The organism is Haloarcula nitratireducens (assembly GCF_019599505.1).
Genome location: NZ_RKLT01000017.1, coordinates 1 through 56,067 on the forward strand (window position 1 = coordinate 1; position 56,067 = coordinate 56,067).

57 protein-coding genes (1 of these 57 only partly in view) are annotated in these 56,067 nt (G+C 66.5%); 33 read left to right on the forward strand and 24 right to left on the reverse strand.

Annotated features, from left to right (window positions below; genetic code table 11):
* The 5 genes from EGH23_RS20505 to EGH23_RS20525 form a co-directional block, all read right to left on the reverse strand.
* On the reverse strand, window positions 1-622 hold a 622-nt coding region (locus tag EGH23_RS20505), incomplete at its 3' end, for a carbohydrate ABC transporter permease (protein ID WP_220581853.1).
* A 40-nt stretch (window positions 623-662) separates the two neighbouring features.
* Entirely contained in the window at window positions 663-2,087 is a 1,425-nt protein-coding gene (locus tag EGH23_RS20510; protein WP_220581854.1) for an extracellular solute-binding protein, read from the reverse strand.
* 203 nt (window positions 2,088-2,290) lie between these two features.
* Window positions 2,291-3,070 carry an HTH-type transcriptional regulator GlpR gene (gene glpR / locus EGH23_RS20515; RefSeq protein WP_220581855.1) on the reverse strand — a complete coding sequence of 260 codons (780 nt, stop codon included), beginning with the start codon at window positions 3,068-3,070 and terminating at the stop codon, window positions 2,291-2,293.
* A gap of 75 nt (window positions 3,071-3,145) precedes the next feature.
* Complete coding sequence (locus EGH23_RS20520; protein WP_220581856.1) at window positions 3,146-3,985, reverse strand: class I fructose-bisphosphate aldolase; 840 nt, start codon at window positions 3,983-3,985, stop codon at window positions 3,146-3,148.
* Window positions 3,986-4,046: 61 nt separating this feature from the next.
* On the reverse strand, window positions 4,047-4,829 hold the full coding sequence (locus tag EGH23_RS20525) for an SDR family NAD(P)-dependent oxidoreductase (protein WP_220581857.1): 783 nt from the start codon (window positions 4,827-4,829) through the stop codon (window positions 4,047-4,049).
* Between the two features lie 932 nt (window positions 4,830-5,761).
* On the opposite strand from EGH23_RS20525, the gene EGH23_RS20530 reads away from it, so the two are divergent.
* Both EGH23_RS20530 and EGH23_RS20535 read left to right on the forward strand, forming a co-directional pair.
* Window positions 5,762-7,984 (forward strand): AAA domain-containing protein, encoded by a 2,223-nt coding sequence (locus EGH23_RS20530; RefSeq protein ID WP_220581858.1) that lies wholly within the window; start codon window positions 5,762-5,764, stop codon window positions 7,982-7,984.
* A gap of 306 nt (window positions 7,985-8,290) precedes the next feature.
* Window positions 8,291-8,929 carry a DUF4864 domain-containing protein gene (locus tag EGH23_RS20535; RefSeq protein ID WP_220581859.1) on the forward strand — a complete coding sequence of 213 codons (639 nt, stop codon included), beginning with the start codon at window positions 8,291-8,293 and terminating at the stop codon, window positions 8,927-8,929.
* Window positions 8,930-8,948: 19 nt separating this feature from the next.
* On the opposite strand, the gene EGH23_RS20540 is transcribed toward EGH23_RS20535, so the two are convergent.
* The 3 genes from EGH23_RS20540 to EGH23_RS20550 form a co-directional block, all read right to left on the reverse strand.
* Window positions 8,949-10,670 carry an acetate--CoA ligase gene (locus tag EGH23_RS20540; RefSeq protein WP_220581860.1) on the reverse strand — a complete coding sequence of 574 codons (1,722 nt, stop codon included), beginning with the start codon at window positions 10,668-10,670 and terminating at the stop codon, window positions 8,949-8,951.
* On the reverse strand, window positions 10,667-11,848 hold the full coding sequence (locus EGH23_RS20545) for a glycoside hydrolase family 88 protein (protein WP_220581861.1): 1,182 nt from the start codon (window positions 11,846-11,848) through the stop codon (window positions 10,667-10,669). Before EGH23_RS20545 ends, EGH23_RS20540 begins: the two co-directional genes overlap by 4 nt.
* 71 nt (window positions 11,849-11,919) lie before the next feature.
* Complete coding sequence (locus EGH23_RS20550; protein ID WP_220581862.1) at window positions 11,920-13,116, reverse strand: CaiB/BaiF CoA transferase family protein; 1,197 nt, start codon at window positions 13,114-13,116, stop codon at window positions 11,920-11,922.
* Window positions 13,117-13,205: 89 nt separating this feature from the next.
* Here EGH23_RS20550 and EGH23_RS20555 point away from each other — a divergent pair, with 89 nt between their 5' ends.
* From EGH23_RS20555 to EGH23_RS20565, 3 genes are read left to right on the forward strand one after another with little or no spacing between them, the layout of a single operon-like run.
* Window positions 13,206-14,441: an ABC transporter substrate-binding protein gene (locus EGH23_RS20555; protein WP_220581863.1), complete on the forward strand. Its 1,236-nt coding sequence runs from the start codon at window positions 13,206-13,208 to the stop codon at window positions 14,439-14,441.
* Window positions 14,442-14,485: 44 nt separating this feature from the next.
* Window positions 14,486-15,547, forward strand: a complete 1,062-nt coding sequence (locus tag EGH23_RS20560) for a mannonate dehydratase (RefSeq protein ID WP_220581864.1) — start codon at window positions 14,486-14,488, stop codon at window positions 15,545-15,547.
* 54 nt (window positions 15,548-15,601) lie between these two features.
* Window positions 15,602-16,390, forward strand: a complete 789-nt coding sequence (locus EGH23_RS20565; RefSeq protein ID WP_220581865.1) for an SDR family NAD(P)-dependent oxidoreductase — start codon at window positions 15,602-15,604, stop codon at window positions 16,388-16,390.
* A 35-nt stretch (window positions 16,391-16,425) separates the two neighbouring features.
* Here the strand turns inward: EGH23_RS20565 and EGH23_RS20570 are convergent, their stop codons facing one another.
* Window positions 16,426-17,088 carry an RraA family protein gene (locus EGH23_RS20570; protein ID WP_220581866.1) on the reverse strand — a complete coding sequence of 221 codons (663 nt, stop codon included), beginning with the start codon at window positions 17,086-17,088 and terminating at the stop codon, window positions 16,426-16,428.
* Between the two features lie 89 nt (window positions 17,089-17,177).
* Between EGH23_RS20570 and EGH23_RS20575 the strand changes: the two genes are divergently transcribed.
* From EGH23_RS20575 to EGH23_RS20590, 4 genes are all read left to right on the forward strand, one after another.
* Window positions 17,178-18,179, forward strand: coding sequence for an LLM class flavin-dependent oxidoreductase (locus tag EGH23_RS20575; protein ID WP_220581867.1), 1,002 nt, complete (start codon window positions 17,178-17,180; stop codon window positions 18,177-18,179).
* A 41-nt stretch (window positions 18,180-18,220) separates the two neighbouring features.
* Window positions 18,221-19,231 (forward strand): aldose 1-epimerase, encoded by a 1,011-nt coding sequence (locus tag EGH23_RS20580; RefSeq protein WP_220581868.1) that lies wholly within the window; start codon window positions 18,221-18,223, stop codon window positions 19,229-19,231.
* 76 nt (window positions 19,232-19,307) lie between these two features.
* A complete protein-coding gene (locus EGH23_RS20585; RefSeq protein WP_220581869.1) occupies window positions 19,308-19,763 on the forward strand; it encodes a MaoC family dehydratase in 456 nt (151 codons plus the stop codon).
* A 246-nt stretch (window positions 19,764-20,009) separates the two neighbouring features.
* Window positions 20,010-20,159 carry a PIN domain-containing protein gene (locus tag EGH23_RS20590; protein ID WP_220581870.1) on the forward strand — a complete coding sequence of 50 codons (150 nt, stop codon included), beginning with the start codon at window positions 20,010-20,012 and terminating at the stop codon, window positions 20,157-20,159.
* Window positions 20,160-20,184: 25 nt separating this feature from the next.
* On the opposite strand, the gene EGH23_RS20595 is transcribed toward EGH23_RS20590, so the two are convergent.
* Complete coding sequence (locus tag EGH23_RS20595) at window positions 20,185-20,529, reverse strand: L-rhamnose mutarotase (protein ID WP_220581871.1); 345 nt, start codon at window positions 20,527-20,529, stop codon at window positions 20,185-20,187.
* A gap of 95 nt (window positions 20,530-20,624) precedes the next feature.
* Here EGH23_RS20595 and EGH23_RS20600 point away from each other — a divergent pair, with 95 nt between their 5' ends.
* Together EGH23_RS20600 and EGH23_RS20605 are read left to right on the forward strand one after the other, a co-directional pair.
* Window positions 20,625-21,488 (forward strand): alpha/beta fold hydrolase, encoded by an 864-nt coding sequence (locus tag EGH23_RS20600; RefSeq protein ID WP_220581872.1) that lies wholly within the window; start codon window positions 20,625-20,627, stop codon window positions 21,486-21,488.
* 58 nt (window positions 21,489-21,546) lie between these two features.
* Entirely contained in the window at window positions 21,547-22,512 is a 966-nt protein-coding gene (locus EGH23_RS20605) for a mannonate dehydratase (RefSeq protein WP_220581873.1), read from the forward strand.
* Window positions 22,513-22,527: 15 nt separating this feature from the next.
* On the opposite strand, the gene EGH23_RS20610 is transcribed toward EGH23_RS20605, so the two are convergent.
* The 4 genes from EGH23_RS20610 to EGH23_RS20625 all read right to left on the reverse strand — a co-directional run bounded on the left by EGH23_RS20610 (window position 22,528) and on the right by EGH23_RS20625 (window position 26,566).
* Window positions 22,528-23,421 (reverse strand): SMP-30/gluconolactonase/LRE family protein, encoded by an 894-nt coding sequence (locus tag EGH23_RS20610; protein WP_220581874.1) that lies wholly within the window; start codon window positions 23,419-23,421, stop codon window positions 22,528-22,530.
* 62 nt (window positions 23,422-23,483) lie between these two features.
* Window positions 23,484-24,314: an ATP-binding cassette domain-containing protein gene (locus EGH23_RS20615; protein WP_220581875.1), complete on the reverse strand. Its 831-nt coding sequence runs from the start codon at window positions 24,312-24,314 to the stop codon at window positions 23,484-23,486.
* Entirely contained in the window at window positions 24,311-25,318 is a 1,008-nt protein-coding gene (locus tag EGH23_RS20620) for an ABC transporter permease (protein ID WP_220581876.1), read from the reverse strand. The genes EGH23_RS20615 and EGH23_RS20620 overlap by 4 nt, the downstream gene beginning before the upstream one ends.
* Before the next feature lie 24 nt (window positions 25,319-25,342).
* Entirely contained in the window at window positions 25,343-26,566 is a 1,224-nt protein-coding gene (locus EGH23_RS20625) for a substrate-binding domain-containing protein (protein ID WP_220581877.1), read from the reverse strand.
* 211 nt (window positions 26,567-26,777) lie between these two features.
* On the opposite strand from EGH23_RS20625, the gene EGH23_RS20630 reads away from it, so the two are divergent.
* The 5 genes from EGH23_RS20630 (at window position 26,778) to gfo6 (ending at window position 31,640) form a co-directional block, all read left to right on the forward strand.
* Window positions 26,778-27,449, forward strand: coding sequence for a transaldolase family protein (locus EGH23_RS20630; protein WP_220581878.1), 672 nt, complete (start codon window positions 26,778-26,780; stop codon window positions 27,447-27,449).
* Between the two features lie 25 nt (window positions 27,450-27,474).
* A complete protein-coding gene (locus tag EGH23_RS20635; protein WP_220581879.1) occupies window positions 27,475-28,446 on the forward strand; it encodes a carbohydrate kinase family protein in 972 nt (323 codons plus the stop codon).
* 72 nt (window positions 28,447-28,518) lie between these two features.
* A complete protein-coding gene (locus tag EGH23_RS20640) occupies window positions 28,519-29,280 on the forward strand; it encodes an IclR family transcriptional regulator (RefSeq protein WP_220581880.1) in 762 nt (253 codons plus the stop codon).
* Window positions 29,281-29,729: 449 nt separating this feature from the next.
* On the forward strand, window positions 29,730-30,488 hold the full coding sequence (locus EGH23_RS20645; protein ID WP_220581881.1) for an HpcH/HpaI aldolase family protein: 759 nt from the start codon (window positions 29,730-29,732) through the stop codon (window positions 30,486-30,488).
* Window positions 30,489-30,557: 69 nt separating this feature from the next.
* A complete protein-coding gene (gene gfo6 / locus EGH23_RS20650) occupies window positions 30,558-31,640 on the forward strand; it encodes a D-xylose 1-dehydrogenase Gfo6 (RefSeq protein WP_220581882.1) in 1,083 nt (360 codons plus the stop codon).
* Window positions 31,641-31,656: 16 nt separating this feature from the next.
* Here gfo6 and EGH23_RS20655 read toward each other — a convergent pair whose 3' ends face one another.
* Window positions 31,657-32,742 carry a substrate-binding domain-containing protein gene (locus EGH23_RS20655; protein WP_220581883.1) on the reverse strand — a complete coding sequence of 362 codons (1,086 nt, stop codon included), beginning with the start codon at window positions 32,740-32,742 and terminating at the stop codon, window positions 31,657-31,659.
* A 72-nt stretch (window positions 32,743-32,814) separates the two neighbouring features.
* Window positions 32,815-33,801, reverse strand: coding sequence for an ABC transporter permease (locus EGH23_RS20660; RefSeq protein ID WP_220581884.1), 987 nt, complete (start codon window positions 33,799-33,801; stop codon window positions 32,815-32,817).
* Window positions 33,802-33,934: 133 nt separating this feature from the next.
* Between EGH23_RS20660 and EGH23_RS20665 the strand changes: the two genes are divergently transcribed.
* Window positions 33,935-34,732, forward strand: coding sequence for an ATP-binding cassette domain-containing protein (locus EGH23_RS20665; protein WP_220581885.1), 798 nt, complete (start codon window positions 33,935-33,937; stop codon window positions 34,730-34,732).
* Window positions 34,733-34,752: 20 nt separating this feature from the next.
* On the opposite strand, the gene EGH23_RS20670 is transcribed toward EGH23_RS20665, so the two are convergent.
* The 4 genes from EGH23_RS20670 to EGH23_RS20685 all read right to left on the reverse strand — a co-directional run bounded on the left by EGH23_RS20670 (window position 34,753) and on the right by EGH23_RS20685 (window position 38,201).
* Window positions 34,753-35,208, reverse strand: coding sequence for a universal stress protein (locus EGH23_RS20670; protein ID WP_220581886.1), 456 nt, complete (start codon window positions 35,206-35,208; stop codon window positions 34,753-34,755).
* 70 nt (window positions 35,209-35,278) lie between these two features.
* Complete coding sequence (locus EGH23_RS20675; RefSeq protein ID WP_220581887.1) at window positions 35,279-36,445, reverse strand: enolase C-terminal domain-like protein; 1,167 nt, start codon at window positions 36,443-36,445, stop codon at window positions 35,279-35,281.
* Between the two features lie 72 nt (window positions 36,446-36,517).
* Entirely contained in the window at window positions 36,518-37,390 is an 873-nt protein-coding gene (locus EGH23_RS20680) for an amidohydrolase family protein (protein WP_220581888.1), read from the reverse strand.
* 4 nt (window positions 37,391-37,394) lie between these two features.
* On the reverse strand, window positions 37,395-38,201 hold the full coding sequence (locus EGH23_RS20685) for an SDR family NAD(P)-dependent oxidoreductase (protein WP_220581889.1): 807 nt from the start codon (window positions 38,199-38,201) through the stop codon (window positions 37,395-37,397).
* Window positions 38,202-38,331: 130 nt separating this feature from the next.
* On the opposite strand from EGH23_RS20685, the gene EGH23_RS20690 reads away from it, so the two are divergent.
* The 3 genes from EGH23_RS20690 (at window position 38,332) to EGH23_RS20700 (ending at window position 40,969) form a co-directional block, all read left to right on the forward strand.
* Window positions 38,332-39,507, forward strand: a complete 1,176-nt coding sequence (locus EGH23_RS20690; RefSeq protein WP_220581890.1) for a mandelate racemase family protein — start codon at window positions 38,332-38,334, stop codon at window positions 39,505-39,507.
* 6 nt (window positions 39,508-39,513) lie between these two features.
* Window positions 39,514-40,611, forward strand: a complete 1,098-nt coding sequence (locus EGH23_RS20695) for a Gfo/Idh/MocA family protein (RefSeq protein WP_220581891.1) — start codon at window positions 39,514-39,516, stop codon at window positions 40,609-40,611.
* A gap of 97 nt (window positions 40,612-40,708) precedes the next feature.
* A complete protein-coding gene (locus tag EGH23_RS20700; RefSeq protein WP_220581892.1) occupies window positions 40,709-40,969 on the forward strand; it encodes a DUF7968 family protein in 261 nt (86 codons plus the stop codon).
* Between the two features lie 243 nt (window positions 40,970-41,212).
* On the opposite strand, the gene EGH23_RS20705 is transcribed toward EGH23_RS20700, so the two are convergent.
* On the reverse strand, window positions 41,213-42,079 hold the full coding sequence (locus EGH23_RS20705; RefSeq protein WP_220581893.1) for a fumarylacetoacetate hydrolase family protein: 867 nt from the start codon (window positions 42,077-42,079) through the stop codon (window positions 41,213-41,215).
* 92 nt (window positions 42,080-42,171) lie between these two features.
* Between EGH23_RS20705 and xacF the strand changes: the two genes are divergently transcribed.
* Window positions 42,172-43,614, forward strand: coding sequence for a 2,5-dioxovalerate dehydrogenase (gene xacF / locus EGH23_RS20710; RefSeq protein WP_220581894.1), 1,443 nt, complete (start codon window positions 42,172-42,174; stop codon window positions 43,612-43,614).
* A gap of 203 nt (window positions 43,615-43,817) precedes the next feature.
* Here the strand turns inward: xacF and EGH23_RS20715 are convergent, their stop codons facing one another.
* The 3 genes from EGH23_RS20715 to EGH23_RS20720 form a co-directional block, all read right to left on the reverse strand.
* Window positions 43,818-45,305, reverse strand: a complete 1,488-nt coding sequence (locus EGH23_RS20715) for an MATE family efflux transporter (protein ID WP_328766678.1) — start codon at window positions 45,303-45,305, stop codon at window positions 43,818-43,820.
* The gene (locus tag EGH23_RS26550) at window positions 45,302-45,709 is read right to left on the reverse strand and encodes a TetR family transcriptional regulator C-terminal domain-containing protein (RefSeq protein WP_236044984.1); all 408 of its coding nucleotides are present in this window, start codon (window positions 45,707-45,709) and stop codon (window positions 45,302-45,304) included. Before EGH23_RS26550 ends, EGH23_RS20715 begins: the two co-directional genes overlap by 4 nt.
* A 329-nt stretch (window positions 45,710-46,038) precedes the next feature.
* On the reverse strand, window positions 46,039-46,854 hold the full coding sequence (locus tag EGH23_RS20720; RefSeq protein WP_220581896.1) for a DUF7839 domain-containing protein: 816 nt from the start codon (window positions 46,852-46,854) through the stop codon (window positions 46,039-46,041).
* Between the two features lie 146 nt (window positions 46,855-47,000).
* Between EGH23_RS20720 and cbiT the strand changes: the two genes are divergently transcribed.
* The 12 genes from cbiT to EGH23_RS20780 all read left to right on the forward strand — a co-directional run.
* A complete protein-coding gene (cbiT, locus tag EGH23_RS20725) occupies window positions 47,001-47,567 on the forward strand; it encodes a precorrin-6Y C5,15-methyltransferase (decarboxylating) subunit CbiT (protein WP_220581897.1) in 567 nt (188 codons plus the stop codon).
* Window positions 47,564-48,400 (forward strand): cobalt-factor II C(20)-methyltransferase, encoded by an 837-nt coding sequence (locus EGH23_RS20730; RefSeq protein WP_220581898.1) that lies wholly within the window; start codon window positions 47,564-47,566, stop codon window positions 48,398-48,400. Before cbiT ends, EGH23_RS20730 begins: the two co-directional genes overlap by 4 nt.
* Window positions 48,397-49,281 carry a cobalt-precorrin-4/precorrin-4 C(11)-methyltransferase gene (locus EGH23_RS20735; RefSeq protein ID WP_220581899.1) on the forward strand — a complete coding sequence of 295 codons (885 nt, stop codon included), beginning with the start codon at window positions 48,397-48,399 and terminating at the stop codon, window positions 49,279-49,281. The genes EGH23_RS20730 and EGH23_RS20735 overlap by 4 nt, the downstream gene beginning before the upstream one ends.
* On the forward strand, window positions 49,281-50,252 hold the full coding sequence (cbiG, locus tag EGH23_RS20740) for a cobalt-precorrin 5A hydrolase (protein WP_220581900.1): 972 nt from the start codon (window positions 49,281-49,283) through the stop codon (window positions 50,250-50,252). The genes EGH23_RS20735 and cbiG overlap by 1 nt, the downstream gene beginning before the upstream one ends.
* Window positions 50,249-51,181: a precorrin-3B C(17)-methyltransferase gene (locus tag EGH23_RS20745; protein WP_220581901.1), complete on the forward strand. Its 933-nt coding sequence runs from the start codon at window positions 50,249-50,251 to the stop codon at window positions 51,179-51,181. Before cbiG ends, EGH23_RS20745 begins: the two co-directional genes overlap by 4 nt.
* Window positions 51,182-51,184: 3 nt before the next feature.
* Window positions 51,185-52,150, forward strand: coding sequence for a precorrin-3B C(17)-methyltransferase (cobJ, locus tag EGH23_RS20750; RefSeq protein ID WP_220581902.1), 966 nt, complete (start codon window positions 51,185-51,187; stop codon window positions 52,148-52,150).
* 2 nt (window positions 52,151-52,152) lie between these two features.
* Window positions 52,153-52,467 carry a ferredoxin gene (locus EGH23_RS20755; RefSeq protein WP_220581903.1) on the forward strand — a complete coding sequence of 105 codons (315 nt, stop codon included), beginning with the start codon at window positions 52,153-52,155 and terminating at the stop codon, window positions 52,465-52,467.
* Window positions 52,464-53,123 carry a cobalamin biosynthesis protein gene (locus tag EGH23_RS20760; RefSeq protein WP_220581904.1) on the forward strand — a complete coding sequence of 220 codons (660 nt, stop codon included), beginning with the start codon at window positions 52,464-52,466 and terminating at the stop codon, window positions 53,121-53,123. The genes EGH23_RS20755 and EGH23_RS20760 overlap by 4 nt, the downstream gene beginning before the upstream one ends.
* The gene (locus EGH23_RS20765; protein WP_220581905.1) at window positions 53,120-54,340 is read left to right on the forward strand and encodes a CbiX/SirB N-terminal domain-containing protein; all 1,221 of its coding nucleotides are present in this window, start codon (window positions 53,120-53,122) and stop codon (window positions 54,338-54,340) included. Before EGH23_RS20760 ends, EGH23_RS20765 begins: the two co-directional genes overlap by 4 nt.
* A 24-nt stretch (window positions 54,341-54,364) precedes the next feature.
* Window positions 54,365-54,736 (forward strand): DUF3209 family protein, encoded by a 372-nt coding sequence (locus EGH23_RS20770; RefSeq protein ID WP_220581906.1) that lies wholly within the window; start codon window positions 54,365-54,367, stop codon window positions 54,734-54,736.
* Window positions 54,729-55,967, forward strand: coding sequence for an outer membrane protein assembly factor BamB family protein (locus EGH23_RS20775; RefSeq protein WP_220581907.1), 1,239 nt, complete (start codon window positions 54,729-54,731; stop codon window positions 55,965-55,967). The genes EGH23_RS20770 and EGH23_RS20775 overlap by 8 nt, the downstream gene beginning before the upstream one ends.
* Before the next feature lie 95 nt (window positions 55,968-56,062).
* Window positions 56,063-56,067 carry the beginning of a CbtB domain-containing protein gene (locus EGH23_RS20780; RefSeq protein ID WP_220581908.1) on the forward strand. Its footprint extends 184 nt past the window's final position, so 5 of the gene's 189 nt are visible here — the first part of the coding sequence; the start codon lies at window positions 56,063-56,065; its stop codon lies off the right edge, out of view.

Sequence of the window (56,067 nt, forward strand, 5' to 3'; positions counted from 1 at the left end):
AGGCCTCGACCAGCGTGTCGGGCACCGACGAGAGGCCGGCGTAGAAGATGATGAACATGAACGGCGTCCAGTTCCACGTGTCCAGTAAGATGACCGTCAACAGCGGGATGTCCGAGAGGAAGTTCGGGGCCGCGAAGGGGGTCAGCGTGTTGATGACGTACGGAATGACGCCGATTTCGGTGTTCAGCATGATGCGGCCGATGGTCGCGAGCGAGACGGGTGCGACGGCCATCGGAAGGATGAACAGGACTCGGTAGAACGACTTCGCCCGACTGGAGTCGACGCCGGCGACGAACGCGGCCAGCACGAACCCCAGAAGCGTCTCCAAGAACAGCGCGCTGACGACGACGGTGACGGTGATGACGAACGAGTGGAACGCACCGCCTCTGGTGAACGCCGTCCGGAAGTTGCGCAACCCGACGAACTCGGCCTCGAAGACGTTCAGCGTCGGCTCCGCTATCAGGCTGAGATAGAGGTCGTAGGCGCCGGGGAAGAAGGTGATCATCACCATCACCAGCACCATCGGTGCCATGAACCAGTACGGGAGGTAGTCGTTCCAGACGTCCCGCAGGCTCCCGAAGGTCGTCTCGTTTGTCGTTTCTGCTTTCGTTGGTGTACTCATGGGAAGTGTGGGAAAATAGTGTGTCTGGCGAGGGGTTCCGTTATCCGCTGTAGATGTCTTCGGCGACTTTCGCCGCCTGCGTCATCGCCTCCTCGGCGGACTTCTGCCCGGCGATGGTACGCTGCAGTTCCTCGGAGTAGCGCTGGCCCCACTCGGGGTACTTGCGGTCGAATGGGTCCGGCGCTGCGACCTGCAACGATTCGAGCGATATCTGTGCGTAGTCTTCGCCGACTTTCGAGCGGTAGTCCTCGTTCTCCCAGATGGACTGGCGCACCGAGAACACGCCGCTGCTCTCCGTGTGCATCCAGAGGTCGGTCGGCTGGGAGGTCGCCCACAGCATGAACAGGAACGCCTGCTCGGAGTTCTTCGCGTTCTTCGAGGTGGAGATCTGCCAGTTGAACGCGTTCGGGTTGAGTTCGCCGCCCTCCGGCTTCGGCACTTTCGCGATTCGGACGGTATCGGCGACGCTCGACTCGTCGTTGGTCAGTCCGCCCCAGAACATGTTGGCGTCGGCGACGATGTGACCGGCGTTACCTTCCGCCATCGTCGCTTGGACGTCGGACCAGGTCTGGGTCGACGCGCCCTCCGGGCCGTAGTCCTGGAGCAGTTTGCTGTACCAGTCGGCCGCTTCGATGACGCCCTGGGTGTCGAGACCGGAGTCGTTCGGGAACTCGGTCCAGAGCTTGGTCCCCTTCTGTCGAAGCAGCGTGTTCAGGATGTAGATGTTCATCCCGTAGCCCTTCTGCCCGCGGCCGGCCGTGCCGACGATGTCGGACTCGTTCTCGTGGATGACTTTCGCGTTCTCGCGGTGTTGTGCCCACGTTTCGGCGACTTCGAGACCGTGCTTATCGTAGAGGTCCTTCCGGTAGAACTGGGTCTGGACCTCGACCGTGATCGGCAGACCGGTCCAGTTGTCGCTGTAGCCGCCACCGTGCGCCTGCCACCGGGACGCCTCGAAGAGGTCATCGGGTTTGTACCAGCCCTCGTCGTAGAGGCTGCCGTCGTCGAAGTACGGATCCAGAGGCTGGAGCCACCCCTCGTCGCGGAACTGGTTGACGACCTGGTCCATGAAGAAGACGTCGAACTGCCCGGCCCCGGTGCTCACGTCGGTCTGCCGCTTGGTCCGGAACTGCTGTTCGGGCAGGATGTTCCACTGGACGTCGATTCCAGTGAGTTCCTCGAACACGGGGATAGCGGGCTTGATGGCGTCGACCCACGGGTGCTGGACCGCACCGATGTTGATCTGGTCGCCGTCGAACTGTTTCCAGTCGATGTCCGCGTCGTACTTGCTCAGGGGAATCGCGAGGTCGTCTGAATCGCCACCGGTGGACCCGTTCCCCGAGCCGTCGCCGGTCGATCCACCGCCGCTCGAGCCATCGCCGCCTCGCGTACACCCGGCGAGGCCGCCGAGTATCCCCACACCTGTCGCTTTGATGAACTTCCGCCTGGTATTGTCAATTGGCATGTTCTGCTACCACACGATGGACAATGGTATTATAACATTTAATCCTTGCCATACCATCGGCCGGTACGCCGTCACAGACGCCCGAATTCCGTGAAAGAGGAGGAGATTTTGCGTAACTAGATCTGTGCGGTGGACCGAACCGACTGCCCGGTCTTTATCGCAGCGGTAGCCGCTGTAACGGGACTACCGACGATTCCCGCGCGTCAGTCGTACGCTCCGGACTCGAACACGTCTTCGACGAGCTCCGTCTCGTCGAACAGGTCGCGGTAGTCTTCGGGCACACGCTCGTCAGTGACGAGGAGGTCGATATCCTCGACCGACCCGAACCGGCGGAAGCTCTGCTCACCGAACTTCTGCGCGACAGCGACCACGACAGTCCGGGCGGAGTGCTCCACGACGAGCTGCTTGATCTTCGCTTCGGACTCGTTCGGTGCCGACAGCGTGCCGTCGGCACCGATACCGTTGACGCCGATGAACGCGATGTCGAAGTTGGAATTGCCGATGTAGTCCTCCGTCGTCGGCCCGATCAGCGCTTTGGTCTCGTTGCGGTACTCTCCACCGGTCATCTTCACCGTACCGCCCGATTTCGCCAGTTCGAGTACCAACATCGGAGAGCTCGTGACAGCGATGATCGAGCTATCGTCCGGAGCGGCCTTGGCGACTTGCATCGTCGTCGTCCCGGCATCGAAGTAAACGACGTGACCCTCCGAGATCTCCTCGACCGCTCGGTCGGCGATCGCCTGTTTGCGCTCTAAGTGCTGGATGAGACGCCGATTGAACGACCGTTCGATACCCACGTTCGTCATCGGGACGACGCCGCCGTGCGTTCGCTCGACGAGGTTTCGCTCGGCGAGGTCACGGAGGTCGCGTCTGATGGTCGACTCTGACACGTCGAGGCGAGTGGCCAACTCCTCGACCGAGAGGCCGCCGTGCTTCGTCACTAACTCCGTGATGGAGCGCCGACGCTCTTCGGGCGTCGTCACGGGGCAGCACCCCGAGGCCGGTTCGTTCGTCGTGCCGGTGCGGTTAGCATGCCTAAGCGTAACAGCGAGTCGTATTTACGTTTCTCGCCCGCTCGCGATGGCCGCCTGCTCCGCTTCGTCCCACACTTCCTCGACGGACGCGCCTTCGTGGACGATGTCCATGAGCGCGGAGACCGTTCGCTCCGGGTCCTCGGACTTCCAGATCGTCCGACCGATCATCAGGCCGCGGGCACCGGATTCCATGGCTCCCTCGACGGATTCCAGCATCGCGCGGGTGGTGCCGGTGGCCGGGCCGCCGAGAATCATCACGGGGACCGGCGAGTTCTCGACGAGCGGCTCGAACGTCTCGACGCTGCCGGTGTAGGGCGCTTTGAGGATGTCCGCGCCGAACTCCCAACCCATGCGCATCGCATCTTCGACGAACTCTACGTCCGTCTCCAGCTTGTCCGGGACGCGTCGGCCCCACATGACCGGCTCGACGACCAGCGGGATGCCGGTCCCGCGGAGGTCCTCGGCGAGCTCGGCGATGTACTCGACGTTCCGGCGGAACGTCTCGGTGTCGTCACGTCCGAACACGAGCACCGTCTTGACGCCGACGGGGTCGAGTTCCGCGAGGAACTCGGCGTCGAACGCTGGCGTCCAGAGGTCCTCGTCGTGGTCTCGGCCCGGGCTGGTCGACCACGTCACGACGTCCGCGGTGAGAATGACGTCGACGTCAGCCTCCGCGAAGCGGTCCTGGTAGTGACGGGCCATGTGCGGCCCGACGAGGACGCCGTCCGGTTCGCCCGCGAGGACCTTGTCGATAGTCTCTATTGGGTTCTTGAATCCGTCAGGCGCACCGAGGCTGAGTCCGTGATCTAGCGCTACGACGACTGCGTTCCCCGACGGAGTGTCGAGGAGTGTCTCTGTACTCATTGGCTCCAGTTACTCAGTGTGAACCCATCCACATAACTATTCTCCTACCGGGTGATGACAATCAGATTATTCGCCACCCTCCATCGACCATCAACACCTCGCCAGTCACGTAATCGGCGTCGTCACTGGCGAGGTAGAGGGCTGCACCGGCAACGTCTTCCGGTGTGCCCGCGCGGCCGGCCGGGACCGGTTTGATGAGTTCGTCTTTCGCCGCTGCCGCGGGCGCGTCCTCCGACCAGCCGTCGATGAACTCGGTGGCTATCTGTCCGGGCCCGACTGCGTTCACCCGGATGTCGTGGTCTGCCAGTTCGAGTGCGGCACCACGGGTGATCATCTTGACCGCGGCCTTCGTCGAGTCGTACTGTATCTGGTCGCGCTGGGCGACGAACGAACTGATCGAGGCCGTATTGACGATTGCCCCGTCGGTCTCGCGGTCGATCATATCCTGTGCAGCGGCCTGACAGCCGAAGAACACTCCCTTCGCGTTGACCTGGTGTATCTTCTCGAACTCCTCTTCACTGACGTCGAGCAAACTCCCTCCGATGAACAGTCCCGCGTTGTTCACCATCACGTCGACACCGCCGTACTCTCGGGCGCGTTCGACGACCGCACGAACGTCGTCGGCGTCCGAGACGTCCGTCTGTACGAACTCGGCGGTACCACCTCGCTCCCGGATGACCTCGTGGGTCGGCGTCTCTGCGGCCTTGGGTTCGGGCTCGATGTCCGCGTTGAGGACCGTCGCTCCCGCGTCCGCGAATCTACTGGCGATCTCTCGTCCGATTCCGGAGCTCGCTCCAGTGACTATGACGGTGTCCCCGTCGAAGTCTGAACTGTAGTCGGGCATCGTCACACAGTCGGTCGAGATACAGGTTAAACATTTGGGTGAGCGGCGGCCCGCGCGGTTCTCCGAGATACGGGATCGTCTCTCCATCAATTGTTTCTCCTCGTTTTACGCTGATTAGCCCGGAAAACGCCCAAAAACAACGCCCGCATAGTTCATTGGTAACACGTCACGCTCTCCGTAGTAGCAGCATCAGTTGGTTTAATCATGGACGATACGTAGCAACCGAGGAATCTTTTGACTGCTTTCTCGTTAGTTTAAGATATAGTATGAAGCATCAGGCATAGCTTCCATCCGTCCGCCCCGTTCGGTGACGGTCTGTCGGTAGCAAGAGTTGCGTCGACCGCTACGCGGCTCCGGGGTAGTCCACGACGGGTCTCGTCGTGCCTGTTCTGACCGGTGGGGGTACCACGGTCAACGGCCATAGAGATAACAGATATACACTTGTTCCCGCAGCGCGGGCAGTCACCGGATTCGTGCTCACGTGCATACCCTCTGCCTCGAATCCGGATAACGCACGTACGATTGTTATATACATCCCGGTTCAACCGTCGGGTGAGATCGAGTCTCGGGAGAATACTACAGAGATGGGGTCTCCTACAGACGTAATCTGAACTATGTGAAAGTACGGTTCTCGAATAAGACCAAATAGAGAGACATACTTCTAATTTGGGCGCATAATTTGATATAATAGCTATTAAATATCCTATATGGCCATATATAAGATGAATACTCTCGAATTTGGGAGCACAATAACAGATAAGGGCACAAATAGTCTATATGTGGATATTATCGACTTGCCATCTCCAGTCTCCGAGAGAGGGCCGCGAACTCACGAATCCTCTCCGCACCGTAGCAGCGGGAGAACGCGGTCGAGACGCGGGGTCGAGTGAAGTACGTACAGTTTTACGCCAGACGGGCAAATCGGGTGACAGATGTCGCTCCTGTTCGACCACGTCATCGGGCAGTTCGAACTCGATGAGGCCGCGCTGTATGCGGCTACCGGCGAAGATCTCGAGGAGAGTGGTCCGGTCGTCCCCGCACGTCCCGTCGCCGAGTTCGCGGACGATCACGTATCGCTCTCCCACCCGGACGAAGAGTGGACGTGTATCCCTCTCCACGGCGACGATTCGGCGGTCCCCACGGGGTCGTTCGTGGCTTTTACCGACCACTCGATACGCGGGCCGATCTTCGTCTTCGAACGCGACGGGGAACGGGACTTCCTTGACGCCGACGACTTCGGTGCGACGCGGCTGGCCGACCGCATCCGCTTCTGGCACTCCGATTTCGTGCCCGAGACGTACCCGCCGACGTACGACTCGCCGATAGACGACAGCGAACCGCCGCGGAATCCGACCGGCGGGGCGCTCGTCGAGGACTTGCTCGAACACGTCGAACGCGAACGCACGGCGACCCGGGACGAGAACCGAGAACGAACAGCGCGTCGCTCGGCAACCGCTATCTACGACGAGGGCGGCGACGCCGTCCCCGAACTCCGCCCGGTCGGTGCCGACGGTGACGGCGAGTACCGGTTCCGAGTCGAGGTCCCCGAACACCTCGAAAACCGCCGCGACGGCGACTGGGCGTACTTCGTCGAGTCGGAGTTCGGTATCTACGAGGGCAACGAGGTTCTGGTTCGGCGAGCAGACGGCTTCGACGATAGCCCGTTTCCCATCGAGGCGACGGTGAAACGCATCCGGGGGCTGAACCTCTGGGTGACCGTCGACTGGGCCGACGTAGACGGGGCGACCAACGTGGGAAACGAGCTCTCGAACGGCGACGAGACGTACGGCCTCACGGCGCTGTTGAACCCGGTCCCGTTCGACCGCGAGCGGAGCGCGATCGAGGAGCTGCGGGACCACCCGTTCCAGGCGGTACTGGCCGGCGAGCGCCCGATCACGTTCACCAACGGCGCGGCCGCCCGGAGCGACCCTTTCGACGACGAACTGAACCAGGAACAGCAACTGGCGGTCGAACACGCCCTCCTGGCCGACGACCTGCTGTGTATCCACGGGCCGCCCGGAACGGGGAAGACGCGCACGCTCGTCGAGATCGTCCGTCGGGCGGTCCAGGCGGGCGAGAGCGTTCTCGTCTGTGCCGATTCGAACCAGGCCGTCGACAACCTCCTCGCCGGCGCTTCGACGACCGACGACCCGGATCCGCGGTCGCTGCACGCCTACGGGCAACACGGTGACGACGAGTTCACCCTCGACCGCGTGAACGAGGGACAGTCGGCGAACGACGTCGTCTCGCGCGGGTATAGCGACGTTCCGGGACGGGCCGAGGTCGTCGCGGCGACGAACAACAGCGCGGCGACGCTCGCCCGGGAGTTCGATCTCCTTGTCCTCGACGAGGCGACCCAGTCCACCTGTACGGCGTCGTGCATCCCGCTGACTCGGGCGAAGCGGATCGTCCTCGCGGGGGACCACCGCCAGCTCCCGCCGTACAGCGCCAGCGAGGAGCCACCGGACTCCAACTACGGCCACTCGCTGTTCGAACACCTCTACGCCGACGGCGGCGTCTACGACGGCGTCGGACTCCAGTTGCAGACGCAGTACCGAATGCATCGTGACATCGCGTACTTTCCGAACCGACAGTTCTACGACCGGACGCTACGCAACGGCCGCAGTATCGACGCGTTGCCTGACAGACCGGCGATCGAGGGGTACAACGTGGGCGGCCGCGTCGAGACGGTCGAGCACTCGAAGGCGAATCCGACCGAGGCTCGCCTCGTCGCTCACGTCGTGAGTGAGTTACTGGACGACGTCCCGGCCGACGAGATCGGCGTCATCACGCCCTACACCGCACAGGTGGCACGAATCCGGGAGGTACTCGGCGACGCCGTCGCTTCCGCCGACCGCATCACGGTCGACACTATCGACTCCTTCCAGGGCGGGGAGCGAACCGCGATCGTCCTCTCGCTCGTCCGGAGCAACGGCGACGGCGACGTCGGCTTTCTGGGTCGACCGACGGACGGTCCCCGTCGCTTGAACGTCGCGCTCACGCGTGCGAAACGCTACTGCGCCATCGTGGCCGACTGGCACACGCTCCGATACGACGCCGACGGGAAGTGCACGGACCTCTACGACGAGTTTTATCAGTTCTTCGAGAATACCGACCGGCTGAACGTCGTCGACCCCGAGTTCATCCCGATCTGACCGACTGACGGTGTTTCAGCGACGTTCGCCTCTCCCGTTGCGAATTTGCGACGACACGGAGACGAGCACGCTCAAAATAGGAATATACGCGCGAATACTAATACCAAGTCAACAGATATGCGTCTATTATGACGCATGTAACGCCAAAATGTGCATAGATATTCGAATACAGACGCACTTGACATCGAACGCTGGCTGCTGTTTCCATCGAAAGCGAAGCCGAAGACGAGTCGAGAGACTGCGAACGGAGCGCCGACTGGCCGAGGCGATGCCAACACCGAAGTCTCCACGTCCCCTTGGTATAGCATGGCATCCGCTGGCTGGGCTCCGTCGGCCGCTCTCGTCGCCCTCGTCTGCTTGGCCGGATGTGGGTCGCTCTTCGGCGGGGGAACAGACTCGACGGGGGCAGGTGTAACGCCAGCGCCGGTTCCCGACATCGAGACGCTGACGCCGCGTGCAGTCGCGGCCGACGGCAACGGTCGAGCGCTGGCCGGGGGGATGAACGCGGAGACGAACCTGACCGAGACGACGGTCACGACCGCTCGTACCGTCGCCCAACCTCGCTATCTCTCGCTCCGCCCGAACTGTAAGCGACCGCCCGGGCTGGTCGTCCACATTCAGATCAACGCGCTCCGGAACAACGACCCGGCGACCGACGAGGGAATCAACACGACGTGGCAGTTCGCAGCGCCGTCGAACCGGGAGACCGTCGGGTCGTACGCGAACTTCGTCGAGATCGTCACCGACCAGTATCGCCCGCTACTGCGCGCGTCGACGGTCACCTACGAGACGCTCGAACAGCGGGGCGGCCGCGCCTCTCAGCGCGTCGTCGTGAGCGACGGAACCGAGACGACGGCGTACGTGTGGTACCTCGAACTCCAGACCGTCCAGACGACGGAGCCGTACGGCGGTTGCTGGATGACAACGGGCGTCGTCGCCGAGTGACGCGTCTCTCAGATGGCGCTCAGTCCCGGTCGTCGACCGGACCGGAGTGGCCGGGCTCGCCACTCCCACCGGAGCGGTCGGTCTTGTCGGTTCTGGTGGTCGGCAACGCGTCGGCGAACTCGATCCGCCGGGGGCGCTTGTGCCTGCCGAGCGTCTCGGCGACGAACGACTGCAGTTCGGCCGAGAGGTCGGCGTCGCCCGTCGCGCCGTCCGTCGGGACGACGGTGGCGAGGACACGCTCACCCCGCTCCGGGTCGGGTTCGCCCCCGACGAGCGCCGCCGCGACGGCGGGGTGCGCTTCCAGTGCCGTCTCGACTTCGAGCGGGCTGACGCGGTAGCCCGCGCTGAGAACGAGGTCGTCGGCTCGGCCGAGGTGGACGAGCGTTCCATCGTCGAGAAAGCGGCCCACGTCGCCGGTCCGCAGCAGCCCGTCGTCGAGGACCTCCGCGGTCGCCGCCGGGTCGTCGAGGTATCCCCGCATGACGACTGGGTCGGGAAGCGCGACGGCGATTTCGCCGATTTCGCCGGTCGGCACCGCCGCGCCCGACTCGTCGACGACGCGTACCTCGTGGCCGGGATAGGGCCGTCCGAGGCCGTCGTCGGTGCCGGGGTAGACGCGCTTGCACTCGCCGACCAGCGCGTTGGCCTCGGTCTGTCCGTAGGACTCGTTGACCGTCGCGCCGAGGCGTCCCGCGGCCCAGTCCGCGAGCGTCGGGGGTAGGTGCTCCCCGCCGCACATCACCGTGTCGAGCTCGGGAACGTCCGCCGGCGACGGGTCCGTCTCCCGACGTATCGCCCGCAGTGCCGTCGGCGGGAGGAAGGTGTGGGTCACCGATTGCGCTCTCACGAGCGACAGCGCCGCTTCGGGGTCGAACCCGCTCCGTCTCACCGACGAGACGACGGTGCCGCCGAGGGCGAGCGTCGGGAACACCACGTCGAACAGCGCGCCCGCCCACGCCCACTCCGAGGGCGTCCAGACGCGGGCCGCGCGGGCCTCGCTCGCCTCGAAGAGGCCGAACCAGCAGTGATAGCCCGGCAGCGACCCGAGCAGGTACTGATGCCCCTGCACCACACCCTTCGGGTCGCTCGACGTCCCCGACGTGTAGAGCACGAACGCGGGCTCGTCGGGCGCGGTCTCGGTCATCGATGGGTCGGCCGATTGCTCCCGACTCTCGACGACCGCGCCCAACCCGCCCAGCGGCCCGTCGTCGCCGTCTACGCGCACGGACATCGTCGTCTCTGGTACCGCTTCCCGAACGCTCTCGGCCACCCCCAACCGTCGCTCGTCGACGACGAGCGCCGCCGCGTCGCTGTGATCGAGCAAGTGAGCGAACGCCTCGTCGCCGAGTAGCATGGACGCCGGGACGACGACGCCGCCGAGGCGGAGGACGGCCAACTGGCTTACGACGAGTTCCGGACACTGCGGGAGGCAGACGGCGACGCGGTCGCCCGCCTCGATTCCGGCACGACGAAATCGGTCCGCGAGTGCCGCCGACGCGGCCGCCAGGTCGCCGTAGGTGAGCGTGCGGGCCGGCGCTGAACTCTCGTCGCCGTCGTCCGTGCCGCGGCCGTCGCTCCCTCGCTCGGGAAGGTGTCGAAGCGCGACGGCCTCACGATCGCCCGACAGGACGTGGTCCGCCGCGTTGTAGGTCGATGGAATCCGCCAGTCGAAGCCCTCGACCAGTTCTTCGTAGCTCTCCGGTTCGGTCGGCAACTCGTAGCCGGTCCAGGGGCCGCTCATGGCTCCAGGACCGTCGCCAGCGTCTCGGCCAGGTAGTAGTTCGTCCAGACGAGTTCGGTGTCGACGGCGTAGTTCCCGGGCCGGTTGAAACAGCCCTGCGTAACTGCTCCGTAGGCGTCGTCTTCGGCATCGGCGACGAGATAGTTTCCCACGAGCGAATCGAGTACGTCCCGTCCGAACGCGCGCAGCTCCGCGACTGCGCTATCGGTCTCGGGGAGAAACGAAAGGAGACCGTACGCCGTAATCGCCGCCGCGCTCGTGTCTCTGGGCTCCTCGTCCGGGTTCGGCACTTCGAAGTCCCAGCGAGGGACGCCGTCGGCCGGCGCGTGCTCGCGGTAGTACTCGACGTGCGATTCGAGGGCGCGTCGGTAGCGGGCCGCACCGGTGGCTCGATAGGCGTTGGCGAGGCCGGCGATACTCCACGCCTGTCCGCGCGCCCAGCAGGTGTCGTCACCGTAGGCCAGTTCGTTGTACTGCCGTTCGAGTGCCCCTGACTCGTCGAAGACGGCGTGGTGCCACGTCTTCCCGTCCGGGCGGACGTACCAGTCGAGATGTCGGTCGGCGTGGGAGACGGCGACGTCGCGAAAGCGCGGGTCGCGAGTCTCCTCGTAGGCGCGCCACAGCACCGACACCGCCGTGTAGAGGTTGTCCACCGCGCCGATGCGGTCGCCCGGGGGCCCGTGGTCCGAGTCGGGACCCCGGAACTGCTCCGGTCCTTCGATAGCTAGCTTGCCGAGCGGTACCTGTCGCGCGCCCCCGTGGAACGCCGCGCGCATCGCGTCCGCGCCCTCCAGACCGAGGCCGAACAGCCCCCGGTCGCCGCTGTGGTCGTAGCCCCGAAACCCGGCGTACAGGAAGTTCATCCCGCAGAACATGGAGTCTCGCGGCATGTACGCCCGCATCGTCTCGGTGTGGTCGCGTGCGGCCCGCTCGAACCGCTCGCCGTCCGTCGAATCGCTGTCCTCGGCGAACGCCGCGGCGCGCCAGAGCAGACCGATCCAGTGGCCGCCACACCAGTTCCCGTTCTCGGTGGTCTCCCACGCGTCACTCTCTCGGTCGTAGACGTAGGGGAATCGCTCGCCCGTGGCGTCGAGCGTCGTCCCGACCCGGTGGCACAGCGCCGCCAGCGCGCGACGGTACTCGTCGCCGTTACGCTCGCCGCTGCCGCCTGCTGACATATATCGTGCTTGCCGGGCGATACTCTTGAAACTACCCCCGACGGCATCATTCGCGCTCGCTCTCCGGGGAGTCACTCGACGCTGCCGCCGACGACGTCGTCGCTCGCCAGTCGCGCTCGCTCGGCGGCGTCGTACCCGAGTTCGGCGAGTATCTCGCCGGTGTGCTGACCGGGCGTCGGCGGCGGCGAGCGGATGTCGCCGGGCGTCTCGGACATATCGACGGGGATGCCGACGGTGGTGAACGTCCCAGTCTCGGGGTGGTCGAGTTCGACCAGCATCTCGTTGTGTTCGACCTGCGGGTCCGCGGCCACGTCGTGGAAGTCGTTGACTTCGGCGGCCCACACGTCGGCCCCGAGGAGCGTCTCCAGCAGTTCGTCAGCGTGCTGCTCGCGGGTGTACGCCTCCAGCGTTCGCTTGATCTCGTCGCGGTGTTCGAACGTCGCCTCGGCGGTGTCGTACTGCGCGAGCGACGGCAGGTCGAGCGTCTCGGCGATCGCCGCCATCGGTGCCATCGCGATGGCCACGTGGCCATCGGCCGTCTCGTAGACGCCGTAAGGGCCACCGAGCCACGCCTGCGCGATGCCCTCCTCGCTGCGCTCGAACTCGACGTCCATGTTCAGAGCGGCCGTCATCTCCTGACACTGGAAGTCGATAGCGGCGTTCAGCAGATTCGCCTCGACGTGTTGTCCCTCGCCGGTCCGTTCCCTGTGGAACAGCGCGAACATGGTGTGCAGGGCGATGAGCATCGCCGAGTGCTCGTCGACGACGGCGGTTCCGGCCGGCGTCGGCGGGTCGCCCTTCCGCCCGGTGTAGTTCGCCAGCCCGCTCATCGACTGCAAGAGGAGGTCCTGTCCCGGTCTGTCGGCGTACGGCCCGTCGCTCCCGAACCCCGACCCCGAGACGTAGATAATCTCCGCGTTGACCTCGGTCACATCGTCGTAGCCCAGGCCGAACTTCTCCATGACGCCGGGGCGGAAGTTCTCGACCAGCACGTCGGCCGCCGCGGCGACGTCCAGCGCTACCTCGCGGCCCTCGTCGGATTTCAGATCGAGCGTGATGCTCCGCTTGTTGCGGTTCATGGCGAGGAAGAAGGGGCTGACGCCGTCTAACAACCGGCCGCCGGCCTCCAGGTCCCGCTCCCACTCGCCGCCGAGGCGCTCGATCTTGATCACGTCCGCACCCATGTCGCCGAGTTTCTGGGTCGCCCACGGCCCCTGCATCATCTGCGTGAAATCCGCGATAGTAACGCCTTCGAGTGCGCGTTCCATGCCATCCATACGCCCGCCGACGGCCATAAGCGTTCGTGAGTGTGTCACGCGCCGACAGGATTAATGCGGACACTCGCGTCACTCTCACCATGCCGACGCTCCGACTCGTCGGCCGCCCGTTCGAGGGATTCGAGAACGCCTTACAGCGTCAGATGGACTCCTTCGCGGCGACGGCCGACGCCGACGTGACGTTCGAACGCGACCACCGGCCGCTGCCCGAGATTCACGAGGAACTGCTCGCGACCGGCGACATCACCGACGGCACCTACGACCTCTTTCTCTGTCTGAGCGACTGGCTCCCGATGGTCGCCGAGGCGGGGTACGTCCACTCGCTGGACGACTACCTCGCCGACTCGCCGCCCGACGGCTGGCCGGACGGCTGGGCCGAGAGCCTGCGGGATCTGATGGCCTACGACGGAACCGCGTACGGCGTGCCGTACCACGACGGCCCGGAGATCTTCCACTACCGCGAGGACCGCTTCGAGAGCGTCGCCGAGCAGCGCGCGTTCCGCGAGGAGTACGGCCGCCCGCTCTCGGTGCCCCGGACGTGGGACGAGTTTCTCGATGTGGCGGAGTTCTTCACGCGTCCCGACGAGGACCTGTGGGGCACCGTCGTCGCGGCGAAGCCCGACGGCCACAGCGACGTCTACGACTTCTGCATCCACCTATGGAGTCGCGGCGGACGACTACTCGACGCCGATGGTCGGCCCGCCTTCGACAGCCCCGAAGGACGAGACGCGCTCCGGTACTACCGCGACCTGATCCACGAACACGAGGTCGTGCCGCCGGAATCCGTCGAGATGGAGAGCGTCGAGACGGGGCAGTTCTACGCCGACGGGAGGGCCGCGATGATGTGGAACTGGTCGGGGTTCGGCGCGATGGCCGAAGACCCGGATTCGGCGGTGTTCGGCCGGACGAACTACGGGCTCATCCCGCGGGCCGACGCCCCCGAGGGCGAGCACACCTCGCTGACGGTCTGTTACGGCTTGACCGTTCCGAAGGGAACGGAACACCCCGACCTCGCCTACGACTTTATCCGCCACGCCGCGTCCCCCGAGAACGACAGGATAACCACGCTCGAAGGAGCCTCCGGCACGCGATTCTCGACGTGGCGCGACCCCGAAATCCTCCGGACAAACTCGTTCTACTCGATCGTCGAGGAGGTCAACACCGGTCCGGTGAACACGCTCCCGCGGATTCCGGCCTACCTCGAACTGAACGAGATACTGAACGAGATGGTCGAGGCGGTCGTCGTCGAGCGGTCGCTGTCCGTCGAGGACGGCCTCGCTACGGCGTCCGAACGGGCGAGCGAACTGCTGGAGTGACCCTTTCGGGCAACGCTTATGCCCGCTTCCGGGCTGGATTAAGTATGAGCGATTCCAGCGCGAGCGATAGCGACGACGAGCCCGCGGACTTCGACGCCCTCCCGATGCGCGTCGGCCTCGGGCAGTTCATGGAGCCGACCGGGGAGAAACTGCGATTCGTCAAGCAACTCGGCTGCGACGACGTCTTGCTCAACATGTATCGGTACTCCCCCGACTACCCCCACATGCCGGACGACGAGCGAATTCCACTAGAGGGCGACGAAGAGTGGGCCTACGAGAATCTGGTCGCGCTCCGCGAGCGAATCGAGGCGGCCGACCTCCGCCTGAACGCCATCGAGAACATTCCCATCTCCTTCTACGACAAGGTCATGCTCGGTCAGAAAGGCCGAGAGGAGCAGATGGAACACGTCAAGACGACGGTTCGCAACATCGGTCGCGCGGGCATCCCGATGTTCGGCTACCACTGGATGCCCAGCGGCGTCTGGCGAAACACCGAGGTCGCCGTCCGCGGCGGCGCGGGAGCGTCCGGATTCGACGCCGACGCCGTCGCCGACGACCTCACGCACGGCCGAGAGTACACCGAGGACGAGCTGTGGGACAACTACGAGTACTTCCTCGAAGAAATCCTTCCCGTCGCCGAGGACGCGGGCGTGAAGATGTGTCTCCATCCCAACGACCCGCCGGTGCCCTCCCTCGGCGGCGTCCCCCAACTGTTCCGCAACTTCGAGAACTTCCGGCGCGCGATGGACCTCGTCCCCAGCGAGAACCACGGGCTGGAGTTCTGTCTCGGCTGCTGGTCCGAGATGGGTGAGGACTTGGCGGAGGTCGTCCGTTACTTCGGCGAGCGCGACAAACTGTTCTACGTCCACTTCCGCGACGTCGAGGGCACCGTCCCGAAATTCAACGAGACGTTCCTCGACCAGGGGAACTACGACGCCTACGAGATTCTCTCCCTGCTCTCCGACGTGGGCTTCTCGGGGCTGATCATCCCCGACCACACGCCCCACGTCGAGGGCGACACCGACTGGGACCACCGCGGTCGCGCCCACGCCGTCGGCTACCTCAACGGGATGTTGGCGGCGATTCGCCACGAGCGAGGCGAGTGAGCGTCCGCTTCTCGGCGGACTCAATCTTAAGGCCGTGGCCGACGACGACCCGCTATGGCGGGCGAGAGACACATCGACCGGACAGTGATCGTGACCGGCGCGGCCAGCGGTATCGGACGCGGCATCGCTAAACGCTTCGGCGAGGAGGGCGCGAACGTCGTCGTCGCGGACGTGCGCCGCGACCCGAAGCAGGGCGAGCGCTACGACACGGACGTGACGACGCCGACGGACGAACTCGTCAGCGAGGGGACTCCCGGCGACGGGACGTTCGTCGAGACGGATGTCGGCGACCCCGAGAGCGTCGAAGCGATGGTCGAGACGGCGATAGACGTCTACGACGGACTCGACGTACTCGTCAACAACGCCGGCATCCAGATAGTCGGCGACTCGCAGACCACCTCCATCGAGGAGTGGCAACGCTCTATCGACGTCGACCTGAGCGGCGCGTTCTACTGCGCGAAGTACGCGGTTCCGCACCTGAGAGAGAGCGAGGGACAGATCGTCAACATCGGGTCGGTTCGGGGGTTCGAGGGCGGCGGCGGCCCGCCCTACGCCGCGGCGAAGGGCGGCGTCGTCAACATGACCCGAGATCTGGCGATGGAACTCGGCGAGGCCAACGTCCGGGTGAACTGCGTCAACCCGGGCTACATCGAGACGCCGCTGCAGGACATCAACACCGACGAGGACGTCGAGAAGTCCACGGAACAGACGCTCCTCCCACACTTCGGCACGCCGGAGGACGTCGGCGACGCCGCCGTCTTCCTCGCCAGCGACGAGGCTTCGTTCATCACGGGCGCGAACCTCGCTGTCGACGGCGGGTGGCTGGCCCACAGCGGGCTCTGAACCGACCGCTCCGGTCGGTAATTTCTCACCTTGGCTCAGAACACGCCGTACTCGTCGTAGGCGTCTATCGGTGCGGTTCCGTCTCTGACCGCCTCCCGGACCTCGTTCTCGGTGTCGGCGAGGTCCTCGGCGTCTTCGAGGACCGAAACGCGGACGGACTCGGGGACGACCACGACGCCGTCGACGTCCCCGACGATCACGTCGCCTGCGGCGACTTCGACCCCTCCTACCACCGCCTCGCTTCCCCAGTCGAGTATCTCCCACCGTGGTACGGCGTCGGCCGGCGTGCGGTAGCGCGAGAAGACGGGGAACTCCTCCTCCAAGACGTACGCCACGTCGCGGACGCCGCCGTCGACGACCGCGCCGCGAGCGCCCCGGGCCTTCAGCGAGACGACCGAGAGTTCGCCGAGATGGGCCGCGCGGTCGTCGTTAGTCTGGTACGCGAGGACGGCGTGTTCGGGCGCGTCGCCGAGCATCCGGAGGATGTTCCGCATGTTCTCGTCGGGATCGACGCTCCGGTTCGGCCGCCCCTCGACAGGGTAAGCGATACCCGCGGCGGTCGTCCCGTCCCGCAGCGGTGCGATGTCGGGCGAGAGCGTCTGGTCGGCCAGCCCTCGGTCGTCGAGAACGTCGACGACGGCACCGGGATACAGCTGTTCGTAGCGATCGCACAACTCGCCGAGTGACGGGTCGTTCATACCGCTAAACTGTTCGGAGCGCACAAGAAGCTACCTTCGAGCGAGGAAGTCGCCCCAACAATTATTCTCTCTGCGGCCGCAGTCGGCCTATGCAGTTCGACTGGATGGTGCAGTGTTACGCGGGCGCGGGGGTCCACCGGGATACCCCGATGCTCGACACTGTCGAACGAGAGACGGTATTGCACGGCGTAGACGCCGCAGTTGACGCGGGCCTGTCGGGGCTGTGGGCACCCGACCACTTCATGCTCGGCCCGAAAGCCGAGGAGTACGAGGTCTGGACGCTTCTGTCGGCGTTGGCCGAACGAACGGACGACGTGGACCTGGGGCCGCTGGTCGGCTCGATCACCTATCGGAACCCGGCGCTACTGGCGAAGATGGCGACGACGGTGGACATCCTCTCGGAGGGTCGCCTCCGCCTCGGGCTGGGTGCCGGCTGGCACGAGGAGGAACACCGCGCCTACGGCTTCGACTTCCCCGACATCGACACGCGCATCGAGATGCTAGAGGAGGGCGTACAGCTAATCAAGGCGATGTTCACCGAGGAGCATCCGACGTTCGAAGGGGACCACTACGCCATTGACGACGCCCTGAACAACCCCAAGCCGGTGAGCGACCCGCACCCGCCCATCGTCATCGGCGGGGCCGGCCCGCGGATGTTGCGGCTCATCGCCCGCCACGCCGACGAGTGGAACGTCGAGATAAGCGCGAGAGCGCGGGGCAAGCCAATCGACTTCAAGGTCGAGAAGTTCGACGAGTACCTGGAGAACGAGGGCCGCGACCCCGACGACGTGGAGCGGTCGTGGCTGGCCCACGTCCTCGTCCGCGAGGACGAAGCCGCCGTCGAATCGGCCGTCGACGACATCTTCCCGCTGCCGTGGGGCGAGGAGTCCGATATGGACGAGACGCTCGACGACGCCGAGGACGCCCGCGAGAAGGGGAGCATGCTCATCGGCACGCCCTCGCAGGTGGCGACTCAGATCGAGTCGATTCGGAATCTCGGGTTCGACAAGCTCCAGCTGATGTTCCTCGACTTCCCCGATACGCAGGGGATGGAACTGTTCAGCGAGGAGGTCATGCCCGAGTTCCGGTGAGTGTGCCGGAGAACTATGTATCGAAGCGGTGAACTCCTCGCATGGCCTGTACGATAACGGACGAGTACGAGCGCCGGGGTATCGACGCCGTCTTTCTGGAGAACGATCGCCTCCGCGTCGAACTGCTACCGGGGAAAGGCGGCGATGTCACCGAGATAATCGACAAGCGCACGGACACGAACGTCCTCTTCGAAGCGCCCCACGAGTGGCGCGCGCCGGCGACCGGCACCGTCGGCGCGCCGGACGGCGCGTACGCCTTCCTCGACCACTACCCGGGTGGGTGGCAGAGCGTCCTGCCGGGTGCGGGCGGCCCGTCGTCGGCCCACGGCGCGCCGCTTGCGCTCCACGGCGAGTCGAGTCTCGTCCCCTTCGAGACGCGGATTCTCGACGCGGGACCGGAGCGCGTCGCGGTCGAACTCGCGGCGTCGCTCACTCGCTATCCGTTCGACCTCGAGCGCGAGATATCGCTCGCCGCGGGCGAGTCGGCCATCGAAGTGACCGAACGGGTCACCAACGCGGGTCGGGTGTCGGTCGAATATTCGTGGCTCCAGCACGTCGCGCTCGGCGAACCGCTCGTCGCCCCCGAAGCGTCGCTGTCGGTGCCCTGCGAGACGGTTCACGTCGACCCGGACCAGACGAACGACACCGCTCGGCTCCCGCCCGGCGAGACGTTCGAGTGGCCGGTCTGTGAGACCGACGACGGCCCGGTCGACCTCCGCGAGTTCCCGCCCGCCGCCGAGCGAGTCCACGACCTCGTGGCGCTCGCTGACCTCTCGGAAGGCCGTTACACGCTCTCGAACCCCGACGTCGACCTCGGTGTGACCGTCTCGTTCCCCGAGTCGCTGTACCAGTACCTCTGGTACTGGCAGCCGCTCGGCGGGTTCGAGGACGCCCCCTTCTTCGGACGGAACTACAACGTCGGACTGGAGCCCTGCACGTCGGTTCCCAACGCCGGCCTCGACGCCGCCGTCGAGAACGGAACGGCGAACGAACTGCGGCCCGACGAGACCGTCGAGTCGACGGTCCGCCTCTCCACGCACCCCGCCGAGTGACCGGTTCCGGTCGGCGGACCCGAGCGGACTCGGTTCGGCGGGTGGATTTATCTACCGCTCTGACGAACGGTAACGCATGCCAGCGCCGTCGAAGGACACCAATCGGTACTTCGAGGAGATCGGGGAGGGAGAGACGTACAGCGTCGAGGACGCCAGAACCATCACCGAGGCGGACATCGTCAACTTCGCCGGGCTCTCGGGCGATTTCCACCCGTTGCACATGAGCGAGACCGCGGGCGAAGAGTCGGACTTCGGCGAGCGGATCGCCCACGGCAACCTCGTCTTCTCGGTCGCCGAGGCGCTCGTCGCCGACATGAATCCGCGCTCGTTCTCCTACGGGTACGACTCGCTCCGGTTCGTCAGTCCGGTGCCCATCGGAACGACGCTGTCCGTCCACCGGGAAGTCGTCGAGACGGAGGCGTACAACGACTCGCTGGGCCGCGTCGTCTACCAGTACGAAGTGACCGACGGCGAGGAGACGCTGTTGGTCTGTAAGCACATCACGCTGGTCGAGCGACGGGACGCCGAGTAACCGGTATTACGCTACGTCGGACTACTACGTCTCCCAGCGATGCGACCGTACCGTTCCTCGAAGCGCACGAACGCGAGGAGTGGGCCGTCTCCGCGATCGTCCTCTACGAGTCCTACATGGGGTGTGTCCACGGGTACATCGACGGGTCGCCGGAGACGATTCGGCAGGCTATCACGGCTTCGATGGACGTGCTCCCCCGTAACTGATCGCACCGCTGGCGAAGCGTCGTCGCTCCAGCGCGAACTCGTGGACTTCGGTGTCCCAGCGGACCATCCCGACGCGCTCGTCGCGGCCTCCGCCCGCGAACACGGCGGAGCGTTCGCTACTGCCGAGAAGCACTTCTGGAACGACGACGTGCAGTCCGTGCTGTCTGTCGCGCCGTACGACCCGTTCTGAAACTCCGCGCCCGCGAACGACCCGCTCACTCCTCGTCGGGTTCGAAGTGCCAGATGCGTTCCATGAACGGGATGCCCGACTCGGGGTCCGCGTCGGCGTCGACGCCCGACTGCTTGAACTGGCCCGTGTAGCGCTCCCACTCGGCGACTTCCTCGTCGCCGTCGACGGCGTCGAGATAGGCGTCGAGGTCTTCACACTCCAGAATGCAGACGGCGACGTCCTCGCGGACGTACAGTTCGAACTCCTCGACGCCGCCGCGTTCCATCGCGTCGGTCACCGCCTCGGGCACGTCGTCGTGGGCCTCGACGTAGGCCTCGCGCTGGTCGGGGTCGAGTCGCTGGACGTAGACCGCCCGCTCTGTTTCCGGCATAGCCGAAGCGACTCCCGGCGAGCCAATGAGTGTTACGCCGTCTCACGGCCCGCCGACGCGGAGCGACTTATCACGGTCTCCGGCGTACTGGACGTATGCCCACTGTCCAGACGAACGACGTCGAGACGTACTACGAGCGTCGCGGGAGCGGACCTCCGGTCGTGTTCGTCCACGGCGCTATCCTCGACCACTCGCAGTGGGACCCGCAGGTCGAGGCGCTCGGCGACGAGTACACGACGATAGCCTACGACGTCCGCGGACACGGCCGAACCGGCGGCTCCCCGCGCGGTCGGTACTCTATCGACCTGTTCGCCGACGACCTCGACGCGCTCCTCACGGCGCTCGACCTCGAAAGCCCGGTCATCTGCGGGCTCTCGACGGGCGGCTGTATCGCGCAGGTGCACGCGGCGCGCCACCCCGACCGCGTGGCGGGGCTCGTCCTCGCCGATACGTTTACCCCGGAACTGCTCTCTCGCAGCGAGTGGCTCCAGCGGTCGCTGCTGCTGCGGGCGACGGTTCCACCTGTCCGCCTCCTCGGCTACGAACGCGTCGAGAAACTGATGGTGTGGCTCGTAGAGCGTCTCCACGGGCGGGACGTCGGCGGCGACTACGAGAACGTCGAGCGGCTCAGGGAGACGGGGCCGAAGATGACCACCGACGAGTTCGCGAAGGTCGTCCGCGCGGTGGCCGCCTTCCACCGGACGGAGGTGGACCTCCGGTCGATTACCGTTCCCGCGCTGGTACTGTACGGCGAATACGAGTCGCCGCCCATGCACCGGCAGGCGGCCAGACTCGGCGTCGAACTGCCGAACGCTAGTGTCCGCGACGTTCCCGGCGGCGGCCACGCCTCGAACCTCGACAACCCCGCGTTCTTCACCGCGGCGGTCCGGAAGTTTCTCGCCGACGTGTTCGACGACGCGGCGGACGCTCCCGACGGGGGCTCGGCGGGGAAGGGATGACTCCTCGACGACGCGGCCGACCCCGAAGTATTAGTACCGCGCCGACGGCTACTCGCCTATGGTTTCGCCTGCACTCATCCTCCCCCCGGAGCCCGACGAACGGTGGCAGTTGGCCAAACAGATGGGCGTCGAGAAGACCGTCATCCACCCACTGGAGATCGGCGACGGCCGAACGTACTGGACCTACGACGACCTGCAGGGCCTCGACAACTGGCTCGCGGACGCCGGACTCGAATTTTCCGTCCTCGAAGGGTCGGTCCCCATCTCCGATCGGGTTCGCGTCGGTGCAGACGGTCGCGACGAGGACATCGAGGTGTTCGAGCAGTTCCTGCGCGACTGCGGGGAGGTCGGGATCCCCGTCGTCGCCTACGACTGGATGGCCGGCGTCCGCTGGGCGCGCACCGCCGCCCACGTCGAGTCTCGGGGCGGCTCCTACGTCACCGAGTTCGACGTCGAGAAGGCGCGGGGCGGCCCCGAACCGTTCCCCGACGTGACCCGCGAGGACGTCTGGGAGGCGCTGGAGTACTTCCTGCAGGAGGTGACGCCCGTCGCCGAGGAGGCGGGCGTGAAACTCGCGCTCCACCCCGACGACCCGCCCCGCGAATCGCTGCGCGGCACGCCTCGGGTCGTCGGGAGCGTCGAGGCCTACGACCGGGTGCTCTCGGCCTACGAGAGCGAGCACAACGGCCTCACGTTCTGTCAGGGTAACTTCGCCGCGATGGGGGCGGACGTCCCCGACGCCATCGAGCGCTTCGGCGACCGCATCAACTTCGTCCACTTCCGCGACGTCGAGGGCGACGCCGACCGCTTCGTCGAGACCTGGCACGACGACGGTCCGACGGACATGCTGGCCGCGATGCGGGCCTACGAAGCACACGCCGGCGACGACGTGCCGATGCGTCCCGACCACGTCCCGACGATGGCCGGCGAGGACAACTCCAACCCCGGCTACCACACGAAGGGCCGACTGTTCGCCATCGGCTACATGCGCGGGCTCCGAGAGCAGGCCCACGCGGACCGATAGCCCGACTCAGAACTCTCAGACCTCGATGGCCGACCGGAACTCTTCGCGACCAGTCACGCCGAGGTCGAGGCGGTAGAGGCTCCCCGCGCCCTCGCCCTCGGTCTCTCTCGTCTCCACGCAGGCCGTCGTCACGTAGGCCGTCTCGTAGTCGTCGCCGGCGAACGTGACCGAGGACACCTTCCGCGGGTCGAACTCGACGGTCGCCTCCCGGGTCCCGTCCGGGGCGAAGCGAATCAGTTTGTTGCCGTCCCAGAACGCCGACCAGACGCGGTCCTCGCTGTCGACGGTCATCCCGTCCGGGAGTCCCTCGATGCCGCTCGCGTCGAGGAACGTCTCGACGTTCGAGATCTCGCCGGTCGCGCGGTCGTAGTCGTAGCGGTAGATGTACCCCGGACAGTCCGGGTCGACCTCGCCGGTGTCGGTGAAGTAGAACTGCGAGCGGTCGCCGGTGAAGCCCATCCCGTTCGGCAGGACGCACTCCCGTATCAGTTCGAAGGTCCCGTCGGTGTGCAGTCTGTACAGTTGCCCGGGCAGGTCACGCTCCGGATCGGGCATCACGCCGGCGAAGACGCGGCCCTCGGGGTCGGCGATGACGTCGTTGAACCGCTCGTGAAACCGCTCCGGGTCCGGCTCGACGACGGGATCGACGGTCCCCGACGACTGGTCGAGGCGGCGGACCGCGCCCCATTCCTGAAACAGCAACAGCGAACCGTCGGTCTGAAACGTGAACCCGCCGATTCGCTCCTCGCCGTCCTCGTAGACGAGTTCGTGGTCGTCGGCCGCCGGATCGTAGCGGTAGATGCGTCCGTTCGGAATATCAGTCCAGTACAGCAGTTCCTCGTCGGGGTGCCACAGCGGTCCTTCGCCGGTCTCACACTCGATGTCGACGACGAGTTCCGGTCGCGTCATACGTGCGGTATCGGCCCAGTGGACCGTAAACGTGTGTGTCACAGCGAAAGACCGAACTCGGCTCAGTCGTCGTCCAGTAGGCCGGCGTCGAGCGTGCCGGTCGTCATCAGCTCGTTCAGTTCTTCGAGGTCCGTCTCGCTCGGTTCGAGCGTGCCGACGAGCGAGCCCCGAAACAGCACGCCGATACGGTCGGCGTGTTCGAGGACGGACTCGATGTTGTGACTGACAATGATGATGGTGATGCCCTCGTCGGCGAGCTTGTCGATGGTGTCCTGGACGAGGCGGGTCGCTTCGACCGAGAGCGCGCTGGTCGGCTCGTCGAGGATAATGACGTCGGGATCGAACGCCAGCGCTCGGCCGATGGCGACGAGCTGGCGCTGACCGCCCGAGAGGAACTCGACTTCCGTCTTGATGTCCATGTCGCGGCCGAGCTGGTCCATCATTATCTGTTCGGTGCGGTCGTACGTCTCCTCCCAGTCGATGACCTGCAGCGGTCCGAAACCCTTGCGCGGGAACTGGCCCATGAAGATGTTCGTCGCGATGTCGAGGTCGTTCATCAGCGCCAGGTCCTGATAGACGGTCTCGATGCCGTTGTCCCGGGCGTCGGAGGGGTTGCTGAAGTGGACCTCGCGGCCGTCCTTGTAGATCTGGCCGCTCGTGGGTTCGTGGACGCCGCTGAGGACGTTCATCAGCGTCGACTTCCCCGCGCCGTTGTCGCCGACGAGCGCGTATATCTCGCCCGGCTCGACCGCCAGCGAGACGTCTTCGAGGGCGACGATGCGACCGAACTGCTTCGTGACGTCCTCGACGCGGATCTTCGGCTCCGTCGCCCGTTCGCCGCCGGACTGCTGGGCGGATTCCTCCCCGCTCGCGGGGCTGTCCTCGACGCTCATACCGCACCACTCGCGAGGATGCGAGAGCGGATCTTGCTCTGCGTGCTGTACAGCAGGATGGCGACGAGCAGGACGATGCCGTTTATCATCTGTATCTGGGTCGCCCCGACGACGGGGCTGTTGTTCAGCGCGGACTGGACGAGTTGGATGAGGATGACCCCGCCCAGCGCGCCGGTGATCTTCCCGCGACCGCCGAACAGGCTGATGCCGCCGATGACGGCCCCGGCGAACGCCTGGAACACCAGCCCCTCGCCGATGAGCGGCGGGACGACGCCGACGAACCCGGTCAGCATCAGTCCGGCGATGGCCGACAGCACACCGCTTATCGTGTAGATGACGATGATGAGTCGCTCGGTGTCGATGCCCACTTCGCGGGCCGAGACCTCCGAACTCCCGAGCGCGTACACCGACTGCCCGAAGGAGGTGTATCGAAGCACGAGTCCGAAGACGAGGAACGCCGCCAGCATGATGCCGATAGCGAGGTCGGGCGTGCCGCCGACCTGGACGTACAGCCTCGGGAGCCCGGTCACCGGTTGGGTCTGCATGGCCGTCTTCGCGCCCTCGAAGATGATGAGGAACGCGAGCGTCTGGAGGAACGGGTTCAGACCGACCTTCGCTATCATCACGCCGTTGGCTAATCCGATGACCGCGCCGGTGATCAGGATGACGCCGAACCCGGCCCACGGGCTGGTCGTGACGCCCCAGCAACTCGGGCACGTCCCGAGCAACATCCCGGTGAACATCGCCGAGAAGCCGGCGATGGAGCCGATAGAGAGGTCGAAGTGCCCGGAGAGGAGACAGAGGCTCTCGGCGAGGACCAACAGGCCGATGGGGACCGCGCCCCATAGTATGAGCTCCAGCGACCGGAACGTCTGGGGCACCGTCAACAGGATACCGAGGATGACGATGCCCAGAATCGGCCATATCATGTTGTCGAGCAGCGTCAGCGCTACGTCGTCTCTATCACCGATCGTCCTGCCGACGAAACCTTGTTCAGTAGACATTTTTTGAGAGGAGAGGTGGCGTCGTTAGCCCCAGATGTTACCCCAGAGGTACGGCTCGTCGTAGTTCTCTTGGGTGATAACGACGCTGTTCGTCCTGAACCACGGGTGGCCGTTCTGCTCGCGCATGATGCCCGGCTCCCAGATGGGCTCGGACCACATGTTGACGCCCTTGTGGTTCGCGGCCTCGACGCTGAACTGGTCGGACGTGACCTCGCTCTCCACTTCGGGGATGACGCTCGGGTCGTTGCCCGCCTCGACGTACATCTTCATGTACTTCAGCGCGATGGGGTTGTAGAAGTAGTTGGGCTGGTCGACGGCGGCGTCGATCGTCCCGTCGCCGACGAGCGGGTTGACCTCGGGGCTCCCGTCCATCTGCGTGAGACAGATGTGACCCTCTTCGCCCGTCGGAACCAGCATATCGAGGTTGCGAAGCGCCTGCACGACGCCGAGCCCCATCGAGAGGTTCCCCGAGTAGATGCCGTCGACGCGCCCGTTGGAGTTGATCCACTCCTGGACGGTCCGCTGGGCCACGTCACGGGCGTACTCGCCGTTGAGGGTCGTGACCACTTCGGCCCGGTCGTTCTCCTTCATCACGTCGAGGAAGCCCTGCGAGCGCTGATTCGCCGACTGGTTCCCCTGGACGCCCCGCACGTTCAGCACGCGCCAGGTGTCCTTGTCCGGATACTGCGATTCGAGCGCTTTGATCATCTGCTCGGCCGAGCTAGCGCCGCCGTCGTAGTTGCTGAAGCCGACGTAGAGCGGGATCTCCGAACTGGACGTATCGGCGTTCGTCGCGAACACCGGCGTCCCGCCCTCTATCGCCTGATTGATCGCTCCCTCGGCGGCACCCGTCTGCCAGACGCCGACGAGGATGCCGTCGTAGTCGCCGTTGGCGAACTCGCGGATGTCCTGGACTTGCTTCTGGGCGCTCTGCTGGTTCGGCCGGACGTCCAGTTGGATGCCCTGGTCCTCGGCGTAGAACCGCGCCGCCTCGATATACGCCGTGATCCAGGCTCCGCCGCGGACGTACGCGGTCATGCCGACCTTCTGCAGACTGCCGCTTCCACCACCGCTGCTCGTTCCGGTGGTTCCGCCGTCGCCGCCGGTTCCGGTCCCGCCGTCTCCGCCCGTACCGCCGTCACCACCATCGCCGCCGTCGCCGCCGTCCCCGCCACAGCCGGCGAGCGAAACTGTCGTGATCGTCGCCCCGGTCGCCTTTAAAAATCTACGTCTGGTATTGTCAACCATACCTACCCATAGTAGCGAACGTTCGTACATAAATGTTGTTGAACATCAACCGCCCCGTTGACCTATCGAGTCCGGCGGATCGGTTCGGCGGTCCCGCTTCGCGAACTCGTCTTACTGTCGGAAAATTTTCACTATCTGCCCCATCGTGGACGGTGTCTTCTCGACTCTCCTGCCGGTAGCTTCTTGCCGACAGGACGCCCACCGCTGAGATATGAGACTCTATCTCGATACGGCGGACCTCGGTCGGATCCGTGACCTGTCTCGGCTCGGCGTCCTCGACGGCGTCACGACGAACCCGGCGATCGTCGCCGACGCGGAGAAGTCGTATCGGAACGCGGTCGAAGACGTCGCCGAGGTAGTAGACGGCCCGGTGTTCGCACAGGTCATCGCCGCCGACGCCGACGAGATGGTCCGCGAAGCGCGGGGCTATCAGGAGTGGGCCGCCGACGTGGTGGCGAAGATCCCCGCCACCCGCGAGGGGTTCGAGGCGCTCTCCCGCCTCCGAACCGAGGGGATCCCGGCGGGCACGACGGTCGTCTTCTCCGTCGAGCAGGCGGTGTTGGCGGCGAAGAACGACGCCACGTTCGTCGCGCCCTACGTCGGCCGCCTCGACGACGCCGGCGAGGACGGGGTCGGGACCGTCCGCCGGATGCAGGAGATATACGACACCTACGGGTTCGAGACGGAGCTGCTGGCGGCCAGCATCCGGAACACGACGCAGGCCGTCGCGCTGTACGAAGCCGGCGTCGACGCGGTGACGATGTCGCCCGAAGTCCTCGAAGCGCATATCCCGCACCCCGAGACCGACGAGGGCGTCGCCGGGTTCGAGGCGGCGTGGGGCGACCGGGGCAGCCCGCTCGACGAGCGCGGCGACAGTAGCTAAGTACCGGGCCGGTGAACGACTCGCCATGACCGACGACCCAACCGTGCTGGTCGCGGGCGACACGCTGGTCGACTTCGTCCCCGAGCGAGCGGGGCCGCCGGGAGAGGCCGGCGGCTACGCGCCGAAGTTCGGCGGCTCGGGCGCGAACGTCGCCCTCGCACTCGACCGCATCGGCGTTCCGCCCCTGTTCTGGACGCGCCTCGCCGCCGACGACTTCGGCGCGTTCCTCCGCTCGCATCTGGACGACTCGGCGATTCCGGCCGACTTGCTCGTAACCGATCCGGACGCGCGGACGACGCTCGCCGTCGTCACGCACGACGAGGACGGCGACCGCTCCTTCTCGTTCTACCGCGAGGACGGCGCGGACACGCGCTTCGAACCCGGTCGAGTCGGCGATACGACGCTCGACTCGGTGTCGTGGGTCCACACGACCGGCGTGACGATGAGCGTCGAACCGAGTCGGACGGCCACGCTCGAACTCCAGTCTCGCGCCAGCGACCGCGCGACGGTGTCGCTGGACCCGAACTGGCGACCGGAGATGTGGGAGAGCCCCTACGAGTTCGGGGCCGTCGTCCGCGGCGCGCTGGACGCCGTCGACGTCGTCAAGGCGACGCCGGAGGACCTCGAAGCCGCGGGCTTCGAGACGGGCGACCCCGAGACGCTCGCGCGGGACGTCGCCGATTACGGCCCGCACACGGTCGTGTTGACGCTCGGCGGCGAGGGGGCGCTGTGTTACGGAACCGACGAGAGTCCGGTTGCCGGGTGGGGGCGTCACGGGGGATACGACGTCGACGTCGTCGATACGACGGGCGCGGGCGACGCCTTCCTCGCGGGATTCATCGCCGCGCTGACCCACGGCGTGACCGACGCCGAGTCCGCCCTCGCGCTCGCGAACGCCGCGGGAGCCGTCGCCACGACCCGACCCGGGGCGGTGTCGGCGCTGACCGGTTTCGACCGGATCCGGCGGTTTCACGACGAGATCCCCTGGGCCGAATAGCCGTCTGGCCGGGACGGACGCCCGTTCCGTTCTGGTGAACAGACCTATATCCTAGGGCGTCGTAGCCGTGGTATGCCATCGCAGGAGAACACGATAACTGCGACCAGAACGTCGTTCCGTGTCCTGGAGGCGCTCAAACGCCTCGACGGGGCGGGTGTGACGGCCGTGGCGACCGAACTGGACACCGCGAAGAGCACCGTCCACAATCACCTGCGGACCCTCGAAGACGAGGGCTACGTCACCTGCGAGGGCGGGACGTACCGGGTTAGCCTCCGGTTTCTCGAACTCGGTGAGTACACCAGAAACCGGATGGACATCTACGAGAAGGCCCGTCCGGAGGTCGACTCGCTCGCCGAGGAGACGGGGGAGATGGCCAACGCCGCCGTCGAAGAACACGGTGAGGGCGTCTACATCACGCGCGCGGAGGGAACGCAGGCGGTCAGCGTCGACACCTACGCCGGCAAACGGGTGAAACTGCACTGCACCGCGCTCGGCAAGACGATTCTGGCACAACTTCCCGAACAGCGGGTCGACGCCATCCTCGAGACGCACGGGTTGCCGAAGCGAACGGAGAACACGATCACCGACGCCGACGAACTGAAAGACGAACTCGGCGAGATTCGCGACCGGGGGTACGCCTACGACCGCGAGGAGCGACTGCCCGGCCTCCGGTGCGTGGCGGCTCCCGTCGTGGCCGACGACGGGAACCTCATCGCGGCGCTCTCCGTCTCGGGGCCGACGACCCGTATCAAGGGCGACCGCTTCCACGAGGAGATCCCGGAGTTGCTCCGGTCCTCGGCCAACGTCATCGAGATAAACCTCGCCTATTCGTGATGTGCTACCGCGTCCCGCAGAGCTGAACGGCAGGATCGCTCCGCCCCTTGGTTCGTGCGTCCCCGCTTCGAGTACCCCGGAGAGACCGGAACCCGTTGAACACGCAGAACCCATCGAGCGTACCAAGAAATGACGATATATGAACTTAGAGGTAGTTACGAAATATTTCCTCGCAATTATCCCGCGACTCTTTGACGAATAGAGATCGCGAACTGCATCGCTCTCCGCGTCGCGTTCGCTTCCAGTAACCGCACGTTCAGCTAAGGTGAACGACATCCTGAGCAATAAAACGTTATGGTTATCGCGGTGGAATAACGATAGTACACGAGTTATTAGGAAATCGCTTCGTCGTTCCGCACGACGGATTTCACGTTCGGCAGATCTGAACACCGCTCCGATCACGTGCGATAAGCGGTATCTTCATGCTGAGTGCTACCAATTTACGGCACATGGTGTCTCCATCGCTCAGACGGCGGTTACTCGACGGGGAGACGGTCGTCGGCACGTTCCAGTTGCTGGACTCGCCGATGGCCGCCGAGATGGCCGGCGTCGCGGGGCTGGACTTCACGATTCTCGACCAGGAGCACGGACCGCTGACCGCCGAGACGTGCGTCGCGATGTGTGCGGCCGCACAGGGGGGCGGTGCCGAACCGGTCGTCCGCGTCCGGAGCAATTCCGAGGCGGAGGTGCAACGCGCTCTCGACATCGGGGCCGCCGGGGTCGAGATTCCGCAGATAGAGACCGGAGAGGACGCCCGCGCCGCCGTCGAGCACGCTCGTTTCGACCCACTCGGGTCGCGGGGCCTCTCGCCGAAGGTCCGCGCCGGCGGCTACACCGGGAGCGACGACTTCACCGAGCGACAGAACGAGGAGACGGCCGTCGTCGTCCACATCGAGGGGGAACGCGGCGTCGAGAACGTCGAGACCATCGCCGGGGTGGACGGTATCGACGTGCTGTTTCTCGGCCCCTACGACCTCTCTCAGTCCATCGGCATCCCGGGACAGGTTCGTGACGACCGCGTCGAGTCGCTCATGGCCGAGGTCTGTGACCGTGCCGACGAGGCGGGGAAAGTCGTCGGGACGTACGCCGACGACGCCGAGATGGCCCGCCGGTGGATGGACGCCGGCGTGCAGTACGTCGCCGTCGGCGTCGACGGGACGCTCCTCACTCGCGCCTTCGAGGGCATCGCGGACGCGCTCGGAGAGTAGCGGCTGCGGTCGCTCTCGACGAGGGCCGACTGCCCGACGTTTCTTTATCCCCGCGGTCGATTGGCCGACATGGACCTATCGGCGCTACTCGGCGACTTCGACCGCCGCGACTGGCAGGACGTGACCGAGACGGACGACCCGATCCGCTTCGCCATGATCGGCGTCGGCTGGTGGACCCGCGAGCAGGCGATGACGGCCGTCGAGTCGAGCGACCTCTGTGAGACGACCGTGCTGGTCAGTGGCGACCGGGAGAAGGCCGAGGACGTGGCGGCCGATTCCGAAACTGTCGAACGCGCCATCACCTACGAGGAGTTCCACGACGGGGCCGAAAGCGATGCCTACGACGCCGTCTACGTCGTGACGCCGAACGCCTACCACCTCGAATACGTCGAGACGGCCGCCGAGCTCGGGAAGGACGTCCTCTGCGAGAAGCCGATGGAGGCGACCATCGAACGGGCAGAGCGGATGGTCGAGGTCTGCGAGGACCACGACGCGACGCTGATGATCGCCTACCGGATGCAGACCGAGCCGGCGGTCCGGCGCGCGAAGGACCTGATCGAGGAGGGATACATCGGTGACCCGGTGTTCGTCCACGGCAACATGACCGAGCCGATTCTGGAGCTGGTCCCCGACCCCGACCAGTGGCGGTTGGACTGGGACGCCTCGGGCGGCTGTGCGGCGATGGACATCGGCATCTACTCGCTCAACACCGCTCGCTTCCTGCTGGACGCCGACCCGCTGCGAGTTCAGGGTTCCGTCGCGTCCGTCCGGGAGGAGTTCGAGGACGTGCCCGACGAACACGCCGCCTTTCAGGTCACCTTCCCCGACCACGTGTTCGCGCTCTGTACCGCCAGCCAGAACGCGACGATGGCGAGTCACGTCCGCGTGACCGGGACCGAGGGACAGGTCCGCGTCGAGCCGGCCTTCTACCCGTGGGACGACCGGAAGCTCCACGTCTCCTGTGGCGACACCGACACCGAGATCGAGTTCGAGCAGATCGACCAGATGGAAGAGGAGTTCGAGTACTTCGCGCACTGTCTCCTGACCGACACCGATCCCCGTCCGGACGGCGAACACGGGTTGACCGACATCCGGACGATAAAGGCCGTTTACCGCGCCGCCGAGTCGGGGCGCGCGGTCGATCTCGACTGAGGCGGCGACCGAGCGGTCAGCCGAAGTACTCGCTGAGGTAGTCCGAGGCGTTGTCCTGCGTGACCTCCAGTCCGTCGATGACGATGGTGTCCTCGACGGACTCGCCGGCGAGGTGGGCCTTCCCGCTCTCGATGGCCGTGTTCACCATGTCCTCGGGGAGTTGCGCGATGGTCCCGTAGTACTGGTTGTCCGAGAACAGTTGCACCCACGCCTCGGTGCCGTCGATGCCGGTGACGGGAACCGACATGTCGGCGTTGTTGAGCGCCTGATGAGCGCCGAGCGCCATCAGGTCGTTCTGGCAGAACACGCCGTCGATCTCGTCGCCGTACTGCGTGATGAAGTCCTCCATCACGCTCAGGGCGTTCTGCGTCGAGAACTCGCCGGTCTGGCTGGCGAGTCGGTTCAGGCTGTCGTTGTCGTCGACCGCCTGCTGGAACCCCTCGCCGCGTTCGTTCGTCACGCTCGCGCCCGGCGTCCCTTCCAGTTGGACCACGTTGTACGTGTCGGCGTCGCCGCTCTCCTGCATGAAGGAGAGACAGAGCTCGGTCGAGCGCTGGCCCAGTTGGACGTTGTCGGAGGCGACGTACGTGACCGTCTCCCCCTGTGCGACGTTGCGGTCGATGGCGACGACGGGAATGCCGGCCTCGTTGGCCTGGCGAATGGCGTTGATGACGCCCTCGGCCGTGATGGCGGATATCATCAGGAAGTCCACCTCGTTCGAGATGGCGGCCTCGACGTCCGAGACCTGCTGGCTCTGGGAGTTGCCCGCGTCGTAGAACGCCGAATCCGAGGATATCATCCCGTCGCTCTTGGCCTGGTTGAAGGCGTTCTCCATCCGCGCGAAGAACGTGAACTCGAGCGACGGCACCGAGAGCGCGACGGTCGGCGTGGACCCGCCGCCGGTCGTTCCCTCTTCGGTCCCCTCGGTGGTTCCGGTGCCGCCGTCGCCGGTCGTTCCGGTGCCGCCGTCACCGGCGGTTCCATCGCCGCCGTCACCACCGTCACCACCGTCGCCGCCGTCACCGCCGCACCCGGCGAGCATGGCTGTTCCGGCGATCGCGCCGCTGCGGATGAACGTCCGTCTGCGGATGTCTCGTGACATACGCTAGCGTGTTTCGCGCCGTCGATTAAAAGAAGTATCGGTAAATATGACGTATTTCTCAGTTATCGATTCTCACTCCTGCCCGACGACGTTCGCGAGGACGGCCAACATGAGGACGATCCCCTGTGCGACGAGCCGCCCGGAGGGGTCGACGCCCATGAGATTCAACCCGTTCCCGAGGACGCCGAGGATGAGGACGCCGATGAGCGTGCCGACCATGTTGCCCGACCCGCCGAAGAGGTTGGCACCGCCGAGGATGACCGCGGCGATGGGCGGCAGCAGGAGGCTCGCCCCCATCGTCGGGACGGCGCTACCGAGGCGGCCGAGCGTCACGAGTCCCGCGATGGCCGCGAACACGCCCGAGATGACGAGCGTGCCCATCCGGACCGCCATGACGTTGATACCCATGCGCTCCGCGGCGGTGCGGTCGCCGCCGACGGCGTAGATGTACAGGCCGAACTTCGTATAGGAGAGTATCAACTGCGAGACGACGAGTAGGGAGAGGAAGACGAGGACGATGCTCGGGAAGCCGAAGACGCTGGAGCCGCCGATAGCCGTTATCGACTCCGGCAGGCCGATGATGGGGCGGTTGTTGGAGACGATGAGACCGAAGCCGTCCGCGAGGAAGAGCATCGCCAGCGTCGTCATGAAGGAGGGGACGCCGAAGCGGGCGGTGACGTACCCCGAGACGGTTCCGAAGGCCGCGCCGAGGGCCAGTCCGGCGAGGATGGCGAGGGGCACCGGAACGGCGAACCCCTCGAAGAGCCGCGCGCCGACCGCCAGCGTCGCGATGGTCAGCCCCGAGACTTCCATCACCTGCGCGATGCTCAGGTCGATCTCGGCACAGAGGATGGGGAAGGTCACGCCGATGGCCATGATGCCGATTATCGACACCTGCTGGAGGACGTTCACCTGGTTGCCGACCGTGAGAAACCGGTCGTTCAGGAGCGCGAACGCCACGTACAACCCCACGAGCCCGATGATCGGACCGTACTGACTGATCGCGTTGATAGTCAGTCGGTCCCGAAAGAGCGAGGCATCGGCTACCGATTGCGACATGGCAGATTCGTTTCGACGGCGCGATATTATATCTTTGGGGAATGTGAACTTTCAACACGAGACGGACGCACCTCGTTCTCGGAACGGTCCCGTAGACCGAACGCTTTTACTGCCACGTGAAGACATACCGCACATGACGACGTCCAGTCAGAGCGACACAGACCACATCGTCGAGATGGAGGCGATCACCAAGACCTTCGGCGAAGTGGTCGCGCTGCGGGACGTGACGTTCGAACTCCGCCGAAACGAGGTGCTCGCGCTGGCGGGCGACAACGGGGCCGGGAAATCGACGCTCATCAAGTGTCTGGCCGGCGCGCTCAGACCGGACTCGGGGACGATCCGCGTGGACGGCGAGGTCGTCGAGATACGGAATCCCCGACAGGCGAAGGAACTCGGCATCGAGACGACGTTCCAGGACCTCGCGGTCGCGGGGAACCTCACCGTCGCGCAGAACATCTTCCTGGGGCGTGAAGAGGTCACGGGTCCGAACACGATGCTCGGCGTCCTCGACAAGCGCGCGATGCGAGAGCGCGCCCGCGAACTCTTAGAAGACTTAGAGATACGCGTCGACGTAGACGAGAAGGTGGCGAATCTCTCGGGGGGCGAGCGGCAACTGGTGAGCATCTCGCGGACGCTTCTCTCGGACCCGAAGATCGTCATCATGGACGAACCGACGAGCGCCCTCTCCGTCGAGGGGGCCGAGCGCGTCCTCGAACTCATCTCGCAGATGCAGAATCAGGGCATCTCGATCATCCTCATCTCGCACAACTTAGATTACGTCCAGCGGGCGGCAGACCGCATCCACATCCTCCATCAGGGCCGCAGCGCGGGCGTCATCGACGGCCCGACCGCGGACCGGGACGACATCGTCAGTCGGATGGTCGGCGGTATGCCCGACGAGGAACGGGGCGAACGGCCCGCCGACGTCTGAGCGGTAACCGAACCCGCCCGCTACTCTTTTTTGACGTACAGAACCGGGATCGGCGCGTTCAACAGCACCTGCTGGGCGTGGTCGCCGAACATCGCCTTCCCCGCCGGCGAGCGTTTCGTCCCGCCGACGACGGCCACGTCCGCGTCGAACTCGTCGACTTTGCGGACGATCTGGTCCGACGGTTGTCCGCCGGCGACGCCGCGGATCTCGAAGTCGATACCGCGCTCCTCGAAGCGGTCTGCGGGGACGCGCACGCTGTCGTGGCGCTCCGCGACCTCGTCCGGCGAGAGGCCGCCGCTGGTCTGGTCGACACCCATCCGATCTAGCAGGTCGTCGTACTCGTCGCGCGGGAACACGTACAGGACGTACACCGTCGCGCCCGCCGGTTCGGCGACGTCCGCGGTGGCGTCGACGAGACCGTCGAGGGAGTCCCAGTCGTCCGGTCCGACCGACAACAGGATTCGTTCGAGTGCCATACGTCCGATTCACCGGTGTCTCAATTAATTGTTTTGGCGGCGCGTCGGGCGGTCGAGCGCCGAGACCGCACTACGCGTACGTTCGAGATCCGAGGCGGTTGTCCTCGATGTAGTCCCAGTCGTACTCGACGCCCAGTCCCGGCCCGTCGGGGACGGAAACGGTTCCGTCGCCGTCGATAGCATCGAGCGAATCGCGGTAGTCGCCAGCGTACACCGGCGGCGTCGTGTTCGGGGCGTCGGGATGGACGAGCGCCAGCTCGTAGTAGTTCGCGTTTCGCGTCGCGGCCAGACACTGCCGCTGGGCGGGACCGGGCGCGTGGAACTCCACGTCGAGGCCGAACCCTTCGGCGGCGCTCGCTATCTTCATCGCGCCGGTGATGCCGCCGTCGTACTCCGGGTCCGCACGGACGAAATCGGTCGCCTCGCTCGCCACGAAATCCGTATGGGGTTCGAGCCCGCGGATATGTTCGGTCTGGAGGATCGGCGTGTCCAGGGCCTGCCGGAGCTTCCGGTGGCCGTGCTGGGAGATACCGCCGTCCCTGTACGGGTCCTCGTACCAGAGATAGCCGTGGTCGTCACAGGCCCGACCGACCTGTAGCGCCTCGGCCCACGTATCGAGGTCACAGGCCGGGTCGACCATCAGGTCCATCTCGTCGCCCACTCGCTCGCCGACGGCGCGCACGGTCGCTTCCAACAGGTCGGGGTCCCGCCAGTCGCCGTCCCAGCCGTGGACCTTGTACGCCGGGTAGCCGAGTTCCAGACATTCCTCGGCGAAGTCGGCGTACGCTCCCGGCGAATCCAGTCCGCCGCTCCGGTCGCCCTGATACGTCGAGGCGTAGGTCGGCAAGCGCTCGCGATAGCTCCCCAGCACCTCGTGAATCGGCGCGCCGTACTTCTTTCCGGCGTAGTCCCAGAGGGCGATATCGAGCGGGCCGATGCCCATCCGGTCGTACTTCCGGAGCGCGCGCTTGAGTTCCGACCAGTGATGCTCACGACGTAGCGGGTCTTTACCGACGAGGTAGTCGGCGACCGCGTTCATCTGGGCCGCCCCCGGCGAGTTGCTCCCGACGTACTCGCCGACCAGTCCGTCGCTCACCTCGACCCGGACGGCGAAGAGGCTCCGCTCCATCGTGTTCCCGGGGTCGTAGACGACGTCGAACCCGCCCGGCGGCGTCCCCACGCCTTCGAGCGGATAGCTGAATTCGACCGTCTCGATTCGGTCGATGGTTTCTGCCATAGCAGCGCGTCGTCCCGGAGAAGTAAATCGCTGTGGGTGGGTTACACCGAGCGCAGCGGACGGCCGGTACGATCAGGACTCGTGGATCGATTCGAACGTCCGGTGGGCCAGATACGAGTAGTCCCGCGCGGAGAGGAACGGGACTTCCTCGACCCACGAGAGACAGTCCTCGTAGTCTGCCCAGTCGTCCATCCACGGGTAGTCCGACCCGAGCATGAGCCGCTCGGCACTGAACCACTCGGCGAGGTGACGAACGTAGTCCCAGAGGTCCTCGTAGGGCCACCCCGAATCGCTGGAACGCGGGAGCGAACTCACCTTGACGGCGACGTTCTCGTGGCCGGCCAGCGACTCGAAGTCGGTCCACGGCTCCTCGTCGGGGTCGGTGGTCTCGTCGGGGAACGCCATGTGGTCGACGACGAGTCGCACGTCGGGGTGACGGCCGGCCAGCGTCTCGATCATCGATAGCTGCTCGGCTTTCGGGAAGACGAATATCGCCGTGTCCTGAGCCGCGGCCTCCTCCCAGATCGGTTCGAGCTCGTCGTCGAGGATCCAGTCCGCCGTCCGGTCGAGTTCCGTCGAGTGCTCCTCGTAGCGCAGGCAGGCGTGCATCCGGACGCCGAGCATCCGGTCGTGGCCCACGACGCGGCGCAGGTCGGCCCGCACGGCCTCGGGGTCGTCCGCATAGAAGTCCATCAGGCCGACGCCCCACAGACGGTCTGGATACGCCTCGATGGAGCGCATCGTGTACTCGTTGGCGCGGATCCCGCGGCCGTACATCGGCGTCGTGACCATGACGCTCTCGTCGACGCCGGTGGCGTCCATGTCAGCGATGAGGTCGCGAGCGGTGTACGCACCGTCCCACCCTGGCGGCAGAATCTCGGCGGACCACGGCAGTTCCTCGGTGTTCGGTCCCCAGGTGTGCGTGTGCGTGTCTACGAATCGCATCGAATCACTCCAAGTTCCCCCCGCCGCTCACTCGCAGAACGTCGCCCACGATGTACGAGGCTCTGTCGCTCGCGAGGAACAGCACCGCATCGGCGAGGTCCGAGGGCTGACCGAGGCGGCCGATGGGCCGCTTCTCGCCGCGCTCGCGCAGGATCTCCTCGGCCGTCTTCCCCGGAGTCTCTTTCGCTTCCATCTCGGCCTCGTAGCGTGTCTGGGCCGTCTCGGTCACGTCCGTCGAAATCGCGTTCATCCGGATGCCGTACTCGGCGAGTTCCTGTGCCATCCGCCACGTCAGGCCGTTGATGGACGTCTTCGAGATACCGTAGAACCCGAACGGGCCGGTGCGTCGGTCGCCGGCCTGACTGGTGTGGTTGACGATGCTCCCCTCGATGCCCTTTTCTATCATATGGGCGGCGACGAGTTTCGAGGCGTAGTACTGCGCTCTGACGTTGACGTCCATCGTCGTGTCCCAGTCTTCGAGGGGAGCCTCGACGAGCGACGACTCCTCGGGCCAGACGGCGGCGTTGTTCACCAGCAGGTCTATCTCGCCGAAGGCGTCGATGGCGCGCTCGACGAGGCGTTCTATGTCGGCCGGGTCGCCCACGTCGGCGGCGACGCCGACGACCTCGCCCGCCCCCGCCGCTCCCAGCTCCTCGGCGACGGCCTCGACTTCGGACTCGGACCGCGAGTTGACGACGACGTTCGCGTCTGCCTCGGCCAGCCCCTCGGCGATACCGCGACCGATACCCTTCGTAGAGCCGGTGACGATAGCGGACTCGCCGCTGTAGTCGTACTCGGTATGTCCTACCATAGCACGTTCGTCTCGCCGTGCGATGAAGAATCCTCCGGTGGCCCGCGGGCCGTCCGGAACTGCGCCCCGCTCTCGGCAACACCGCCGGGGAGCACACACGTTTATTGCGCTGGTGTCTCATGGTGTGCGTATGGCTCCGGAGATCACCAGCATCGAGTCCGTGGAGTTTTCCTACCCCATCGAGGACGTGGGCACCGACCAGCACGGGTTCAACCTCGTCTACGAACCCGGTTCGGTAACGGAGCGGAAACTGTTCGCGCTCAAAGTCGAGACGGACACCGGCATCACCGGCGAGTACGTCGGCGGGAACTCCCCCGGCGCGGCGCAGGTCAACATGTTCGCCGACTACCTCCTCGGGAAGAACCCGCTCGAACGCGAGCGCCACTGGAGCGAGATGAAACGCGCGCTGCGGAAGTACGACCGGATGGGCATCGGTCCCATCGACGTCGCGCTCTGGGACTTCGCCGGGAAGTACCACGACGCCGCGATCCACGAACTGCTCGGCACGTACCAGACCGAGTTCCCGGCGTACGCCTCGACGTACCACGGCGACGAGAACGGCGGCCTCGACACGCCCGAGGCGTTCGCGGACTTCGCCGAGGAGTGTCACGAAATGGGGTATCAGGCGTTCAAGATCCACGGCTGGGGCGGCAGCGAGGGATCGCGCGACCTCGACCGGGAGATCGACGCCGTCCACGCCGTCGGCGACCGGGTCGGCGACGAGATGGACCTGATGCACGACCCGGCCTGCGAACTGGAGACGTTCGCCGACGCGCTCAAACTCGGCCGAGCGCTCGACGAGGTAGGCTTCTTCTGGTACGAGGACCCCTATCGGGACGGCGGCGTCTCTCAGCACGGCCACCGGAAGTTACGGCAGGCGCTCGACACGCCGATCCTCCAGACCGAACACGTCCGCGGACTCGAACCGGCCACCGACTTCATCGCCAACGAGGCGACGGACTTCCTGCGGGCGGACCCGGAGTACGACGGCGGCATCACCGGCGCGATGAAGCGTGCGAAGGTCGCCGAGGGCTTCGGACTGGACGTGGAGTTCCACGCGCCCGGCCCCGCCCAGCGACAGTGCATCGCGGCCATCCGCAACACCAACTACTACGAACTCGCGCTGGTCCACCCCGACTGTCCCAACACTCAGCCCCCGGTCTACGAGGGCGACTACTCCGACATGCTCGACACCGTCGATAGCGACGGGATGGTGTCGGTCCCCGACGGGCCGGGACTGGGCGTCGAGTACGACTGGGACTACATCGAGGACAACCAGACCGGGAGCGTCCACACGTACGAGTGAGATGACATGACCTACAGCGCCGGTATCATCGGAACGGGCGGTATCGCCGGGATGGGCATCCTCGGGATGCACGACGAAGACGAGATCGGGCAGAAGAAGGTTCGGGCGAGTCACGCGGGCGGCTACGACGCGGCCGAGGGCATCGAACTGGTCGCGGTGGCCGACGTGGACGAGGAGAAACTCGACCGCTTCGGCGAGGCGTGGGACATCCCCGAGTCGGGTCGGTACGTCGGCCACGCGGCCATGCTGGAGGCCGAGGATCTCGACGTGGTCTCGGTGTGTACGCCGTCGTACCTCCACGCGGACCACGTCGTCGACGCCGCCCGGTCGGCGGCCGACCCGGCGCTCGTCTGGTGTGAGAAACCAATCGCCTCCTCGGTGAGCGACGCGGAGACGATGGTCGAGACGTGCGCGGAGACGGAGACCGAACTGCTCGTCAACCACTCGTTCCGCTTCACGAGCAAACTCCGCCGGCTCCGAGAGCTCGTTCGCGAGGACGAAATCATCGGCGAGGTGCAGTCGGTGGCGACGCAGTTCCGCATGGAGCTACTTCGCAACTCCACGCACCTGCTCGATACGCTCGTCTACCTCTTAGACGACAGGGCATCGGAGGTCTCGGGGTACATCACCGGCGAGAACGAGGCCGTCGACTCCCTGCAGGCGGCCGAGCGCGTCGACGACGCCGGCGGCGGCGGGTTCGTCGTGATGGACGACGGGGCGTTCGTCACCATCGACTGCACCATCCCCCGCGCCGAGTCGTCGATGACGCTCAACTTCATCGGCACCGAGGGGAAGCTCTACCTGAACAACGACGACGGCGAGTGGCGCTACTGGCGGCTCGAGGACGGCGACCACGTCGAGGAACCGCTGCCCGGCATCGAGGGGGCGTGGACCTGGGACGAGGACTACCGCGACGCCTTCGCCAACGCCGCGTCGGACGTCGTCTCGGTGCTTGACGGCGAGATGGCGAACCCCTCGACGGGCGAGGAGGCCACGCGCTCGCTCGAGATCATCGCCGGCTTCTACATCTCGCACTACACCGGCGGACGGGTGTCGGTCCCGCTGGACCGGCCGCTGCGCGACGTGACTATCACGTCCTGGTGAATCGCTGCTGTCGACGACGCGATTCGTTCCACATGACGAAACGGCCCTCGCTCTTTCGGGACGCGTCGTTTATCCGCTCGGCGGCCCACGTACCGCTATGGCCGATGCCGAACGCGTCCGCCTCCGCTACGCGCCCGACGACGACGATGTCGCCTCGGCGCTCCGCAGCGAGACGTTCGAACTGTACCTCCGCCGCTCCAAAGCGGGACCCGTCGAGTCCGGCGACGAGTGGGAGGAGATCGTCAACGACGGCTGCGGGCGGACCAGACCCGTCACGCTCCGCGTCGAATCGGTAGCGGGCGGCTCGACGGTCGGCGAAGAGACGCGGTTCGAATTCCGCGCCACAACCGCCGAGTGAGCGACCGCGACCGGGCGGGAGTTCCCGCTCGCGCTCGCTCGACGGCGAGCCGAGCGAACGGCGATCCGTTCAGACACGGTACCCGACTCTTGCGGGCGTAAAACGGCAGAGACCGGTCGAGTGGGACAGCGAAACGGCCGTTAGCGACCGCCCGCAACGGCCCGTTTCTTCGAGCAGCGAGTTTCGTAATATTGAACGTCCATCTCGATGACACGGGCGAAACCGTCACGAAAGTGTTCTGGCTCAGACGGTAGTCACCGAGTTCGAGAGGCGACCGACGCGTTCGATGTCGATATCGACCTGGTCGCCCGCTTCGAGCGTGAACCCTTCCTCGGGAACGAGCGACGTGCCGGTCAGCAACACCGTCGTCTCGGGGACCGCGTTGTGTCTCGTGAGGTAGGAGACGAGTTCCTCGCAGGTCCGGACCATCTCGCCGGTCGAGGTCCCCTCCTCGTACAGCCGCTCGCCGTCCCGGTCGATGGTCATCGTCATCTCTAAGTCGTGGGGGTCGCCGACCGCATCGGGCGTGGCGACGCAGGGGCCGAGCGAACACGCCTTATCGTACACCTTCGCCTGCGGGAGATAGAGCGGGTTCTCTCCCTCGATAGACCGGCTGCTCACGTCGTTACCGACGGTGTAGCCCACGATGTCGCCGTCGTGGAGGACGATGCCGAGCTCCGGTTCGGGGACGTCCCACTTCGAGTCGCCGCGGACGCCGACGGCCTCGCCGGGACCGACGACCCGAGAGGGCGTCGCCTTGAAGAAGATCTCCGGGCGGTCGGCCTCGTAGACGTCCAGGTACATCTCCGGCATCCCGCTCTCGGCCTCGCGGGCCTGCTCGCTGATCTCGTAGGTGACGCCGGCGGCCCACACTTCGTCCACGTCGAGCGGAACCGACGCGTCGGTCTCGTCGGGGACCGGAACCGACGCCGCTTCCTCGACGAGGCGACGGGCCACCTCGTCCACCGTCTCGCTCGCCACGTCCGCGACGTGGGCCAGGTCGTCGAAGGCCGTCACGCTCGGACGGGCGGCGGTCAGATCGTACGCGTCGTTACCCTCGCGAGCGATGAGCCGCCGCTTTCCGTCCTCGTCGCTACAGTAGTATCGCATACCGTGGTACTGCACGCCGTAGGCTCTTGTCGGTTCCGGTGGTTCGACCGTCACCAAAACTTTCTCGTAGGGGGCCCACATCGGGTCAAACGATGAGCGAGACATACCACAACTACGTAGACGGCGAGTGGGTAGAATCGGAGACCGGGGAGACCTTCGAGAACCGGAATCCGGCCGACCGGAGCGACGTCGTCGGCGAGTTCCAGCAGTCGAGCGAGGCGGACGCCGAAGCGGCCGTCGAGGCCGCGGCCGCGGCCACCGACGAGTGGGCGAACACGCCCGGCCCGGAGCGCGGAGCCGTCCTGCGAGAGGCCTCGAAGAACCTCGAAGCTCGCAAGGACGAACTGACCGAGACGCTCGTCCGCGAGGAGGGGAAGGCCCGCCCCGAAGCGGCCGGCGAGGTCCAGCGCGCCATCGACATCTTCTCGTACTACGGCGCGAAGGCCAGCGACATCGGCGGCGAAGTCAAGTCCTCCAGCAGCCAGGATACGACGCTGTACACGAAGAACGAACCCATCGGCGTCGCCGGCCTCATCACGCCGTGGAACTACCCCATCGCCATCCCGGCGTGGAAGATCGCTCCCGCGCTGGCGACGGGGACGACCGTCGCCTTCAAGCCCGCATCGCTCGCGCCCAACGTCGCCCGGAAACTCGTCGAGTGTCTGGACGAGGCCGGCCTCCCCGACGGCGCGCTCAACTTCGTGACAGGCCCCGGCAGCTCCGTCGGAGCGACGTTCTCCACGCACGAGGAGATCGACGCCGTCTCCTTCACCGGGAGCTCGGCCGTCGGCGAGACCGTCGGCGATCAGGCCAACGAGACGGGCAAGCGGGTCCAGCTGGAGATGGGCGGGAAGAACCCCGTCGTCGTCATGGACAGCGCGGACGTCGACGAGGCCGTCGACATCGCGGCCTCGGGCGCGTTCGGCGTCACCGGCCAGGCCTGTACCGCCACCTCGCGGGCCATCGTCCACGAGGACCTCTACGACGAGTTCGTCGAGGGCGTCGTCGAGGCGGCCGAGGACGTCGAGATCGGCCCCGGACTGGACGGCGCCGACATGGGGCCACACGTCAGCGAGAGCGAACTGGACGGCACGCTCGAATACGTCGACATCGGCGTCGACGAGGGAGCGACCCTCGAGACCGGCGGCGAGGAGGTCGACGCCGGCGACGGCTTCTTCGTCTCGCCGGCGGTGTTCTCCGACGTCGAACCGGACATGCGCATCGCACAGGAAGAGATCTTCGGGCCGGTGCTGTCGGTCATCCCGGTCAGTAGCTACGACGAGGCGCTGTCGGTCTCGAACGGCGTCCGCTACGGCCTCTCGGCCAGCATCGTCACGCAGGACCTCTCGGAGGCGCACAACTTCGTCGAGGACTCCGAGTCCGGCGTCGTGAAGATCAACGAGAAGACGACCGGTCTCGAACTCCACGTCCCCTTCGGCGGCATGAAGGACTCCTCCAGCGAGACCTACCGCGAACAGGGCGACGCCGGACTGGACTTCTACACCCTCTCGAAGACGGTCTACCTCAACTACTGAGGCCCGTCGTCGTCCTGCGGATCTTCTCTCCGCGTCTTGTCGCTCGATTGGCCGACAGTAAACATCAAAAGCACGTATCGAGTTATGATCATCTGATCTTCTATCTAAAGCGATAGAAACAGACACGAAAGGCCGAAATATGTTATCATAATTGTATATAAGAGAACGAAAACACATAGAGGTCGCTTCCGCGTCTCTCGCCGTCAGTCGCCGGAAGCCGGGGTCTCGCCGTCCTCCGCGTCGAAGCCGTCCGATCCGGGTGTTCCGCGAACGCCGCCTTCACGCCACGTCTCGCGGCTGAACCACGCCCACGCGACGAGCGCGCCGACGACGTTCGAGACGAAGAACGCGATCCAGATGCCGCGCGGGTCGGGTCGGGCGAGAAACCAGAGGTCCGTCGGTACCGCGCCGCGGGAGGCGACCCACGCGATGGGGAGGCGGACGACGGCGAGCGTGAGCACGGAGATCGCCGCCGCGTACAGCGTCTTGCCCGCGCCGCGGAACCCGCCGGAGAACGCGCGCATGATGCCGATGAAGCCGAAGGAGAGCGCGACGTAGCGGAGGAAGGTCGTCCCGTGGGCCAGGACGGCGGCGTCGTCGGTGAACGCGGCGACGATGGGTTCGGGGACGAAGAAGACGAGGACGCCGGCGGCACCGAGGACGGCGAACAGGAACTTCGCGGCGACGTAGTTCGCCGTCGCCGCTCGGTCGTACTTCCCGGCCCCGATGTTCTGGCCGGTCATCGTCTCCACCCCGCGAGCGACGGCGATGGCGGGCAGGAAGACGACCGAGAAGACGCGGGTGCCGATGCCGAACGCGGCGACGACGGAGGTGGAGAACAGGCCCACGACGAGCAACAGGGCGTTGATCGAGAGCGCGCGGCCGGTCCCCTCGACGCTCGCCGGGATCCCGATCTGGAGGATCTTCCGCAGGTACTGCGTGTCGGGCACCATGTCCCGGAGGTGGATCTGTATCCCGCGGCTCCCCGAGAGCATGATGGCGACGCCGACGACCATCGCCAGACTGCGCGAGAAGACGGTGGCGATGGCCGCCCCCTGGATGCCCAGCTCGGGGAAGGCGACGGTGCCGACCAGCGGGGCGTTCTCGAGGAGCGTCCACCCGTTGATGAGGAACGGGTCGAGGACGACGTTGACGACGACGGTCCCGAACATGACGAACATCGGGGTCAGCGTATCGCCCGCGCCGCGCATCAGCGAGATGAACACGAAGAAGCCGAACATGAAGGGAAGCCCCAGCGCGACGACCTCCATGTAGGCCGTCGCCCCCGGAAGCACGTCCGACGATGCGCCGAGGAACGCGAGGAACGGCCTGACGACGAGGTAGCCGAGTCCGCCCAGGAGCGCCGAGGCGAGAAAGGCGAACGTGAACGTCTGCGAGGCGGCGTACTCGGCCTCCTCGGTCTCGTCCGCGCCGGTGTGTTGGGCGACGAGGACGCTTCCGGCCACCGACAGGCCCATCCCCAGCGAGATTAGCAGGAACACCATCGGGAAGGCGAAGGAGACGGCCGCGAGCGCCTCGGTCGAGTACTGGCCGAGCCAGAAGGTGTCCGCGAGGTTGTACGCCGTCTGCATCAGGTTCGTGACGACGATGGGAAGCGACAGGAACAGGAGCGGCTTGACGACGCCGCCCTCGGTCAGGTCTAACTCCTCCTGCCCCTTGAAGAGGCTCACGCTACCACCTCCGGCGACCACCCGAGTCGCTCCCGCAGATCGGATTCGATGAGCCGGCGGGTCTCCTCGGGGCCTTCGCCCAGCGCGACCTGCCGCGCGTGCGTGGCGTTGATGGCGGTGACGACGAACCATGCGACCGTCTCCGGGTCGCCCTCTCGGAAGTGATCGCTCTCGATACCGTCGCGGACGGCGTCGGCGACGACGCCGCGCATCAGTTCGTCCATCTCGACGAGTCGGTCGCGGTACGCCTCGCGGAAGGGGGCCTGGGCCTTGAGTTCCATGAGCGCGACGGCGAACTCGCCGTCGTCGTCTCGCGGGGGAGAGAAGACGACGTGCAGGAACGTCTCGAGCCGCTCGCGCGGGTCTCTCGCGCGAGCGGCCAGTTTCCCCTCGGACCCGTCCAACGTCTCGTCCAGAAACGCCCGCAACAGCCCCTGTTTGGTGTCGAAGTGGTAGTGAATCGCGGCCGTCGAGAGGGGGATTCGTCCGCTATCCGCTGAACCGTCAGCACGGCGTAACCGTGCGTACAGAGGGCGCGACGGGTCGCCTGCATGATCTCGGTTCGCGTATCCGTCTCCATCTCTTGCCCGAACTTACTGACCGGTCAGTCAAAAGGCTTACTGACTGGTCAGTCAGCTCGCAGTCGGCAGACGGCAGCGACGACTCGCGTTCGGAACGGCCGGATACCGCGCGGTAGCACGCTACCGTTCGACTCGGTTCGGCGAGCCCGGCGCTACGTCTCGGCGGCGTCGATGACTTCGTAGTTGATGTTGTGCTGGTTCAGGCTATCCGCGTGAGCGGCCACCTGGTCGGCCGCAGCCAGCAAGAGGACGTCTACTCCCCTGGTGGCGGCCTCTCGCACCGCCGCGGCGCTTCCGAAGCGAATATCCACCTCGACCCCTGCCGCCTGTGCGGCGACGATGCCCTCGACGCCCGCTGTGGCGATCACCGCGTGCTCTCCGGCTAACTCCTCGATTCGCCGAGAATCGACGACCGAACTCCCCCCGTTTTGGACCATCGGGATCGAGACGACTGTCACCGCGCCGCGCTCGTACTCGACGACCCCCGTGACGTCCGTGACTCCGAGATCCGTCTCGGCGGACGCGTCAGTCACCGCAACTGCGGTTGCACTTCCCGATCCCCCAGGAACCGCTCGGAGTACCCCATCCCGCATCGTCAGGGAGACCGTATCCCCTTCGGCGATGTCCGTCGCGGCGACGACGGTCTCTACCTCCACCTGCCCGATCACGTCCTCGGAGACGTGTTCGACGAAACGCCGGAGCTCGTCGGTCTGTGAGATCAGCCAGTCGACGCCCTCTTTGGTGACCTCGTATCGACCCCGACCGTGTTTGGTGACGTACCCCTGCGCGCTGAGGTCTTGGAGATAATCGCTCACCGCCTGTGAGGTGACGCCGATGGCGTCCGCGATCTCCCGCTGACTCACGGCGGGCTGTCGTTCGGCTATCTCTACCAGGATCTGGTATCGGGTGGCGTTACGCTTACTCCGGAGTACCCCGAACTCCTCGGACTCGTCCGTTCCCTCGGTCATACCCTCGTATTCACACCCGAACTCAAGTAACTTTTTCTTAGCGCGCTTCAGGTTGGCTACAGTGCCTATTCCCCCGATCTAGAGAAGGCTTAGTTGTCATAGTGCAAACAAAATTGTTTTACGCCCCAAGCGAGTTGTTCGGGTCGATGGCAGACGTTTCGCTCCCTCACGACGCGAAGGCCGGCCCGACGAAGTCGGAAGTCAGGGCGGTCCTCCTCGATAAACTCGCTCTCGGACCGACCGACCACTTCGCCGAAGTCGGCTCCTGTACGGGTGCCGTCACCGTCGAGGCGGCGCGCCGAGCCGGCCGAGTCACCGCACTCGAACGCAAGGCCGAGAGACTGCGGGTCACCGAACGGAACCTCGAAGCGAACGACACCGATGCGGACGTGACCCTCCGCGAGGCGGCAGCGCCGGACGGGTTGCCCGACGACGCCGACGCCCTGTTTCTCGGCGGCAGCCGGAATTACGAGGACGTTCTGGACCACGCGGTCGAGACTGGTGTGGACCGGCTCGTGATGAACGTCTCCCGCCTCGAAGTCGCCGGCGCGGCGGCGGACGCGTTCCGCGAGCGGGAGCTGCTCGACGAGATCGTCCAGTTCCAGGTGAGCCACGGCTACGAACTCGCCGGAGCGACGAGCTTCGACTCGCAGAACCCGGTGTACATGCTGGTCGGGTCCACGACGCGCGCGGCGGACGGGGGAAGTCGATGACGCTCTACGGCGTCGGCCTCGGCCCGGGCCGGTCGGATCTGGTGACGGTTCGCGGACGGCGAGTCCTCGACGACGCGGACGTGGTCTACTCTCCCGGCCGCCTCTCGCGGTCGGTCGCCACCGAGCACGCCCCCGAGGCCCGCATCGGCGACCTCGACTTCCCGATGACGCGCGACGCCGAGAAGCTTCGGTCGGCGTGGAAGACGGCGGCGGCGGAGATAGCGCCGACCGCCCGCGACGGGACCGCGGCGTTCGTCACGCTCGGCGATCCGAACGTCTACTCCACGTTCGGCCACCTCCGGCGGACGATGGCGGCGTTCCATCCCGACGTCGAACTCGAGGTCGTCCCCGGCGTCAGCGCCGTGACGGCCTTCGCGACCGCGCTGGGCGTCGAGATCACCGCCGGGTCGAGCATCGCTCTGCGGGAGGCCGACGGCGGCGTCTCGCCGACCGGCCCCGACCGGATGGTGCTGTTCAAGGTGACCGACGCCCCGGCGACCAACGAGGGACTGGTCGAGGCCGGCTACGACGTCGTCTACGGCCGCCGCCTGTTCATGGAACAGGGCGAGACGCTCGTCACCGACGACCCGACCGAGATCGACGAGCGAGACTACTACACGCTGGCCTACGCGGAGCGGCCCGAAGCCCGCGTCGAACAGGCCACCGACGCTTTCCTCGAATCGGCCGACGAGAACGGCGTCGTCTCCGACGGGGGCGAGACGGACGGCGCGAGACGGCCCTCGCTGGAACGGCAACTCAACGGCGGCGAATCGAATATCGCTCGGCGGGAACGATCTGAGAGCGAACTCTGCGGCGACGAGGTGCGGCGATGAACGGCGACGCCGAGACGGACCCGCAGGCGGCTATCGACGCCGCGGCGAGCGACCGGGACGAACGGGTGTACGAACACGGCGCCGGCGACGAACAGGAGGGTATCCCCTTTGTCGGCGCCGGCCCGGGCGACCCGCGTCTGCTGACCGTCGCCGGCCGGGAACTACTCTCTGACGCCGACCTGGTCGTCCACGCCGGGTCGCTGGTCAACAGCGAACTGCTGGCGGAGTACTGCGCGGACGCCGAGACGGTCTCCTCCATCGGCAAGGACCTCGAAGAGCTGATTCCGCTGATGCGCGACGCCCACGAGCGCGGCGAGACGGTCGTCCGACTACACAGCGGCGACCCGGCCATCTACGGCGCGGCCTTAGAACAGATGGACGCGCTGGAACACGAGGGCGTCCCGACGTACATCGTTCCCGGCGTCACCTCGGCGTTCGCCGCCAGCGCCACCCTCAGAACGCAACTGACGCTGAACGAGGTCGCCAACCACGTCGCGTTCACCCGTCCCCAGGGGGAGACGCTGGACGAAGACGAGGACCACATCTCGGAGTTCGTCGGGATGGGCGACGTGACGACCTGCATCTATCTGGGGACCCACGCCGTGAGCGAGACGATGGACCGACTGCTGGACGACGGCCACGACCCGGAGACGCCCGTGGCCGCGGTGTATCACGCCTCGTGGCCCGACGAGGACGTCATCGAGGGGACGATCGAGACCATCGGGGAGAAACTGGAAGCGGCCGGCTATCGCGCCTCTGCGATGGTCGTCGTCGGCGACGCGGTCGGCGGCGAGGAGTACGAGCGCTCGTTCCTCTACGGCGAGTGGGCCAGCGGCGGTGGCGGCGGAGACGGCGGCGACTCACAGGAGGCTGACGACTGATGAGCACGGACAACGACACAGACTCCGGTTCGAACAGTTGCAAAGCGCCCGACTCGGACGGCGAGGTGGCCGAAGACATCGCCATCGTCGCCTTCGAGCGGAAGATGGACACCGCCGAGGAGATCGTCGACGGTATCGGCGACCGCTACGAGTCGGTCGAGATCCTGGCGTACCACGGCGACGTCTTCGAGGAGCACTGGGGGGAGTACGACTGCTTCGTCGGGTTGATGGCGAGCGGCATCGCCATGCGCAAGACCGCCCATCTGCTCGACGACAAGTGGGACGACCCCGCCATCTGCGTCGTCGACGAGGAACTGACGTGGGCGATTCCCATCACCGGCGGCCACCACGGCGCGAACCAGGTCGCCGACGACCTGGCGAGCATGGGCGCGGTCCCGGCGATGACCACCGCCAGCGAGGCGGCGGGCAAGCAGGGCGTCGAGAAGCAGGCGAAGGCGCTCGACGCCCACGTCGTCAACGGCGACTCGACGGTCGCCACGAACCTCGCCGTGCTGGACGACGAACTCGGCCCCGTCGAGCGCCTCGACGGGCCGAAGGCGGTGCTCGTCGACGACGACGTGAGCGTCCTCGAGCGCAACGGCGACGACGGCGTCGTCCTCGGTTGCGGGAGCGTCGCGGGCGCGGACGTCGAGCAGTTCCACGAGGCGTGGGATAGAGCGCTCGACGCGGCCGACTGCGACCGCGAGGACGTCGAGTTCGTCGCTACGGGCACCCGGAAGGCCGACGAAGAGGGCATGCTCGCCGCCGCCGAGGAGTGGGGACTCGGCGTCGTCGCCTTCGAGAAGGGGACGCTGGCGGAGTTCGAAGGTCCCTCGCCCTCCCGCTCGAAGGAGCTCATCGGCTGGCCGGGCATCGCGGAGTCGTCGGCCATCGCCGGCGGCCGGGAGCACGAGCTGCTGGCCGAGAAGGCGCGCTACGACGAGGCCGTGACGGTGGCGATCGGCCGATGAGTCGAACGAGCGACGACGGCGAAACGGCCTCGACCGCGGACGCGGCGAGCGAGCGAGCCGACTACGGGACGCTGTACGTCGTCGGCATCGGCCCCGGACTCCCCCACGACATGACCCAGCGGGCGGGCGAGGTCATCCGACGCGCCGACACCGTCATCGCGTCGAACCTGTACCAGGAGTTCCTGCGGAAAGACGGGACGCTCCCGCCGGAATCGGCCGCCGTCGAGGGCGTCGCCGACGACGGCGAGATCGCCGACGAGGAGGGGGCCGTTCTGGAGCGACCCGACGGGACGCGACAGACGCTCGTCCGCTCCTCGATGGGCAAGCAGGTCGAACTCGCCCGCGAGGCGTTCGAACGGGTTCGCGCCGGGGAAGACGTGGCGCACGTCTCCGGCGGCGATCCGAACGTCTACGGGAAGTCCGACCTGCTGTTCACGATGGCCGACGCCGAGGGCGCCGCCGACGTCCCCATCGAGATCGTCCCCGGCGTGACCGCCGCGCTCTCGAGCGCGGCGAACCTCGGCGCGCCGCTGTCGAACGACTTCTGTACGATCTCGCTGTCCGACAAGTGGCGCGGCTGGGACGAGATCGAGGAGAAGCTCCGGGCGGCGGCCGTCAGCGGCTTCGTCGTCGTGCTGTACAACTGCTGGCGCGACTACGAGCGGGCGGTCGCGGTGTTGCGCGAGGAGCGAGCCGACGACGCGCCCGCCGCCATCGTCAACGACGCCGGCCGCGGCGCGGCCGGCCGGAACTTAGACGACGAGACGGAGACGATCACGACGCTCGGCGAACTTCCCGAGCACAGCGAGGAGGTCGGCGGCATGGGCTCGTCCATCGTCGTCGGCACCCACGAGACCGACGTCTGGGAGAACGACTACCGCGAGTTTCTCGTCACCCCGCGCGGCGGGCGTGACGTGGAGGATTTCTGAACTATGAGCACGGACGACACTACCGACGCGAGCACAGAGAGCGAATCGAGATGCGGCGGCGCGACCGCCGACAGCGAGTCGAAGTGCGGCGGTGCGACGGCGGAGACGAGCGCGAACGCCGAGTCGAAGTGCGGCGCGACCTCGGATGGGTCCGACGAGGAGGAAGTCGGTGCCACCGTCGAGGACTTCGACGCGGACCCCGGCCGACTCGTCGCGGTCGGTCTCGGTCCCGGTCAGCCCGAGGGGATGACCGCGAAGGCCCGCTCGGCGCTCGCCGACGCCGAGCACATCGTCGGCTACACCACCTACGTCGAACTGCTTCCCGACGAGATCGTCGAGGGAGCGGAGGACATATACGACACGCCGATGTGCGGCGAAGTCTCGCGCACCGAGGAGGCCATCGACCGGGCGCTCGCGGGCAACAGCGTCGCCATCATCGGCAGCGGCGACCCGAACGTCTACGCGCTGGCCGGGCTCGCTCTCGAAATCGTCGAGTCGAAGGGCGCGACCGCGTCGATGCTCGACTTCGACGTGGTCCCGGGCGTCCCGGCGGCCCAGTCGTGTGCGGCCCGCGTCGGCGCGCCGCTGGTCAACGATACCGTCTCCATCTCGCTGTCGGACCACCTCACGGACATGCCGACCATCGAGTCACGGCTCCACGCCGCCGCCAAGGAGGGGTTCACAATCAGCGTCTACAACCCCTGGAGCCGCAAGCGACGCGACAACTACGCGAAGTGCTGCGAGATCCTGCTGGAACACCGCGACCCCGAGACGCCCGTCGGCGTCGTCCACGCCGCCGGTCGCGAGGACGAGCGCATCGAGATAGTGGAGCTCGGCGACTTACCGGACCTCGGCGAGACCGACCTCGTGGACATGACGACGACGCTGCTGGTCGGCAACGAGGACACGTACGTCTGGGACGACCGCATGGTGACCCCGCGCGGATACGAGACGAAGTACGACTACTGACGATGTATCGAGTCACTATCGACCGCGAGGCCTGTGACGGCGTCTTCGCCTGTCTCGTCCGCGACGACCGGTTCGTGGAGGATAGCGCGGAGCGAAGCTCCGCGGACCATTCGAGCGGGCAGCGCCCGCGAGAAGACGGCGAGGGGCTGGCGGCCCTCGAAGTGGACGACGAGCTAACCCTCGCGGCGACGTTCGAGGACGACCGGCGAGCAGACGCCGAGAGTGCGGCCGCGGCCTGCCCGCTCGACGCCATCAGCGTCGAGGACGCGACGGACGAACACACAGCCACCGCCGGCGTCGGGGAGGGCGAGCCGTGAGCGCCGAGATCGGTGCGCCGAGCGACATGCTGGCGGCCCACCCGGAGACGGCGTACTTCTGGGGGCGCGTCGCCGGCGACGGCGACTGCGAGGACGGCTGTGTCACGGTGCGGACGACCGACGAGGCGGCGGCCGACAGACTCGTGGCCATCGCGGGAGCCGAGCGGACCGACCGCCGGACGGTCGAACGGAACTACGCACACGACACGTCGGTAACGCGTCGCGAGGACGAGTACACCGTCCAGGTCCTCGGTCCCCTCGCCGAACGCGCAAGCGGGGCGCTCGGCCTCCCGTTCGACGGGGAATCGGGCGGGTACCGGCTCGATCCGCTGACCGAGTACGACCGGGAGTTGCTCCGGGGGCTCGTCGAGGCCTGCGGAACGGTGTGCTTCAAAGCGGACGACGACGCCGTCGGCCTCTCGTTCGTCCACGAGGACAGGACCCTCCTCTCGACGGTGCAGTCGCTGCTCGACGGGGTTCCCGTGACCGCGCCGTACGGCGAGCCGTCCGCGGCGTCGTCGGGTCACTGGTTCGGCGTCGACGACGCGGCGGTCCCGGCCGTGGGCGACTGGCTGTACGAGGGCAGCGAAGCTACTGGGCTGTTCGCGCCCAGTCGGCGGCGAAAGCTCGAACAGAGCATCGAGCGGGTCCGATGAGCGAAGCCACCGCCGCTCCCGCGCTCGACGACGAGGCGATCCTGCTGGCCGGCCACGGGTCGCGCCGCGAGAAGTCCAACGAACAGGTCCGCGAGTTGGCCGCGGAACTCGAAGGCAGGCTGAGAATCCCGGTCGACGCGGCGTTCCTCGAACTCGCGGAGCCCGCTATCGACGACGCTATCGCCGGACTCGCGGCGACCGTCTCGCAGGTGACGGTCGTCCACCTCTCGCTGTTCGCCGCGAGCCACGTCAAGAACGACGTCCCGCTGGCGGTCACGCAGGCCCGCGAGTCTCACCCCGACCTGACTATCAATAACGGCGCGCATCTGGGGCTCCATCCGGCGCTCCTGGATCTGCTCGACGACCGCGCGACCGCCGTCGAAGCGGAACTGGGCGTCGACCGCGAGGCGGACGAGGTCTCCGTCGTCGTCTGTGCGCGAGGGTCGTCGGACCCGGACGCCAACGCCGACGTCCACAAACTCGCCCGCCTCCTCTACGAGGGCCGGGCGTTCGACCGCTGCGAGGCGTCGTTTATCGGCGTCACCGAGCCGCTGCTCTCCGAAACGCTCCACGACGTCGCCAAGACGCGTCCCGACGCCGTCGTCGTCCTGCCGTACATGCTCGGCGACGGCGTGCTGACCGGGCGAATCAAAGAGGGCGCGCGAGAGTTCGACGCGGAGTACCCCTACGTCGACGCCGCGCCGGGCGAACCGCTCGGTACCGACCCGCGACTGCTGGACGTGCTCGGCGACCGCTGGCAGGAGGCCCGGACGGGCAGCGTCGAGATGTCCTGTGACACCTGTAAGTACAAGGTCGAACTCGACGGCTACGAGGACGATAAGGGCGGGGCGCGGGCGATGCTCCGGGCGCTGACCCATCAGGCCGAACACGCGGACCGCGAGGACGTCGCCGACGACCCGCACGTCCACGACGCCCCCGAGAAGCACGTCGCGGTCTGTACGAACCAGACCTGCGCCGCCGACGGCGCGCCCGCGGTCCTCGAACGGCTGCGGCAGGCCGCCCGCGGCAGCGACCGGTGCGACGCCCGAATCACGCGGTCGTCCTGTCTGGGCCGCTGCGGCGAGGGACCGATGGCCGCCGTCTACCCCGACGGCGTCTGGTACGGCGACCTCGACGAGGAGGACGCCGAGACCGTCGTCGCGTCCCATCTCGACCGCGACCGAATCGCGAGCGAACTGGTCGACCAAACGCTGTAAGCGACTCTATCCACCACACGATACATGAGCTGTTACGAAATCGAGGCCCTCCGACTGGGCCTCATGAACGTCCTCGGTACCGAAGACGAACACGCGCGCCGGCACGCGGAACGAGAGCTGGACGGTCACATGACCGGCCCGATAGAAGCGCTGGCGAACGCGGAGACGCTCGCGGCCGTCGAGCGCCACCTCGACGCCGCGCTCGTGGACCTGGAGGAGGAGATCGCGCGGGCGGACGCGGACACCGACGAGTACGACTACATGCGCGGGCGACTCGTCGCCGTTCGGGACGCCGAGCGAGCGGTGAGTCGAATCACGGCGCAGGGCGAGGACGTCCTCTCGGGTCTCGGCGAGGCCCACGACGTGCTCCACGAGGCGTTCCCGGTCGATGAGTAGCCGGGTCCCGACCGCATCGCTCGGCGATATCCCGCCGGCCCGCTCCCGGCAACGGGGCCGCCGGTCGGCGGTCGCGCTCGCCGGGGACCTCGCGGTCGTCGGGACGGCAGACGGTGACCTGCGCGGGTTCGCCGTCCGAGACGAAGGGGAGCCGATCCCGAAGTGGCACCACGAGACCGTCGGCGAACCGAGCGTGGTGTCGGCCGCGCCGTTCGACGGCGGCGTCGTCGTCGGCGAGCGGAGCCCCCGCGGCGCGATACGCTGTCACGAGTCCGACGGGGCGGTCCGCTGGCGCTACGACGCGCGGACCGATATCGGCGGGCCGCAGCGCGACACCCGTTTTCTCCTACCGTTCGTCGCCGACGTCGTCATCGACGGGAAACGGTGTTACGCCGCCGCCAGACGGTACGAGCGACGACCCGAGGGCGGCGAGACGGAGCGCCGCTTCGAGAGCCTCGTCTACGCGTTCGCGCCGAACGGCACCGTCGAGTGGACCTACCGAGCCGACGCCTCGCCGATCTCGCTGTCGGTCCGCGACGACCGGCTCGCCGTCGCGTACAACCGCTGTCCCGGCGATCACCAGCGCGGGCTGGTCGTCCTCGATACCGACGACGGGACGCCGGCCTGGACGTGGGACCCCGGAGCGGATGGCCAACGCCGCGTCGGTGACGTGGCGTTGCTCGGTGACGGCGCGCTTCTGGCCAGCCACGGCGACTACTGCGGCTATCGACTCGGCGACGGCGGCGCGCGACGGTGGCGACTCCCGCTGGCGACGCCGCGGGCCGTCGACGGGGAGACGGTGTACGCGTATCCGAACCACGTCCGCGCGACCGAGTCCGGTGCGGTGTTCGTCACCGGCAACACCTACCCCGAAGGCGGTCGGGAGACCGAGGCGCGCCATCCCGCCGAACACACCGCCGTCGGCGTCTCGCCGGACGGCGGCCGCCGCTGGTCGTCGTCCGTCGGCGGCTTCGCCGGCGGCCTCGGGACCGACGGCTCGCTGGTGGCCGTGCCGGGCGCACAGCACTTCCGCGACCGCGACGCCGATCGGCACGGGTTGCGGGTGTTCGACGTCGCGGACGGCCGCGTCGGCACCTTCGATACGGACGGGATCGTGACCGCGGCGGCGGTCGAGGGCGAGACGGTCGTCGCCGTCGAGGAACCGGTCGTCTACCACGACGAGGGACGCGAGCGCGGAGCCTACCGGCTCCATCGCCGCTCGCTGTCGTAAGTTCCGCCGCCGACGACGCGGTGACGCGTCCGGCCACCGACGACGGTCCTCGAAAGTTTTACAACCAAGCTTGTTCTTTCACAAGTGCAGTTACAATGGC

Coding starts and splice junctions, on each gene's coding strand:
- cobJ (WP_220581902.1), top strand. CDS start 51,185: ATGAGCACGGACGACACTACCGACGCGAGCACAGAGAGCGAATCGAGA.
- EGH23_RS20775 (WP_220581907.1), top strand. CDS start 54,729: ATGAGTAGCCGGGTCCCGACCGCATCGCTCGGCGATATCCCGCCGGCC.
- EGH23_RS20755 (WP_220581903.1), top strand. CDS start 52,153: ATGTATCGAGTCACTATCGACCGCGAGGCCTGTGACGGCGTCTTCGCC.
- EGH23_RS20530 (WP_220581858.1), top strand. CDS start 5,762: ATGTCGCTCCTGTTCGACCACGTCATCGGGCAGTTCGAACTCGATGAG.
- EGH23_RS20525 (WP_220581857.1), bottom strand. CDS start 4,829: ATGCCCGACTACAGTTCAGACTTCGACGGGGACACCGTCATAGTCACT.
- EGH23_RS20735 (WP_220581899.1), top strand. CDS start 48,397: ATGAACGGCGACGCCGAGACGGACCCGCAGGCGGCTATCGACGCCGCG.
- EGH23_RS20605 (WP_220581873.1), top strand. CDS start 21,547: ATGGTTTCGCCTGCACTCATCCTCCCCCCGGAGCCCGACGAACGGTGG.
- EGH23_RS20765 (WP_220581905.1), top strand. CDS start 53,120: ATGAGCGAAGCCACCGCCGCTCCCGCGCTCGACGACGAGGCGATCCTG.
- EGH23_RS20575 (WP_220581867.1), top strand. CDS start 17,178: ATGCAGTTCGACTGGATGGTGCAGTGTTACGCGGGCGCGGGGGTCCAC.
- gfo6 (WP_220581882.1), top strand. CDS start 30,558: ATGGACCTATCGGCGCTACTCGGCGACTTCGACCGCCGCGACTGGCAG.
- EGH23_RS20655 (WP_220581883.1), bottom strand. CDS start 32,742: ATGTCACGAGACATCCGCAGACGGACGTTCATCCGCAGCGGCGCGATC.
- EGH23_RS20555 (WP_220581863.1), top strand. CDS start 13,206: ATGCCGACGCTCCGACTCGTCGGCCGCCCGTTCGAGGGATTCGAGAAC.
- EGH23_RS20705 (WP_220581893.1), bottom strand. CDS start 42,079: ATGCGATACTACTGTAGCGACGAGGACGGAAAGCGGCGGCTCATCGCT.
- EGH23_RS20675 (WP_220581887.1), bottom strand. CDS start 36,445: ATGGCAGAAACCATCGACCGAATCGAGACGGTCGAATTCAGCTATCCG.
- EGH23_RS20545 (WP_220581861.1), bottom strand. CDS start 11,848: ATGTCAGCAGGCGGCAGCGGCGAGCGTAACGGCGACGAGTACCGTCGC.
- EGH23_RS20700 (WP_220581892.1), top strand. CDS start 40,709: ATGGCCGATGCCGAACGCGTCCGCCTCCGCTACGCGCCCGACGACGAC.
- EGH23_RS20660 (WP_220581884.1), bottom strand. CDS start 33,801: ATGTCGCAATCGGTAGCCGATGCCTCGCTCTTTCGGGACCGACTGACT.
- EGH23_RS20565 (WP_220581865.1), top strand. CDS start 15,602: ATGGCGGGCGAGAGACACATCGACCGGACAGTGATCGTGACCGGCGCG.
- EGH23_RS20720 (WP_220581896.1), bottom strand. CDS start 46,854: ATGACCGAGGGAACGGACGAGTCCGAGGAGTTCGGGGTACTCCGGAGT.
- EGH23_RS20695 (WP_220581891.1), top strand. CDS start 39,514: ATGACCTACAGCGCCGGTATCATCGGAACGGGCGGTATCGCCGGGATG.
- EGH23_RS20635 (WP_220581879.1), top strand. CDS start 27,475: ATGACCGACGACCCAACCGTGCTGGTCGCGGGCGACACGCTGGTCGAC.
- EGH23_RS20560 (WP_220581864.1), top strand. CDS start 14,486: ATGAGCGATTCCAGCGCGAGCGATAGCGACGACGAGCCCGCGGACTTC.
- EGH23_RS20680 (WP_220581888.1), bottom strand. CDS start 37,390: ATGCGATTCGTAGACACGCACACGCACACCTGGGGACCGAACACCGAG.
- EGH23_RS20550 (WP_220581862.1), bottom strand. CDS start 13,116: ATGGAACGCGCACTCGAAGGCGTTACTATCGCGGATTTCACGCAGATG.
- EGH23_RS20585 (WP_220581869.1), top strand. CDS start 19,308: ATGCCAGCGCCGTCGAAGGACACCAATCGGTACTTCGAGGAGATCGGG.
- EGH23_RS20745 (WP_220581901.1), top strand. CDS start 50,249: ATGAGTCGAACGAGCGACGACGGCGAAACGGCCTCGACCGCGGACGCG.
- EGH23_RS20580 (WP_220581868.1), top strand. CDS start 18,221: ATGGCCTGTACGATAACGGACGAGTACGAGCGCCGGGGTATCGACGCC.
- EGH23_RS20640 (WP_220581880.1), top strand. CDS start 28,519: ATGCCATCGCAGGAGAACACGATAACTGCGACCAGAACGTCGTTCCGT.
- EGH23_RS20685 (WP_220581889.1), bottom strand. CDS start 38,201: ATGGTAGGACATACCGAGTACGACTACAGCGGCGAGTCCGCTATCGTC.
- EGH23_RS20570 (WP_220581866.1), bottom strand. CDS start 17,088: ATGAACGACCCGTCACTCGGCGAGTTGTGCGATCGCTACGAACAGCTG.
- EGH23_RS20670 (WP_220581886.1), bottom strand. CDS start 35,208: ATGGCACTCGAACGAATCCTGTTGTCGGTCGGACCGGACGACTGGGAC.
- EGH23_RS20620 (WP_220581876.1), bottom strand. CDS start 25,318: ATGTCTACTGAACAAGGTTTCGTCGGCAGGACGATCGGTGATAGAGAC.
- EGH23_RS20770 (WP_220581906.1), top strand. CDS start 54,365: ATGAGCTGTTACGAAATCGAGGCCCTCCGACTGGGCCTCATGAACGTC.
- EGH23_RS20510 (WP_220581854.1), bottom strand. CDS start 2,087: ATGCCAATTGACAATACCAGGCGGAAGTTCATCAAAGCGACAGGTGTG.
- xacF (WP_220581894.1), top strand. CDS start 42,172: ATGAGCGAGACATACCACAACTACGTAGACGGCGAGTGGGTAGAATCG.
- EGH23_RS20645 (WP_220581881.1), top strand. CDS start 29,730: ATGGTGTCTCCATCGCTCAGACGGCGGTTACTCGACGGGGAGACGGTC.
- EGH23_RS20625 (WP_220581877.1), bottom strand. CDS start 26,566: ATGGTTGACAATACCAGACGTAGATTTTTAAAGGCGACCGGGGCGACG.
- EGH23_RS20595 (WP_220581871.1), bottom strand. CDS start 20,529: ATGCCGGAAACAGAGCGGGCGGTCTACGTCCAGCGACTCGACCCCGAC.
- EGH23_RS20615 (WP_220581875.1), bottom strand. CDS start 24,314: ATGAGCGTCGAGGACAGCCCCGCGAGCGGGGAGGAATCCGCCCAGCAG.
- EGH23_RS20630 (WP_220581878.1), top strand. CDS start 26,778: ATGAGACTCTATCTCGATACGGCGGACCTCGGTCGGATCCGTGACCTG.
- EGH23_RS20520 (WP_220581856.1), bottom strand. CDS start 3,985: ATGAGTACAGAGACACTCCTCGACACTCCGTCGGGGAACGCAGTCGTC.
- EGH23_RS20665 (WP_220581885.1), top strand. CDS start 33,935: ATGACGACGTCCAGTCAGAGCGACACAGACCACATCGTCGAGATGGAG.
- EGH23_RS20610 (WP_220581874.1), bottom strand. CDS start 23,421: ATGACGCGACCGGAACTCGTCGTCGACATCGAGTGTGAGACCGGCGAA.
- EGH23_RS20535 (WP_220581859.1), top strand. CDS start 8,291: ATGGCATCCGCTGGCTGGGCTCCGTCGGCCGCTCTCGTCGCCCTCGTC.
- EGH23_RS20540 (WP_220581860.1), bottom strand. CDS start 10,670: ATGAGCGGCCCCTGGACCGGCTACGAGTTGCCGACCGAACCGGAGAGC.
- EGH23_RS20730 (WP_220581898.1), top strand. CDS start 47,564: ATGACGCTCTACGGCGTCGGCCTCGGCCCGGGCCGGTCGGATCTGGTG.
- EGH23_RS20600 (WP_220581872.1), top strand. CDS start 20,625: ATGCCCACTGTCCAGACGAACGACGTCGAGACGTACTACGAGCGTCGC.
- EGH23_RS20690 (WP_220581890.1), top strand. CDS start 38,332: ATGGCTCCGGAGATCACCAGCATCGAGTCCGTGGAGTTTTCCTACCCC.
- cbiG (WP_220581900.1), top strand. CDS start 49,281: ATGAGCACGGACAACGACACAGACTCCGGTTCGAACAGTTGCAAAGCG.
- cbiT (WP_220581897.1), top strand. CDS start 47,001: ATGGCAGACGTTTCGCTCCCTCACGACGCGAAGGCCGGCCCGACGAAG.